Here is a 57,671-nt window from a genome sequence, read left to right as displayed (position 1 = left end):
CCACGAACGGATTGTCGATAAAGCGCTCGGCACTCAGTTGCGCCAGCCCCAGATAACCACGGGCCACACCGACGCCGCCAATGTGCAGATGCCCGGTCACGCCCACCGGTACCGGCTGGTCGTGATCATCGAGCACGTAAAAACGGTTGTTGGCAATCGGCCGGCCGATCGGCAATTGCCGGGCCGGCACCTCGGCGCCGGGCTCCAGGGTCCAGATGCTGTTGATCACCGTGGTTTCGGTCGGGCCGTAGACGTTGTGCAGCCGCGCATGGGGCAGACGCTCCTGGAAGCGCCGGGCCAGAGCCGGCGGCAGTTCACCGCCGCCGCTGAACACATCGGTCAGCGACACACACTGGCTGACCTCGTCGACCTCCAGAAACAGCTGCAACATCGCCGGCACGAACACCAGCGCCGTGACCTGCTGCTCGCGCACCTCGCGTGCCAGGTACGCCGGTTCGTAATGGCCGCCGGGCCGTGCGATCACCAGCCGCCCGCCGGTTGCCAGCGGCCAGAAGGTCTCCCACGCCGAGGCATCGAAACCGAACGGGATCTTGTGCAGCATCGCCCCCGCCTCGCCGCAGACCTGCAAACACCACAGCAGCAGATTGCTCAAGCCACGGTGGGCGACCATCGCGCCCTTGGGCAAGCCGGTGGTGCCGGAGGTGTAGATGACATAGGCGAGATGGTCAGGGGTAACGCCGACATTGCGCGGATCGAGATTGTCCGCCGGTAACGACGCCCAGCTCGCCGCATCTTGTTCAAGGTCGAGGATCGGCGCTTCCCAGTTCGAACCCTGCACGGCCTGACGCAAGATTGCGTGCGCCGAGCCAAGGGTCAGCAGCACCGCCGGCGTGCTGTCGCCGAGCATATGACTCAGGCGTCCCAGCGGATAGTCCGGGTCCAGCGGCACGTAGGCGCCGCCGGCCTTGAGCACCGCCAGCAGCGCCACCGGCAATTCCAGCGAGCGCTCGATGCACACCGCCACGCGCACATCCGGGCCCACGCCCAAGGTGCGTAAGTGCCGCGCCAGTCGGTTGGCCTGGGCATTGAGTTCGGCGTAGCTCAGGGATTCGCCCTCGAACACCACTGCGCAGGCCTGAGGGTTGCCCGCAGCCTGAGCTTCGACCAGTTGATGCACGCAGGGCGTCGCTTGCGTCAGTGGCGCGGCGCGGTTGAAGTCGACCAGCACCTGCTGACGCTCAGCCTCGTTCATCAACGGCAAGGCATTGATCGGTTGCTTGGCGTCGGCGGCGATCTGTTCGAGCAGATGTCGGTAGTGCCCGCTCAGGCGTTGGATGGTCGCAACGTCGTAGAGGTCGGTGTTGTATTCCACCAGCAGGTCCAGCCGCCCTGCCCGCTCGACCCATTCGAACGCCAGATCGAACTTGGCCGTGGCACTGCTGGTGCCGTACGGTGCCAATTCCAGACCGGACATCTGCACCGCGTTGCCCGGTGTGTTCTGCAGCACCAGCATCACCTGGAACAACGGCGAATGGCCAGGATCGCGCTGCGGGTTGACGGCCTCGACCACGCGGTCGAATGGCACGTCCTGATGGGCGTGGACGTCGAGCATCTGACCCCGCACGTCGCGCAGCAGCTCGGCGAAGGTTTGCTGCGGATTCAGGCGCTGGCGCAGCACCAACGTATTGACGAAATGGCCGATCAGCGGCTCGACTTCCGGACGATTGCGGTTGGCGAACGGTGTGCCGATGCACAGATCCTGCTGACCGCTGTGGCGCCACAGCAGCACCGCCAAAGCACCGAGCAGTACGTTGAACAGCGTGCCCTGGGTCTGCCGGGCCAGCGCCGTGAGTTCGCGCAAGGTGCCGCCATCGACGGAGGAACTGAACGTGGCCCCGACATAACGCTGCACCAGCGGTCGTGGCCGGTCGGCGGGCAACGTCGATAACAGCGGCGCGTCGTCCAGGTTACGGCGCCAGTAATCGAGCTGAGCGTCCAGAACCGCACCACCCACCCGCTGCTTTTGCCAGCAGGCGTAGTCAGCGTATTGCACCGGCAGCGGCGCAAGCGTCGGGGTTTCACCACGCAGATAATCGCCGTACAGCGTGGCGACCTCATGCAGGATCACGCCCATCGACCAGCCGTCGGCGATGATGTGATGCACGCTGTACAACCACAGGTATTCATCGTCGGCCACGCGCAGTAACGATGCCCGCAACAATGGGCCGGTGGCCAGATCGAATGGCGCCCGTGCGTCCTGTTCGACGGCGAATCGCACTTGCTGCTCACGCTCGTCGGCAGGCAACTGGCGCAGATCCGTCACCGATAACGACAGCGACATCGATGGATGCACCACCTGACGCGGTTCACCGTCCACGCTGCCAAACGTCGTGCGCAGGACTTCGTGGCGGGCCACCAGTTGGTTCAGCGCCCGCTCCAGCTGCGCGACGTCCAACTGCCCTTTGAGCGTCACCGCCGTGGGCACGTTGTAAAACGGGTTGCCGGGTTCCAGTTGATCGAGAAACCACAGTTGCCGCTGCGAGAACGACAGCGGCCAGGACGTGTGCGCGCCAGCACGGCGCGGAATCACCGCGTCATCGTGCCCGCCGAGCAAGGCAATCAGTTCCTGTTTGTGACGCTTGAGCGCCTGGGTCAGTTCTTCGGTGAGAAACCCGCGCGGCGCCTTGCAGCGCAGCCTGTCACCGTCCACCTCGAGCACCACGCCATGGCGAGCGAACAACGCCAGCAATTGATCGGCATTCATACTTCGAACTCCTCCATGTCTTCGTCGTCCAGGCTGGCGGTCACAGTCTCGATGGCAAACGCCTCGACCCGCGCGCGGTGTTGTTCATCGGCCGTGCGCAGCCCGCCGATCATCGAGTAGATCAATTCATGGCTTGGCCCCAGGTCGAACAGCGTCGTCAGTTGCTGTTCCTCGACCGAGCCGATGCCGCACAGACCCAGGCCGTGCTCGACGGCGGTCATGCTCAGCAACTGCGCCATGGCCCCGCTTTCGATGTGGCAGAAGTCGCGGCTGCGCTCGCCGTACAACGGACAGATCGCGGCCATGTCGGCGATGAAGAACAGCGAGAACGCGGCGTTCTCGTACACCGGTCGGTTGACGAAATAGTCGTAGGTGTCCGGGTCGAGCGCTCCGCTCTGGAGCGCCAGCAAACGATGCTGGCGGGGATCGTAGTAATACGCGCCGCCGGGCACGCCGAGCACGCGATCCGGCTTGACGTAGAGGTACGCCTGAATCGGGTAAAGGCCACCCGCCGACGGGAACTGGTATTTCACTTCGCCGTCGAGTTGCCCCTGGGCCAGTGCCGCCAGTACATGGGCAAAGGCCTGGGTGGCGATCGGTTGCCGATCGTATTGACGCACCGAGCGGTAATCGCTCAAACGCCGGGCGAAGGCCGGGTCTTGCGGCAGATCCAGTGCCACTGCCGGCAGGGCTTGAGCGAAGTCACGGCGCCCACGCTGTTCGGCTTTGAACTGCGCTCGCTGCTGCGGATCTTCGATGATGTCCTGTACGGGCTCCGGAGCCTGCTGCATGTTGCCGAGCAGATCCTGACGCACCCGGTTCTGGCGGTACATGCCAAGCAGATGCAGCAACGTTGGCTGAGCCAGCAGTTGCGCCACGTGCGGGCGGAACTGCAAGGCGCCGGACAACGCGTTGCTGATCCGGACGATATCGATCGAAGTCGCGCCAAGGTTCAGCAAGTTGGCATTGGCGGCGATGGATTCGCGCTTGAGCACGCCCTGCACGATCTCCACCAGCCGCTGTTCCTGCGGCCCCTCGACTTCCAGCGCCGACCCTTGCTCCTCGATTTGCTCCGGTTCCGGCAGGCGTTTCTTGTCGACCTTGCCGTTGGACGACAACGGCCACACTTCAACGAAGGTGAACGACGACGGAATCATGTAGGCCGGCAGTTTGTCGCTCAGGTACGCGCTGAAATCGCTGGCCTGCAACGCCGGGTCGGCCTTGAGCACATAGCCCGCCAGACGTTTTTCGCCCAGCGTACTGCCCAAAATCCGCACCACCGCGCTCTGCACACCGGGATGGCGATTGAGCGCGGCTTCGATCTCGCCCAGCTCGATGCGATAGCCCTGGACCTTGACCTGATTGTCTTCGCGACCGAGGAATTCGATGTTGCCGTCCGGCAGCAAGCGCCCGAGGTCGCCGGTGCGATACAGCCGTTCGCCGGTCAGTGGATGATCGAAGAAACTGCCCGCGCTGAGTTGTTCATCGCGCCAGTAACCTTTCGCCAGACCGATGCCGCCGATGTAAAGCTGCCCCGCGACCCAGGTCGGGCGCACTTGCAGCGCTTCATCCAGCACGTAGAAACGCTGATGATCGAGGGCCTTGCCGTAGGGAATGCTGCGCCAGGTCGGGTCGACGTGCTTCACCGGATAATAGATCGACCAGATCGACGCCTCGGTGGCACCGCCCAGGCTGATCAGTTGCAAATCCGGTTGCAAGGCCCAGGCCCGCTCGGGCAACGTCAGGGGAATCCAGTCGCCGGACAGCATCGCCACCCGCAGGCTGGCAGGTAGCGCACCGCCCTCACCCTCCACGTACTCGACCAGCATGCCGAGCAGCGCCGGCACCGAGTTCCACAGGCTGACCCGATGGCGCTCGATCAACGCCAGCCAGTGCGCCGGATCGAGGGTCAGTTGCGGGTCGAGGATGACCACCGCCGCGCCCACGGCCAACGTGCCGAAGAAGTCATAGACCGACAGGTCGAAGCTCAGAGACGAGATCGCCAATACGCGGTCGTTCAGGCCGACAGCAAAGCGCCGGTTGATGTCGAGCAAGGTGTTGACCGCACCGCGATGGTCGATCACCACGCCTTTCGGCTGACCGGTGGAGCCGGAGGTGTAGATCACGTAAGCCAGGTCGCTTTCGTCCACCTGCACCGGTTGCAGTGGCAGTTCATCGTTCGAGACTTCATCGGTGACCGCGATGGCCGTGACCTGCGCCGGCCATTCGATCCTGTCGAGCAGCGCCGGTTGGGTCAGGACCAGGCTCGCCTCGGCCCGCTCCAGAATATGCCGCAGCCGTTCCGCCGGCTGACTCGGTTCGATCGGCAGGTAAGCGCCGCCGGCATACAGAATCGCCAGGGTCGCCACCACTTGCTCCCAACCGCGCTCCATCACCACCGCCACCAAGCGGTTCGGCAGCACACCCTGCGTTTGCAATCGGGCGCCGAGTTGCCGGGCCTCAAAGCGAAGCTGAGCGTACGTCAGCTGTCGCGCACCGATCACCGCCAATGCATCCGGTGTGGCGAGAGTCTGACGTTCGAACAGTTCGTGCATCAATGGCAGCGTTTGCTGATGGTCGACCGGTGCCGGCAAGCGTGCCTGCGGCAGCATTTGTGGCGTGTTCGCGCCCCAGGCTGCCGGCTCGCAGAGGCTGTCGAGCAGGGAGTTATAGGCGACGAACATCTGCTCGATCATGCCTTGCGGGAACAGTTCGTCGATGCTGTCCCAGTTGAACAACAGGCGTCCTTCCAGCTCCAGCAACGTGTGGTCGAGCCACACTTGCGGGGTCTGGGTGATGCTGTGCATGTGTTTGGCGTTCAACGCGTCGGCGAGGTTGAATTCGGCCAGCTCCGGCGCTGCTTCCGACAGCGTGCTGTTGAACACGATCGGCATCGCGGTCTGCTGCACGCCCCGAGCCTGGGACAGTTCGCGCAGCACTCGCACACCGCTGACCACCGAATGGTCGATGTCGCGCCACAGTTGCGCCTGCACCGCGCGGGCCTTGTCGGTAAAGGTTTGTGTCCCGTCGATGCCGACTTCCAGCAGTACCAGTGAGGTGAAGTCGCCGATGATTTCGTCAACATCGGGATGAAGCGGCATGCGGTTGAACAGCGGCAGACTCAGGGTGAAACGCGGGGTGCGGCTCCACAGCGCCAGCACTTCGCTGAACGCGGTCAGCAGCATCACCGACGGCGTCACCGCAAACTGCTTGGCCACGGCTTTGAGCTGCGCCCACTGCGCGGCCGACATGTCGCGGTCGCGGCGGGTGAAGTGCGGGTTGGCAATGCTTTCCGGCTGGCGTACCAGCGGCAGGTCTGGCGCCGGGGCCAACGTAGTCACCCGTTCACGCCAGTAGCCCAGCGCCTGCTCGTAGCGGCGGCCATTGCGCAGCTGCTGTTCGGCCAGCACATAGTCGCGGAAGGTCAGGCCCGGTTCCGACAGCTCAAGCGCGGGATCGAGGTAGAACGCCATCAGTTCGCGGGCGAGAATCTGCGTGCTCGCGGCGTCGACGATCAGCGCGTCGAGGCTGATGTGCAGATGAGTAATGCCATCATCGAGCAGCGACAGGCTGAACTCGAACAGCGGCCAGCGACTGGCGTCCAGCACCTGATGGGACTGGCGTTCACGGGTCGCTTCCAGCGTGCGCTGCGCCACATCGGCGGGCAACCCGCGCAGGTCGCTGCGGGGCATGCGATAGGTTGGCACCTGCGCGAGAACCTGTTGCGTGCCGTCGCTGAGGAACACCACGCGCAGCATGTCGTGGCGCTGGATCATGCGATTCAACGCCTGTTCGAAACGTTCGGCGTCGAACTCGGGAATGCGCAGTTCTTCGTAGCCGTGGGCACTGACGCCGCCGAGGCTGACCGTGGCCTCGCGACCGAACCAGTACGCTTGCTGGATATCGGTCAGAGGGAATGGTTCATGCCGATTGCCGCGATCCGGCTCGATCTGGATGAATGCCGGTTCAACGCTTTGCTCTTGACGCGACACCTGCGCCGCCAGATCCAGCAACACCGGGGTCTGGAACAGACTGCTCAGGGACAGTTGCGCGCCCATGCGCTGGTTGATCGCGTAGATCATCCGCGTCGCCAGCAGCGAGTGGCCGCCGAGGTCGAAGAAGTTGTCGTGGATGCCGACCCGTTCGCACTTGAGCACTTCGGCCCAGATCTCGGCCATTTGCCGTTCGGTGTCGTTGCGCGGCGCTTCGTAAGTCGCCCCGGCGCTGCGTTCCGGTGCCGGCAGCGCCTGGCGGTCGAGCTTGCCGTTGCGGGTCAGCGGCAGTTGCGAGAGCCGGACCCAGGCACTCGGGATCATGTGTTCGGGCAACTGGCGTTGCAGTTCGGCGCGCAGGGATTCGCTGGTCGCGGTGCCGACCACGTAAGCCACCAGGCGCTTGTCTCCGGCCACGTCTTCGCGCAGCAACACGGCGGCTTCCTGAACCCCGGGTTGCTGATGCAACAGGCTGTCGATCTCGCCGAGTTCGATGCGAAAGCCGCGCAGTTTCACCTGCTGGTCGATGCGCCCCAGGTATTGCACGTTGCCGTCGGCCTGGAATTTCGCGAGGTCGCCACTGCGGTACATCCGCGCGCCCGGCTCGGCGCTGAACGGGTCCGGCAGGAAGCGTTCAGCGGTCAGGTCCGGACGGTTCAGATACCCTCGGGCCAGGCAGGCGCCAGCGATGTACAACTCGCCCGCCACACCGACCGGGACCGGATTCAGATGTTCGTCCAGCACGTACAGCCGCGCATTGGCGATGGGACGGCCAATGGGCGGCGCGTCCGGCCAGGACTCGGCGTCGTTGCAGTCGAGGCTGAACTGGCTGACCACATGGGTTTCGGTCGGCCCGTACTGGTTATGCAACTGCGCACCGCCGAGCCCACGGACAAAACCGCGCAGTTCGTCATTGATTTGCAGGGCTTCACCGGCGGTGATGATCTCGCAACCGCCGGCCGGCATCGGCGCATCGGCTTCGGTCAGGCCGGCCAGTTGCTGCAACACGGCGAACGGCAGGAACACCCGCTGCACGCCTTCGGCCACCAGGGTCGGGCGCAGTGCGGCGAGGTCCTTGCGGCTGTCTTCGGTCATCAGCAACAGGCTGCCGCCCTGGCAGAGGGTGCTGCAGATTTCCTGGAACGAGACGTCGAAGTTCAGCGAGGCGAATTGCAGCACACGCTGCGGTGCCGTGGCTTGATCGAGTTGCCAGTTAATCAGGTTGTCCAGCGCGCGACGGCTGTGGGCCACGCCTTTCGGGCGCCCGGTGGAGCCGGAGGTGTAGAGCACGTAGCCGAGGTTTTCCGGGCTCACCGTGACGTGCGGATCATCCGTCGGGTGCTGTGCCCATTGCGCTGCGCCGGTGTCCAGGCAGCAGATTTTCGCCTCGTTGGCCGGCAGCCCGGCCATCAGGCTCGACTGAGTCAGCAGCATGGTCGGCGCCGCATCGCTGAACATGAACGCCAGACGCTCGCTCGGGTAAGCCGGGTCGAACGGCACGTACGCCGCGCCGGCCTTGAGGATCGCCAGCAGGCCGATGACCATTTGCGGCGAGCGCTCCAGGCACAGGCCGACGCGATGCTCGGGGCCGACGCCTTGTTCGATCAGGTGATGCGCGAGGCGGTTGGCGGCACGATTCAGTTCGCCATAACTCAGTTGCTCACGGTCGGCGAGCAGCGCCACGGCATCGGGCGTTTGCCGGGCAAGGGTTTCGAAGCGCGCCACACAACCGGGCAACGACGCGGTATCCCGCGCGGTGCGGTTCCAGTCATGAACGATCTGCTGATGTTGCTCGGCGCTCAGCAGCTTGATCCTCGCCAGCGACTGCTGGCTGTCCTCGACCATCTGCGTCAGCACCCGACGCAGGTACTCGCCGAACTGCTCGACAGTGCCGCGCTCGAACAGGCCCGAGGCATATTCCAGACCACCGACGATCTGCCCGTCGCGCTCACTGAGCGCCAGTTGCAGATCGAACTTGGCCACGTGATGGCTGCTCTCGACCGGCGTAACGTCGAGCCCGGTCAGCAGCAGGTCGGAATCCTGATCCTGCTCCCAGGCAAACAGCACCTGGAACAGCGGACTGTGGGCCAGGCTGCGCGGCGGGTTGAGCAATTCCACCACTTGCTCGAACGGCAGATCCTGATGTTCCTGAGCCTCCAGCGCCACTCGCCGCGCCTGTTGCAGCCATTGCGCCACCGACGGCGTACCTGATCGAGTCATCCGCAGAGCCAACGTATTGACGAAGAAACCGATCAGCCCTTCCAGTTCCTGTTGCGGACGGTTGGCCGATGGCACGCCGATCACCACGTCGCTTTGCCCGGACAGACGCGACAACAGCAATGAAAACCCGGCCAGCAGAGCCATGAACAGCGTGGTGCCTTGCTGCATGCCCAGGGCTTTCAATCGCGCGGTCAACGCTTCGTCGAAGACCAATGGAACAAAGCCACCGAGGTAATCCTGCACGGGCGGACGCTTGTGATCGGTCGGCAACTCCAGCAGCACCGGCGCGCCCGTGAGGGTTTCACGCCAGTAACGGCTTTGCTGCTCCAGCACGTCGCCGGACAGCCATTGCTTTTGCCACACCGCGTAATCCACGTACTGCACCGGCAAGGGCGGCAGCGGATCGTCGCGATCCTGCAACGCCGCTGCGTACAGCTGCCCCAGCTCCCGGGTGAGCACGCCCATCGACCAGCCATCGGAGATGATGTGGTGCTGGGTCAGCAGCAACACATGGTCATCCACCGCCAGCCGCAGCAGGCTGACCCGCATCAGCGGGCCCCGGCTCAGGTCGAACGGTCGTGCGCCTTCCTCGTCGATCAAGCGGGTCAGGCGCTCTTGCGCATCGTGCCCCTGCATGTCGGTCACCGTCAGCCGGACACTGTGCGCAGGCGGCAAAACCAATTGCCGCCCTTCCCCTTCAACAGCAATGAACGTCGTACGTAGCGCAGCATGGCGCGCCACCAGTTGGTTGAAGCTGCGTTCGAGTGCCGGCACGTCCAGCGAACCGCGCAAACGCAGGTTCAACGGCATGTGATAGGCAGCGTTGCCACCCTCCATTTGTGCCAGAAACCACAGGCGCTGCTGAGCAGACGACAACGTTTGCGCGCCCGAGCGTTCAAGGGCCGTGATGGCCGGACGAGCCGCCGCCTGACTGGCTTGCAGCCGTTCGGCAAACTCCGCCAGAACCGGCGCGGCAAACAGGGTCGAAGGCGCCACTTCCAGCCCCAGCGTGTGGCGAACCTGCGCCAGCACCCGCATCACCAGCAGCGAGTGACCGCCGAGGGCGAAGAACTGATCCTGACGCCCGACCTGCTCGACGCCGAGTACGTCGGCCCAGATCGCGGCGAGTGCGGTTTCCAGCGAGCCTTTGGGGGCTTGATAGTCCTGCTGATCGAACGCCTCAACGTCCGGCGCCGGCAGATTTGGCCGATCGACCTTGCCGTTGGCGGTCAGCGGCAGTGCATCGAGACGCACGAAAGCGGTCGGCACCATGTAGTCCGGCAGGCTGATATGCAGTTGTTCGCGCAGTAAGCGCGGGCTCAGCGTTGAGTCTGGTTTTTCGCAGTAGTAGGCGACCAGGCGTGGTTCACCGGGACTGTCCTGGCGCAGCAGCACCACGCTTTCGCGCACGCCCGGAATGTCCGCCAGCCGGGTTTCGATTTCCCCCAGTTCCAGACGCAGGCCGCGCAATTTGGCCTGGGAATCGTTGCGGCCAAGGAACTCCAGTTGGCCGTCGGCCCGGTAACGCGCCAGATCCCCGGTGCGGTAAAGGCGTTCACCCGCCACGAACGGGCTGTCGATAAAGCGCTCGGCGGTAAGTTGCGGCAGGTTCAGATAACCGCGCGCCACGCCGACGCCGCCGATGTACAGCTCGCCTGCGACGCCCTCGGCAACCGGTGCGCCGTCAGTGTCGAGCAGGTGAATCCGGGTATTGGGCAGTGCCCGGCCAATAGGCAACACCGCGTCAATCTGGCTGCTTTCGGTTAGCTCGAAACAGGTGCTGTCGATGCTCGCTTCGGTCACGCCATAGGCCTGGACGATCTGCACCTGCACACCGCACAGCCTGCGCAATTGCCGCGCGCTGTGGGCGGTCCAGATGTCCGAGCCGCAGACCACGGTGCGCAGGAACGACAGGTCATGGCCGGTCTCTTCGACCCACGCCAGCAGCGGATTGAGCAGCGCCGGCACGAAGTCGGCAAAGCCAATCTGCGCCTCGCGCATCAGACGATACAGGGCCGGCGGGTCCATCAGGGTGTCCCGTGGGCACAGCACCAGCGTACCGCCAAAACCCAGCGCACGGATCAGATCCGCGCTGAACACATCGAAGGAAAAACCGGCCATTTGCAGGTGGTTGATCGGCTCGCCCAATCCATAGAGCCGGGCCCAGTCGGCGCTCACGGCGACCAGTCCGCGATGCTCGACCATCACGCCTTTCGGGGTGCCGGTAGAGCCGGAGGTGTAGATCACGTAAGCCAGGTGACGGGGTGTCAGGCCGATCGAGTGAGGATCGAGGTTGTCTGCCGGGAGCGAAGCCCAATCACGGGCGGCGGCCAGATCCAGCACCGTCGGTGCAGTCGCTGACGGTTCGAGCGCCGCCCGCAAAACATTGCTTGCCTGGCCGTGAGTCAGCACCACCGGCGGTGCGCTGTCGGCCAGCATGTGCGCCAGCCGCGCCTGCGGATAGGCCGGGTCCAGCGGTACATAGGCCCCACCGGCCTTGAGCACCGCGAGTGCGCCGACCAGCATCTCCAGCGAACGCTCCAGACACAGCCCGACCCGCACGTCCGGCCCGACCCCGAGCTTGCGCAGGTGAAGGGCCAGCCGGTTGGCGCGGGTGTTCAGTTCACGGTAACTGATTGCCTCCTGCTGCCAGCGCGCAGCGATGGCCTCGGGGGTGCGCAGCACCTGCGCTTCAAACAGACCGTGCACGCACAGGTCTGCATCGAACGGTTTCAAAGAGCAAACGTCGGGCTGCGCGGAATTCGTCCCACGCAAGGAAGTGTTGTCAAACATCGGAGGCTACCGTCCATGACTACATTATTTTTGTGATCAGGCAGGTGTCAGCACGCTTCCTGCCAGTCAGGCCCCGGCATCAGGTGCCGGCACGGTCTTTCGAATTCAGGAGGATGGCGCGGCGCGCGCGTGCAGACTCACGTTGAACGCGGGCACACGCAGAAACTCGGGGGGAGACAGGCTGGAGAAGAACACCGCAGCGCGGTCGGCGCAGGCAGATGGAAAGTGGGCCGGATCATTGGCGACAGGGGTCGCCCCGTTCATTGCATCGTCGATTGCAAACCGCGTGACCAATTGAAACCTCGACTTCCATTTGAGGGTCAACGACGAGGAACAACCTGCGCGGGGATGACAGCGCCAGGGTGGTCCCGATCGGCTGCGACTGCCGGGCCTGTAGACACGCGGCAATCTTCTGGCGCCGGGTTTGTGACCCGAAGCGCCGGCGGATAATAACCACGTTTTTTGTTAGGGAGGCAAACAAAATGTAGGAAATTTGCGAAATAAATATCGGACGTTTCCTACCTGATCGAGACGATGGCAAAGGGACAGAGATGTCATTAATGCCGAGAATCCAGCCTCTGTTCCTGGCAGGCGCCGATCGTCGAAAACCCGCGCAAAATGCCGACTGGCCAGCGCAATAGTCACCGCAGTTTCCGGGCGCTAACAAGCGCTAACAACGCATAACTGGCAGTCATTCAGCGGTGAAGGCAGGCTTGAATCTCACCGCTGAACGCCAGGCCACCTGCGAACCTTTTCGGTCGCGGCGCTCAGTCGAACGATGGTTTTGCGAGGGATTCGACCATGGCTGAAGGTTATCGCCACAATTGCCTGTGCGAGGCCGACCGGCTCGGCAACGACGAACTGTATGCCTTGGTCGCGGGCGCCGTCCGCCATGGCCGAAGTGAAGCACAACAGCTGTTCGCGACGGTGACGCCGTTGCTCATCGCCTTTTACGAAGGTCAGGTGCAAGCCGGGCGGATCCGTCGTGAAGACACCGGCGGCCTCGTTCAGCAGGCCTTCAGGACGCTTTATCAGGAACAGGCCGCCCATGACCCGAGCTTTCCGTTTCGCGCCTGGCTGATCGAGATCGCCCGCGCGACCCTGCTCAACAACCTGGACCATCGCGGTACTGACGCCGTGGCCGACGCGCTGGCGGGTGCATCTGCACGCGAATGTCATGAACCCACGCGGGCCACATGAACCGCCCTCCACGCTGTGAAATGCCCTTCAGGGAATGCCCATGATCGATATCGAAAAAACCCTCTACTCCGCGCACACCTGCACCACTGGCGGCCGCGAGGGCACAGGACGCAGTCACGATGGCCGACTGGATCTCAAGCTGTCGCCACCGGGTGCGCCCGGCACCGGAACCAACCCCGAGCAATTGTTCGCCGTGTGCTGGTCAGCCTGTTTCCTCGGCTCGCTGCGCCACGCCTGCAATGCGCGCAAGATCGTTTTTCCGGCCATGGCCGGGGTGGATGCTCAAATCGACCTGGTCCACGGCGAGCACGGGTTCTTCCTGCAAGCGAAACTGGCAGTGTCACTCCCGGACATCGAACCGCAAGTGGCGCAGCAACTGATCGACGCAGCACACCAGAACTGCCCCTACTCCAAGGCCACGCGCAACAACATCAAGGTCAGCATCATCCTCGCCTGACCAGCCCCCGCCGACACCAAAACACAGCGTCTTCCAACCACACCTTCGTACGATCCGGCGACACCATGGTGCAATAGATCGCGCCCGGGGCTTTTGATGTGATGACGGGAAACCGACAAAAGCCAGGAGTTGCGCATGAACAAGCTGACGACTGCCGCGGGCGCGCCCGTGGTTGATAACAACAACGTACAGACCGCCGGCCCGAGAGGCCCGATGCTGTTACAGGACGTCTGGTTACTGGAAAAACTGGCGCACTTCGATCGGGAAGTCATCCCCGAGCGGCGCATGCACGCCAAGGGTTCCGGCGCGTTCGGCACCTTCACCGTGACCCACGACATCACCCGTTTCACCAAGGCCAGGCTGTTTTCCAGCGTGGGCAAGACCACCGATGTGTTCGTCCGTTTCTCGACCGTGGCCGGTGAGCGTGGCGCGGCGGATGCCGAGCGTGACATCCGCGGATTCGCCATCAAGTTCTATACCGAGCAAGGCAACTGGGATCTGGTGGGCAACAACACGCCGGTGTTCTTTCTGCGCGATCCTTTGAAATTCCCCGACCTCAACCATGCGGTCAAACGCGACCCGCGCACCAATATGCGCAGCGCGCGCAACAACTGGGATTTCTGGACCTTGCTGCCGGAAGCGCTGCATCAGGTCACGATTGTCATGAGCGATCGTGGCCTGCCGCGCACCTACCGCCACATGCACGGTTTCGGCAGCCACACCTTCAGTTTCATCAGCCCGGCGAACGAGCGTTTCTGGGTGAAGTTCACCTGGAAGACCCAACAAGGCATCGAGAACCTGACCGATCAACAGGCCGCGACGCTGATCGGCGATGACCGCGAAAGCGCCCAGCGCGATCTGTACAACGCCATCGAGGAAGGGCACTTCCCGCAATGGAAGCTCTACGTGCAAGTGATGCCGGAGCTGGACGCCGAGACCTACCCAATCAACCCGTTCGACCTGACCAAAGTCTGGCCCCACGCGGATTACCCGCTGATCGAAGTCGGCGTGCTCGAACTCAACCGCAACCCGGACAACTACTTCGCCGACGTCGAACAGGCGGCCTTCAACCCGGCCAACGTGGTGCCCGGCATCAGCTTCTCACCGGACAAAATGCTCCAGGCCCGCCTGTTCTCCTATGGTGATGCGCAGCGCTATCGCGTCGGCGTCAATCATCACCAGATCCCGGTGAACGCGCCGCGCTGCCCGGTCAACAGCTATCACCGTGACGGCCAGATGCGCACCGATGCGAACGCGGGCAGCACAATCGGCTACGAGCCCAACAGCTATGGCCAGTGGGCCGAGCAACCGGATTTCAGCGAACCACCGCTGGCCCTCAAAGGCAGCGCCGGGCACTGGAATCACCGCGAGGACGACGACTACTTCTCGCAACCGGGCGCGCTGTTCCGAGTCATGTCCCCCGCCCAGCAACAGGTCTTGTTCGAGAACACCGCGCGCTCGATCCATGGCGCCAGTGCCCAGACCCGGCAACGCCACATCGATAACTGCACCCGTGCCGATCCGGCGTACGGTGCGGGTGTTGCACAGGCCATCGAAGCACTGGGCTGATCCGCAATGACTTGAGCAGGGCAAGCAGGATTGATCCTGTTTGCCCTGCTGTCGTCGTCAGTCCTCTACGATGCTTTTCGCTTCAAGAAACGCCTCCAGCCCGGACACGCCAAATTCCCTGCCGATCCCCGACTGTTTGACCCCGCCAAAAGGCGCCAGCAGCTCCGGTGCGATCCGGTTGATCAACACCGAACCGGCCTCCAGCCGCGCAGCGATGCGTCGGCCACGTTCGACCTCACGGGTAAACACATAGGCCTGCAAACCGTAGACGCTGGCATTGGCCAGGCGGATGGCGTCTTCCTCGTCGTCGTAGGCGATGATCGACAGCACCGGGCCGAAAATCTCCTCCCGGGCGATGTCCATGTCGTTGCTGACGTCGGCAAACACCGTGGGCTTCACGAAATAGCCCTGGCTCAGCCCGGCAGGCCGGCCCTCCCCGCCGACGATCAATCGCGCGCCCTGCTCCAGCCCGCGCCGGATAAAGCCCTGCACGCGATCAAACTGCGCCTGGTTGACCAACGGGCCGATGGCCGTCGCCGGATCATGGGGATTACCGACCACTATGGCGTCGACCAAGGCTCTTACCCGCTCGATCACCTGCGGCAGGAACGCGCGCGGCACCAACAGCCGCGTGCCGGCGACACAGGCCTGACCGTTGTTCATGAAGGCGGCATTCAGCGCCATGGGGATGGCCGCGTCGAGATCCGCGTCGTCGAGCACGATGGACGCCGACTTGCCGGTGAGCGACAGGCTCACCCGCTTCATGGTCTCGATACCCGCGCGGGCAATGAGTTTTCCGGTGGCAGTGGAACCGGTGAACGAAATCTTCGCAATGTGCGGGCTGGTGCTGATCTCGTCGCCCACTTCGCCGCCACGGCCCGAGACAATATTGATCACCCCGTTTGGCAGTTCCGCACGGTGCAAGGCGAGCGCGAGCACCTGGGTCTGCAACGGGCTGAGTTCGCTCGGCTTGATGATCGAGGCGCAGCCGCCAGCAATCGCCGCCGCCAGTTTGCTGCACACCGTACCGGCGGTGCTGTTCCAGGGCGCGAACAATGCCGATACCCCAACCGGTTCCATCACGACGCTTGCACGGCCCACAGGCCGGACCAGCTCGTAGTTCTCCAGCACCTGCGCCGCATTGGCAAAGGACTGCGAAGCGTACTGGCTGACCCATTGCGCACGTGCCAACGGTGCGCCGTATTCCTCGATGGCGGTGTCGCGTATCTCTTCGGTGCTCTCCAGCACCGCCGCCTGCAGGCGCCTGAGCATGTCGATGCGCTCGGCTTTCGAGGTCCGGCCCATTGTGATTTGCGCACGCTTGGCGGCGGCGATGGCTTGCCTGGCATCCTCGCGATTGGCCAGGGTGACCGTTCCGATGACGGACTCCGTCGCCGGGTTGATGCATTCGATCGTTTCACGGCCCTGAACGGGCACGAACGCACCCTCGATGTAGCTGTGCTTGATAGTCCACATAGCGATTTTCCCAAGGGTTGAAACAGCAACGCCCGGAAAATCCGGGCGTTAGTCAGGGCGACGGCTCAGTCGGGCAATGATTCGCGGCTGAAGGCTTGCACCTCCTGCACCAGACCGCGAGCGGCCATTTCCACCAGTTGCCGGCCTTTTTCCGGCGAAGCCTGGGCCGGGTCCGAGCCCATGCGGCCGTCTGGGTGACGGGCGCGGAAATCCGCGGCTTCCCGGATCGGCCCCCAATTGGCGATCTGCGGCGAGTAGTCCGCCGACTTGATGGAATCGGGGTAGGCCCACTGGGTCACGGCGATTTCCGAAGGGGTCGCATGAATGCCATGGCCGGTCGGGAACTGCTCACGCGCCAGCTCGTTGACCCCTTCCAGATCCCACCAGTTGCACAGCTTCAGGGCGAACCCGGCCTTGCGTCGGGCGAAACTCGCTTCGGCGTACAGCTCCGAAAACGCCGCTTCGATTGACGCGATGTTGCCGCCGTGGCCATTGAGGAAAAAGATCTTTTCAAAGCCGTGGGCGGCCAGCGAGCGGGTCCAGTCGGCGATGGCGGCGATGAAGGTCGAAGGCCGGAGCGAGATGGTGCCGGGGAAACCGAGGTGATGCTGCGCCATGCCGATGTTGAAGGTCGGGGCGATCAGGATGTCGGCGCTTTTCTGCGCTTCATGGGCGATGATTTCCGGGCACATCCAGTCGGTGCCCAGCAGGCCGGTCGGCCCGTGCTGTTCGTTGGAACCGATCGGGATGACGATGGTGCGGCTGCGTTCGAGAAATTGGGCGATTTCGGACCAGGTCGATAGGTATAAAAGCATCAGGATTCTCACTCTTCGAAGGTTCCTCGCGGAACGCGGGTGGGTGTTCAGTGCACCTGCAACAGCAGCGTCATTGATACCACCCGCCTCCCTTCGACGACAGAATACAAAGGTATCGGAATCGCCTGAACGCCCTAGTCGCGGACGAGAAATTCACGAGGCGATTCGCCCATCACCCGTCTGAACATGGCACTGAAGGCACTCTGGCTGGCGTAACCCAGATCCCGGGCAATCACCCCGACGGATTGCCCCTTGTCGAGCCGGTCGATGGCGGTCGCCAGCCGCACCTGCTGCAGCCAGTGGCGGAAATTCAGGCCGGTTTCATTGACGAACAGGCGTATCAGCGTGCGCGAACTGGCGCCGACCCGGTCTGCCCAATAGCCGATCGAATGGTCTTGTCCGGGGTCCTGCAGAATCGCCTCGCACACCGTGACCAGTCGCCGGTCGAGCGGCCATGGCACTTCGATCGGCAGCGTCCGGGTTGCCTGCAACTCACTGAGTATCAACGCCACGATGTGCGCGTTGCGGCCTTCCTGTGGGTATTCGATCGGCTGCTCGGCCAGGGCCAGAATCAACTCGCGCAGCAGTCCGGGGATCTCCAGCACTTTGCAGTGAGGGCCCAGCCCTGCGCAAACCTGCGGTTCGATGTAGATCGAACGCATCTTGACCGCGCTGAGCATCAACTGGTCGTGGATCATTCCGGGCGGAATCCACAGCGCCCGCTTCGGTGGCAGGATCCACAACCCGCGTTCGGTGACCACCCGCATCACGCCGTTCGAGGCATACAGCAACTGCCCGTGCCGATGCACGTGCGGCTCGTTGTATTCGCCGGTGGCCTGATCGCGCACCAGTACGGTCATCACCCTCGGCACATCCTGATAGTCGGGATAACGTTCGCTGCGCGGCGCGGATTCTCGCTTTGCGACGACCTTGCGCACCTCTTGTTTCATCGAGTGTTTTCTCCTGAAAACAGACCTTGATCGTGTTAAAGCGGCGATTGTCACTTTGGCGACAAACCCTGGCATTTGCCATTACCGGCCCATTGTTAGCCTTGCGCTCATTGTTCATCAATGAGGCCTTTCCCATGGCAATCACCCGCAATCTCTCCGGTCACCAGCAGAGCGTCACGGCGGTGATCGGCCTGCTGATCCTGTCCATCGCCCTGCGTCCGCCGATCATTTCGGTGGGGCCGATTCTGTTGCTGATCCAGCAGCACTTCCAGTTGAGCTACACCCAGGCCGCGCTGCTGACTTCGATTCCCGACGTGTGCATGGGTGTGTTCGCGCTGGTGGTTCCGAGCCTGGCCAGGCGCTTCGGGATCGATCGCAGTGTGGTGGTCGCCCTGACGTTGTTGGGCGCTTCCACCTTGTTGCGGGCGATCTCGCCGAATGCATTCTTCCTGCTCGGCAGTACGTTCTTTGCCAGCATCGGCATTGCGGTTGCCGGCGCGATGACCGGCGCGTGGATCAAGACTCACTTTGCGCAACGGCCGGCGCTGTTCATGGGCATCTATGCCGGCGGCTTGAGTCTGGGCGCGACCCTCGCGGCGGTGCTCAGCGCGCCGATTGCCGAGCTGGCGCAGGACTGGCGAGTCAGCGCCGGAGTCTGGAGCGTGCTGTGCCTCACCGCCATCGCCAGTTGGGTGTGGATGGCACGGCGTTTTGCGACACCGGCGCCCACCGTGAAATCGCCATCTAGCCCGAGCAAACGCCTGCCCTGGGGCAATCCGCAGGCCTGGCTGATCGCGTTGAATTTCGGTGCCGGGCAATTCGTGGTCTATGCCCTCTTCGCCTGGATGGCGCCCGCCTCGGTGGAAGCGGCCACGTCGAGTGTTTCCCCGGGCGTCCTGCTGGGCATTTTTACCGCGGTGTTCGCCGTGGCCAGCGTGGGGGCGGGACTGATTCCGGGCAAGGCCCACGACCGGCGCGGTCTGCTCGGGCTGTCGGGGTTGCTGGCCCTGCTCGGGGTGGGCGGCATGGCGTTCCTGCCGGCGTACTGGCCGATGCTGTATGTGGTACTCGCGGCCATCGGCCTGGGCATGGGCTTCACCGTGGCCATGACCTTGCCGCTGGATCACGCCAGCACCAGCGAACAGGCCGGATTGTGGACGGTGTTCATGTTGTTCATCGGTTACCTGATCGCCGCGCTCGGGCCGCTGTTGTTCGGTGCCCTGCGTGAATACGCCGGAGACTATGGCCCGGCGTACACCTTGCTGTTCGCGGTACTGCTGTTGATGCTCGGCATCACCCCCCTGCTCAGGCTGGCACCGGCTGGATCGCCGCAGGTGTCCGTTGCCTGAGCGGGAGGTGACAGCCCTGCGACGCGCCTCGGCACGTCGCAGGCTTTCAGTTGGCCGCCGCGGCTTTCTCAATCAGCCGGGCCACGGGTGCCGGGTTCGACACCATCACCACGTGCGACGCGCCCTTGACCACCTCAACCGCCTTGGCATCCGCACGCTTGGCCATGAACGCCATCGCCTGGGGCGGGATGTTCTTGTCCTTGTCCCCGTAGATGTACCACGACGGAATGTGCTTCCAGGCCGGCGTGCCGGCCTGCTCGTTCAGCGCGGCTTCGGTGACCGGACGTTGAGTAGCCGCCATCAGCGCCGCTTGTGCAGCCGGGACATCGGCGGCGAACTGGTCATGGAACTTGCTCTGCTGGATGTACAAGTCCTTGCCGCCATCGGCCAGCGCAACGGGTGGCGCCAGTGTTGGCCCGAGGGTGCTGCCGGGAAACTTGCCGGCCAGCCCGGCGACGGTTTCACCGGCCTCGGGGGCAAACGCGCTGACGTAGACCAGCGCTTTGACATTGGCATGATCGTTGGCCGCATCACTGATGACGTTGCCGCCATAGGAATGACCGACCAGCACCACCGGCGACTGGATGCTGCTGAGCAACGCCGATACCGCTGCGCCATCGCTCTTGACGCCGCGCAGCGGATTGGCGGCGGCGATCACCGTGTAGCCATCCTTCTCGAGAATCTTCGCCACGCCGTTCCAGCTCGACGCGTCGGCAAACGCGCCGTGCACCAGCACCACCGTGGGTTTGGCGGTTTGGGCGAAGGCATTGGCGCCCAGGCACAGGCCCGCAGCGATGCTCAGTGCAATCAGTGTTTTTTTCATCTGGATGTTCCTCGTATGACGGATTCAGGGAGCGTATCGAGTGAAGACAAAATCGTGGTTCTGCACCCGCGCCTGATGGCAGGCAAAGCAGGTCTGGTGCTGGGCTTCATCAGCGGGTTTGCCGTTGATGAATCGGCCGAATCCCCAGCCACCGGTCGAGGCGTATTTGCGCGAGTCCTTGACCATCACCTGAACGGTGGTGGCCGCTCCCGGAATCGAGGCCGGTTCGAACTCCGGCGACTGCACGTGTTTCCACGCCAGCTTCACCAGCACCGTGCCGTCGGGAAACGGCAGCGTCTTGCTCTGGTAAGCCTTGATCGCCCGGTCATTGCCCAGCACCGCGCGCAGTTCATCCAGCGGCGCGGCTTCCTGGGCCGGGGCAATCAGCGCCCACTGGCGATAGTTTTTCGGCAGTTTCACGCCGTAGATCGGCGAGGCATCGCCGTCATCGGCCTCGCCCAACGCGACACCGGTGGCCGCCAGTGCCGCGAGCGCAATGGCCGCTGGCAGCACGGCCCAATGGTTGAGTTTCATGGTCGGATCCCCTCAGGCCAGCAGTCAAAGATGATCGGCATCGATCACCGCCTGAGCGAACGCCTGCGGCGCTTCCTGCGGCAGGTTGTGGCCGATGCCGCCGCTGATCAGCCGATGTTCGTACTTGCCGGTGAAGCGTTTGGCGTAGGCCTCGGCCGGTGGGTGCGGCGCGCCATTGGCGTCGCCTTCCAGAGTGATGGTCGGTACACCGATGGAAGGGAACGTCGCCAGTTTTTTCTCCAGCGGATCGTATTGCGCTTCCCCTTTGATCAGTCCCAGGCGCCAGCGGTAGTTGAAGATCGACACGGCGACGTGATCCGGGTTCTGCAACGCGGCGGCGCTGCGGTCGTAGGTCGCGTCGTCGAAGGTCCACTTCGGCGAGGCCAGCTGCCAGATCAGTTTGGCGAAGTCGTGGGTGTTCTTTTCGTAGCCCAGACGACCACGTTCGGTCGCAAAGTAGAACTGATACCACCACTGCAACTCCGCCGCCGGCGGCAGCGGCGTCTTGCCGGCGTCCTGGCTGCCGATCAGGTAACCACTCACCGCCACCAGTGCCTTCACCCGCTCGGGCCAGAGCGCCGCGACGATGTCGGCGGTGCGCGCGCCCCAGTCGTAGCCACCGAGCACGGCCTGCTTGATTTTCAGGGCGTCCATGAAGTCGATCAGATCTTTGGCCAGCGCCGCCGGCTGGCCGTTGCGCACGGTTTTGGCAGACAGGAAACGCGTGTCGCCATAACCGCGCGCGTAGGGAATCAGCACCCGATAGCCCTTCTGCGCCAGCGCCGGGGCGACATCGGTGTAGCTGTGAATATCGTAGGGCCAGCCGTGCAGCAGGATGACCACCGGACCGTCGGCGGGACCGACTTCGGCGTAGGACACGTCCAGCAGTCCGGCCTTGACGTGTTTCAGCGCGCCGAACGAAACGTGGGTGCCGGCGGTAATGGCGTCGATCTTGCCGGCGGGCACTTCGGCGGCGCTGGCGTATGCCGAGGCGATGCCCAGCGCAAGCGCCAGGATCGAACCGGCGAGCACGCGCCGGGATGGGGTTACAGCGTTAGAGTCAGTCATGCCGGGTCTCCCTCGTGAACCGCCGGGCGGCGGTTCCGGGCTTGGGGTTAAAGGGCTTGCGGATTGCAGGGCTAGCGCGCTGCCTGAGCAGCGGTTTTCTGCGCGGCCGCGCGCAGTGGCCGGAAGGCTTCGCGCAGTTCTTCGCTGAACAGTTGCGGTTGCTCCCATGCCGCGAAGTGACCGCCCTTGCTGACTTCACTGAAGTAGGCCAGCGACGGATAGGCGCGCTGCGACCAGACTTTCGGCGCCCGGTAGATTTCGTGCGGGAACACAGTGATCGCCACCGGCACCTTGATGTCGGCAGTCTTCTGCGCGGCGGCGCTGAAGTTATTGTTGTTGTTCTCCCAGTAGAAACGGGAGGACGACGCCCCGCTGTCGGTCAGCCAGTACAGGCTGATGTCATCGAGCATTTCATCGCGGCTCAGGACCTTCTCGGGCTGACCGTTGCTGTCGGTCCACGCGGCGAATTTTTCATACATCCACGCGGCCGTACCGGCGGGCGAGTCGGCCAGCAGATAACCGATGGTCTGCGGTCGGGTCACCATCATCGCGCCGTAGGCAGCGTTGCGGCCGAAGAACTGGCTGAGCGAGTTGAAGGCCGTCACCTCCGGCGCGGTCAGCCCTGCCGGGGCCGGGTCGCCGCTGTTGATCGGTTTGACCAGTTCCGGCGGCACGGTTGCCGGCATGTTCAGGTGGATGCCCAGCAAACCGGGCGGCGCCAGGCGACCCAGCGCATCGGATATCACCGATCCATGATCGCCGCCTTGGGACACGTAATGGCTGTAACCCAGACGTTTCATCAACACATCCCAGGCCTTCGCCACCCGGTCAGGGCCCCAGCCGAGCTCGGTCGGTTTGCCGGAGAAACCATGGCCGGGAATCGACGGGATCACCACATCGAACGAGTCCTCGACCTTGCCGCCATAGGCCACCGGATCGGTCAGTGGGCCGATGGTCTTGAGGAATTCGAACTGCGAACCCGGCCAGCCGTGGGTGAGGATCAGCGGCATGGCGTTGGGATTGCGCGAACGCACGTGGATGAACTGGATGTCGACGCCGTCGATAGTGGTCACGAACTCCGGCAACGCGTTGAGCTTCGCTTCGGCCTTGCGCCAGTCGTAGCCGTCGCCCCAATACTTCACCAACGCCTGGACCTGCGCCAGTTGCACTCCCTGGGACACGTCGCCGACCGTTTCCTTGTCCGGCCAGCGAGTGTCGGCGATGCGTTTGCGCAGATCGCTCAATTTCGCTTCGTCCACATGAATGGTGTACGGGCGAATGGCTTGCGCCGGATCCGCGGCCGGGGTCGCGGCCCAGGCGCCGCTGCTGCCAGCGAGTACGGCAACGCCGAGCACGCCGCCCCTGATGGATGACGCCAGGCAATGGCGCCAGGTAAGACCGGACGAAACCGCAACCATGATGGATCTCCTTGTAGTCATTATTCGAAAGGCATCGCCAATCGGATCAGACCACTGCGCTGGCACCGGGGCGATTACACGATGGTGTCGGTCGATACCTTGGTATGACGCGCAGGCCTGGCGCACAAAATCGCGCTCGAATTCAGCAGCGCTTAACGGGCAGAATGCGGCGGGGAAAAGACCCATTTGAATCACAGAGCGGAACAAGGATCGCGGATGCGTGGGGAAACAGCGCTCGAACGCCTGAGCAGTACGCCATCGACCACTTCGCAGTGGTGGGTGATCGGGCTGTGCATGCTGTTCAACGTGATCGACGGGCTGGACGTGATGGCCATGGCCTTCACCGCCAGCCGGGTTGCAGCCGAGTGGGCGTTGAGCGGCGCGCAACTGGGCCTGTTGTTGAGCGCAAGTCTGGTCGGAATGGCGCTCGGCTCGCTGCTGGCCGCGCCCAGGGCCGACCGTTTCGGGCGCAGGCCTTTATTGCTCGCCGGCCTGCTGCTCAGCGGCCTGAGCATGTTGCTGTCGTTCTGGAGCCCGGATCATCACGTGTTGATGCTTTTGCGACTACTGACCGGCATCGGCACTGGGGCGGTGCTGGTGGGGGCGAACGTGCTGACGTTCGAACACGCCAGCCCGCAGCGGCGCAATCTGGCGATCGCGTTGCAATCTCTCGCCTTTGCGATGGGCGCCAGCCTCGGCGGGGTGCTGGCTCATTTACTGAATGATTTGATGGGCTGGCGGTATGTCTTTCTTGCCGGTGGCTGCATCACGCTGGCGGCAGCGCTGGTCGGCGTCTTTTGGCTGCGAGAGTCGCCGTCATTTCTGGCACTCGAACACCGCGCGCCTGTCGCTCCTGCGTCGCCTGACAACGCCAGCCGACCGTTTTCGCCCGGTCAGTGGCAACAGACCACATCGCTGGCACTGGCACTCTTTCTGTTGATGTTCTGCTTTTACTTCGTCATGAGCTGGACCCCGAGCCTGCTGGTCCACAACGGCTTTACTGATCGGCAAGGCGCACGTATCGGGGTGCTGTTGGCTTCTGGAGGTATGCTCGGCGCGCTGTTGCTGGGACTGGCGGCCAATCGTTTCGGCTGCCGGCGATTGTTGTCGGGGTTTCTGCTGCTCAATGCCGCCCTGCTGCCCCTGATGGTGCCGGCCTCTCACGTACCCGGTGTGGCTGCGCTCGTGGCGGTTACGCTCGGCCTGATGCTCAACGGTGCAGTCGCCGCCCTGTATGTCCTGGCTCCTCAAGCGTTCTGCACCTCGGTTCGTACGACCGGTGTCGGCGTGGTGCTGGGGATGGGGCGTCTGGGGGCGATCATTTCGCCGCTGGTCGCCGGTTTTCTGCTGGATGCCGGATGGACCGCACAACACCTGTTCACGTTTTTCGCCGGTAGCCAGGTGTTGGCGGCCCTGCTGATCTGGCGTGGCACTAAGGGACGATGATCAGCTTGCCCGTCGTGTTGCGCGACTCGATATCGCCATGGGCCTGTTGCACCTCGTCCAGTGAATAACGTTTGCCGATGAAGGTTCTCAGTTTGCCGGTGCTGACCCACGCGAACAGTTGCCGGGATTTTTCCAGCAGCACCTCGCGATCGCGCACGTAGTGCATGACCGAGGGATACGTCAGCTTGATGCTGCGCGGCATGCTGAAGATATCGATCGGCGGTGTCGGATTCATGAACGGTCCGTACAAGGCCAGGGTGCCGAAGTAGTCCAACAGCTCCAGCGAGTCGGCGAAACCTTCCGCGCCCGTGCCGTCGTACACCACATTCACCCGCTGCCCCTCGGTCAGGCGCATGACCTGTCCGGCAATGTTTTGCGCTCGCCCGATCACGACATAGTCAGCCCCGGCCGCGAGCACCGCTTCCACCTTGTCGGCGTGAGACACCCGGCCAATGACCTTGCCGCCCCGCAACTTGATCAACTGAGTCAGCATCAGCCCCACGCCCCCGGCCGCCGCGTGCACGAAGGCCACGTCACCCGGCTGGATCGCATGCACCTTGTCCACCAGATTGCTGGCGGTCAGGCCCTGCATCATCAGGCTGGCAGCGGTGCTGAAGTCGATATCGTCCGGCAACGGCACCAACTGGCTGACCGGGGCGATCACCTGTTCGGCGTAGCTGCCCGGCACGTAATGCCAGGCCACGCGGTCACCGACAGCGAACTCCGTCACCTGCGGGCCGCTGGCCAGGACGACGCCGGCGCCTTCTGCACCCAGCGTCAGCGGTAGCTCCCAGGCAGCGCCGAGCCCGCGTCGGGCACCGGTGTCCATGAAATTGATACCCGCCGCCATGACCTTGACCAGGACTTGTCCGGGCCCCGGTTCTGCCAGTTGAATGTCCTGCACCGTCAAGACTTCAGGCCCGCCAAAGGCCTGGATAACCACTGCTTTCATAATGTTCTGCCCTGTCATAGGGACGACCGGTCCTGCTGCCTTTCGGGTGGCAGGAGCGCGGACGTCACGTTGCTTTCACTCAACGTCGAAGGACGTTGAAACCAGGGCCAAGGCTGCGCGGCGGATGTATCCCGGCGGTTTCGCCAACCGGGCGCTGTGCATGCTTGTATGGCTAGAGGGGCCGTAGATACAGTGGCTTACAAATGCGCCACTGCGATGTCCGTCGCAGTGCGCGATGGCAGCAGATATTCGCTACGGGCGACACCAAAGTATGATGGGCGAGTGCCAGCAGAAGGCGCATCTTTGTTCAACGGTGACTGCACACAATGAGAATCGGTATGACGAACGAGCAGGAGCGCGTCATCGAGGACGGTCCAGGCCGCGCGGGTGACGCGGTCATGCCGGCGCCGGGGGGCGACTCGATCATCGACAGCATCCCGGCCATGGTCGCCTTCATGACGCCGTCCGGTGAACTGGAACAGGTCAATCGGCAAATCATGGACTACATCGGCGCCCCTCTCCATGAACTGAAAAAATGGCAGGCCGGCGAAACCGTGCACCCGGACGACCTGCCCTCGGTCATCGCCGCCTGGATGCATTCAGTCAGCACCGGCACCCCCTACGAGATCGAGCATCGCATTCGTCGCGCCGACGGTGTCTATCGCTGGTTCCATGTGCGCGGCCTGCCGATCAGAGACAGCGAAGGCCAGATTACGCGCTGGTGCGTGCTGCAAGTCGATATTGATGAGCGCCGACGGGACAAGGCCTTGATCGCCAGTGCTCTGGCCGAAGTCAGTGCGTCGGAAGAACGCCTGCGCGGGATCATCGACGCCGTTCCCGGTTTTGTCTGGAGTGCCTCGCCGGAAGGCAGCGTCGGTTTCGTCAATCAACGCTGGTGCGATTACACCGGCATGTCCCTCGAACAAGCCTGCGGTGATGGCTGGACAGCGTCCATCCACCCGGACGACGCACCAGGGCTGGCAGGCTATTGGCAAGCGCTTCTGCAATCGGGCAGCGCCGGCGAATACGAGGCTCGACTGAAACGCTTCGACGGCGTTTACCGCTGGTTTCTGATTCGCGCCGTGCCCCAGCGCGACGATACGGGGCGGGTCGTGCGCTGGTATGGCGAGAACACCGACATCGAAGACCGTAAACGGGCGGAAGTCTTTCTGGCCAAGGCCCAACGCCTGAGCGCCACCGGTACGTTTTCCTGGCGGGTGAGCACCGACGAAATCACCTGGTCGGACGAGGTCTACCGCATCCTTGAACTGGACCCGGACACGCCGCCAGGTTTCGAGGCGATCTATCGCCGCGTGCACCCGGACGACATCTCCAGCCATCGGGAGATGATCAAGCGCCAACGTCGCAAGGGGCGCGACTTCGAACACGAACATCGGCTGCTGATGCCCGACGGCACGGTGAAATACGTGCGGCTGGTGGCGCACTCGATCGCCCATGCGCCGGACGGTTTCGAATACATTGCTGCCCTGCAGGACATCACCCAGCGCCGGCTCGCCGAAGAGGTCTTGAGCAAGGCGCGCTCGGAGCTGACGCACCTGGCCAGAGTCGCCAGCCTCGGCGCCGTCACGGCGTCGATAGCCCACGAGGTCAATCAACCGCTGGCCGGCATCATCACCAACGCCAGCACCTGCCTGCGAATGCTCGGTGCGGACCCACCGAATGTCGATGGCGCCAGAGAAACCGCGCGCCGCACCATTCGCGACGGCAATCGCGCAGCCGATGTGATCAATCGACTGCGGGCGCTGTTCTCGAAAAAAAGCATCACGATCGAGGACGTCAATCTGAATGACGCGGCACGGGAAGTCATCGCCATGCTGCTGGGCGAACTGCAACGCAACGGCGTGGTGCTGCATCCGCAATTTGCCGAAACCCTGCCGCTGGTCAGAGGCGACCGGGTCCAGCTGCAGCAGGTGATCCTCAACCTGATCATGAATGCCGCCGAGGCCATGAGTGCGGTCCACGGCCGGCCCCGGCAATTGATCGTCAGCACCGGGCTTGGCGCGGACGAGAGCGTTTACCTGGCGGTGAAGGACAGCGGCAACGGCGTCGATCCGCAGGACATCGAACGCATTTTCAATGCGTTCTACACCACCAAAAGCTCGGGCATGGGCGTCGGTCTGTCCATCAGTCGCTCGATCATCGAACGCCACGACGGCAAACTCTGGGCCAGCGCCAACGACGGACCGGGTGCGACGTTTACCTTTGCCATCCCGAATTCGACGGACTTGCCGCAAACCGCTAACCGCGACCTCGCCGATCACACCGTGGAGAATGATTGATGGGTACGCATTTGCTCGTATCGGTGGTCGATGACGACGAATCGGTTCGTGAATCCCTGCCGGACCTGATCAAGGAGTTCGGCTTTGCCGTCCAGGCGTTTGCCTCAGCGCAGGCGTTTCTGGCATCGCCCTATCTGGACCTGACCCATTGCCTGATTCTCGACGTGGCCATGCCGGGGATGTCGGGCCCGGATCTGCAACGCGAGCTGCTGCGGCGTGACTATCGCATTCCGGTGATTTTCATCACCGCGCACGGCGACGCCAGCGAACAGGCGAAGCTGCTGAACGGTGGCGCCGTGGAGTGCCTGTTCAAACCCTTCAGCGAAGCCCAATTGCTCAAGGCCCTGAGCGCCGCCCTGCCCCTCGACTGAGCGTGAAGCCGAACAGAACAAGGAATCGACATGTTGAACGCGAACAACGCAATCGCCCCTTCCCGTGGAGCATTACCGATGAGTGAGGTCACGCCCGTCGTATTCGTTGTCGATGACGACATTTCCGTGCGCGAGTCGCTGGAACTGATGATCCGCTTCGCCGGTTGGCAGCCACGGCTGTTCGAGTCGGCGCAGGATTTTCTCGACGCGCCCAGAGCGCTGGTGCCCAGTTGCCTGGTGCTGGACATCAACTTGCCCGACCTGAGCGGCCTGGACCTGCAGACCGCCCTGGCCGACGAACGCTACAACATGCCGATCATCTTCATCACCGGGTACGGCGATATTCCGCGCACGGTGCGGGCCTTGAAGGCCGGTGCGGTGGAGTTTCTGACCAAGCCGTTCAACGACGACGTGATTCTCGGCGCCATGGCCGATGCGCTGCAAAGCAGTCGCGTGGCGCTGGAGGGAGAAAAGAATCTGCGTGCACTGCTTGAGGCTTACAAGACCCTGACGCCGCGCGAGCAGGAAATCATGGCTTCGGTGGTCAGCGGGCGACTCAACAAACTGATTGCCGCCGACCTCAACATCAGCGAAATCACCGTGAAGGCCCATCGCGGCAAAGTGATGCGCAAGATGAAGGCCCGTTCGCTGGCGGACCTGGTGAAAATGGCGGCACTGATTACGCCGGAGTAGCGGGCAGTCTCTGCCAGAAGCTTTCCAGCCGACGCAGATCAAGGCTGTCGAAGCCTTCCGACGCCCGCTCGCGGCAGGCACCGAGCAACGCCCGGGCCTGATCCGGTTGACCCTGTTCCAGCCAGAACCGGGCCAGATCCATCGATGACCGCAACTCCCACGCCCAGGCGCCCTGCTCGCGGCTCAGCGCAATGGAATCCTCAAGAACCGCCAGCATGGCCTGAACATCGTCGGCCTGAATCACTTTGAGAATACCGGCCTTGATCCGCAGTAACTCCGGCAGCGCAAAGGCATCACCGCTTTGCCGGCAGTGAGCGATGGTGCCGTCAACCAGGGTCAGTGCCTTTGGGTGTTGGCCCACCAGCATCAGGCCTTCGGCCAGTGCGATTTCAAATGAGGTCGTGAGCAGTTCGTAACGCATGCTGCGCAACCGCGCCAGACTTTCTTCCAGCATGGCAACTGCATCCCCCGGCTCCTCGGCGCGGATGGCGATCGCCGCGCGCAACCCGTGGCACGCGGCAATGTAAGGGCCAAGCGCGTTGGTTTCGGCGATGGCGCGGAACCGCTCAAGGCTCGCGGTGGCCTTCGCCAGATCACCGGTCCAGATATAGATGCACAAGATCCAGACCATGGCGATGCAGTAGGTGACCGGATGCTGCAACGCCGACGCTTCGGCCTCAATCTGCTCGGCCCAGCGCCGCGCCTGGTCGGGATAGCCCAGCAGCCACAGCGAGCGCGCCAGCGCCAGCCCCGTGCGATTGCGGTGATCGAAGCCGTAGTAAATCGTGTTGCTGGGATGGGACGGCAAGCTGTTGCGCAGCGAGCTTTCCAGTTCCTGGCGGGCCAGACGCTGGTTGCCGAGCAAGTGATGGGAGATGCCGGTCAGCGATGAGGCAATCGCGATGGCGGCAGGCTCGTTGAGGATATTGCCGACTACGGCCGCCTGCTCCGCCCAGGCCAACGACGAAGGGAAATCACCGATGCGCTCGTAGAAGATCTGCAGACGCCCCAGCAACCTCAGCTGGGAGCCGTAGTCGTTCAACGCGACGGCGATGTCCTGCGCCCGGAGCAAGGCCTTTTCCGCGGCTTCGCTGTTGCCTCGGGTGAACATCAGGACCAGGCCGAGTGCGGCTTGCAATTCCATTTCGGTCGGCGTGCCGTAGTAACCCAGCTCCAGCAGTTCCACCGCCCGGGAGCACCAGGTGCGGCACTCGACCAGCAAGGAAAAATGCAGGAACAACGGCGCGCTCGCAGCCGCCAGCGGCAACGCCAGCCCGGGATCGCCATGGGGCCCGAAGCTCCATTCCAGCGCACCGCGAACATTGCCCAACTGGCTGGCGAGACGCGCCGAGTGACGGAAAATCTCCTCGGGGGAAGTCCCGAGATGCCCGAGCAAATCCATGTAAAACGCCGCGTGGCGGAACGCCAGCGCATTGACCTCGGCCTCTCCCCGCGCTGTCAATTTCTCCCGGGCGTAGGCGCGCGTCATCTCCAGCAAGCGATACGAATCCGTCGAGTCACTGTGATCGACCGTGACCAGTCCCTTGCACACCAGATCATCGAGGATCGCGGCCGTTGTGGCGCTTTCGTGTTGCGATTCGGCAACTACCTGCGCGGCGGCTTCCTGGGAAAATGGCCCGACGAAGACCGAAAATCGCTCCAGCGCCAAGCGCTCTTGCGGCGACAGCAGGTCATAACTCCAGTCGAGCATGGCACGCAGGGTCTGATGGCGCGGCACCGCCGTCCTGCGTCCCGACCAGCCCAGCGAAAAACGCTCGCCGAGCAGTGCATGGGTGGCCTTCAATCCATGACTGGCGACCCGCATCGCCGCCAGTTCGATCGGCAGCGCCATGCCCTCCAGCCGCTGGCAAATGTCCGCAATCATTTGCCCTCCGTCCGCTTCCAGCAACAGCGCCGCATTGCTCGACGATGCACGTTCGACAAACAGCTTGATGGCCGGGAATGCCAGCAATTCTTCAACGCAAAGGTGTTGGGGCTCACGGGGAAATTCCAGCGGATTGAGCCAGTGCACGTATTCGCCACGTACCCGCAGCGGTTCGCGACTGGTCGCCAGAACCCCGACATCCGGCGCGGTGTCGCTGATCTGTTCCAGAAGGATCGAGACCGCGTCGATCAGGTGTTCGCAATTGTCGATCACCAGCATCAACCGCTGCTCGCGCAAATGTGCGAGCAGGACAAACATCGGGTCTTCCGCCTGCACCGGGATGTCCAGCGATCGGGCCAGTGCCGATGGCACCAGCGCGCAGTCTTCCACTTGTGCCAGATCGACGAAGCTGACGCGCTCATAGCCTTGGGCGGCGATGCGGTGCGCCACTTCGATGGCCAGGCTGGTCTTGCCGACGCCGCCGGGGCCGACGATGGTGAACAACCTCGGTTGCTGCATATGGTCGATGACCAGTTGCAGATCGGTTTCGCGGCCGATCAGTCTGGCCCGTGGCGGCAGACTGCAGACGCCCTCTGTGGCTCGGGTAGCGATGGGCGCCGGGTGCACAGCGGTCTGTTTTCTTTCCAGCGGCGCGACGAAGGCATACCCCACGCCCACCTGGGTCGCGATGTAACGTGCCTGCTCCTCGCCATCGCCAAGAATCCGCCGCAGGCCGGTCATATGGAAACGCAGACTGCCTTCGGCCACCACACTGTCGGGCCACACCTTGTCGATCAGGTCGTACTTGGACAGCACCCGCCCCGGCTGCTCGAGCAAGGCGATCAACAGATCCAGCGCCCGCCCGCCGATCTCGACCGCCACCCCGTTGCGGGTCAGCAGCCGTTTGCCTGGAACGACGCAGAAAGGACCGAAAATGAATTGGGTCGTGAGGGATTCGTGCAATGCGTCCGGAAAAGACTCCACGAGGATCGATCTCTCTAAAAAACGTAGGGGGCGAAGCCGGTTGCAGACAGCCGGCGCAGGCCCTTTGCATCATAGGAGTTTTGCACCGCCGTTCAAGCACGGCACCGGCAGAGTGAGAACCTCACCCCTTTATTTCACCCTTGCGAATGGCAATCTTGATTGCTTGGGCGGTGGTGGCCACGCCCAGATGCCGACGCGCCGAACGCAGGTGATTTTCCACCGTGCGCCCGGACAAGCCGAGTGTGGCGGCGATGTCGGCCTGCCGGCGACCGGCAGCAACCCACGCCAGCACTTCGCGCTCGCGGGTCGAGAGTTTTCCGGCCGTCTCATCCAGCGGCGCTTCGAGCAAGCGTCGGGCGGAGAAAAACGCCACCGAGGCGAGCATGCTCAGCGCCAGACGAACCCGCGCCGAGGCATCGATCTGTTCGCCACCCAGGCTCATGGCGCCTTCAAGCCCTTGCGGGCCGAAGATCGGAATCTGCAAGCCATGCACGCCCGGGCCGCTTGGCACGCGAACCAGCCGATACAGTTCGCCGCTCTGCTCCTGCACCTTGCTCCAGAAGAACGATTCGCGGGTGTCCAGCAGGTGGCGAGTCACGGGGCAGCGCTGAACGTAGGTCTCGGCGTCGACAGCGATGCCGTCGCCGAACCAGTCGCCTTCCACCCAGTAAATGCGCTCGACCACGTCCTCCGACGCCGAGGTGGCGGAGAACAGGACGAACCGATCGTAACCATAGGCCCCGGCGAAACCGCGAACGGCCTTCTGGATCGCCACCAGCGTTTGCGCCGCCTCGATGTCGAGAGCGGCGCGCAAGAGTGCCTCGGCAGGTCCGGAGCTCACCCCGACATGACCTCTTTCAGAAGCGCTGCCGCCGCCAGTTTGCCCAGTGCGTTGCCCGCCAGCGGACTGTCACCGGTCAGCAATTTGCGATCCTGAAGCGTGGCCCCGGAAATGTCCTGGTTAGTGATTTCCACACCGAGCGCCTGCAACTGCTCGCCGAACTTCCAGGTCAGGTGGCCGGGCATGTAACCGATGTCGGGGGTTGTCGCGTCCAGCGCATCGGGAAAGGCGCAGATCCGGTAACCGTTGAAGATGCATGAATCTTTTGTTTCACCGAGGCCGGCCGCCAGCAACGCCGCCGGGCCGTGGCACAGGGTAATGACAAATTTGTCCTTGGCGACGGCCCATTGCAGGATCTTTTTCACGTCCTCGCTTTCCGGCAGGCCGATCAGCGCACCGTGCCCGCCGGGAATGAACACGCCGATGTAGTCCGAGTTTTCGCCCAGCGCGTCTTCGATCACTTGGGACAGCTTGAGCGGACGCTTGAACTGATCGCGATATTGCTCGTAGAAGCCCTTCACTTCGGCATCTTCGGAGGGCATGGCCCAGAATTCGAACTTGACCGGATTGCCCGACAGCGTCGCGACATCGAAGCCGAAACCGGCCTTGTCCAGGTGATACATCGGCAGCAGCGTTTCAACCGGGTGATTGCCTGTGGAGAACATCGTGCCGTTGTCGGTCAACAGATAGCGCTCGTCCGCGCCGATCATCAGAATCTTCCAGCGCCCGCCCTTGTAACGATTGGGGTACTCGGCATCACTGAGATCGGATTTGGGCGAAGTAAACTGGCTGAGGGAATACGGCGAGGGGAAAAACGCATTGTCCTCGGCCGGATCGGGGGTTGGGCGCTTGTCGTCAGTCTGCGTGGTAGCCATGGTGCTCTCCATCGAGTGGGTCAACGTCGGAGTTCATGCTAGTAAGGCGTCAGCGTTACAACAATGAGGGTTTTCCCTCAAAAGATCATGCGCTGAACCTGCAGCCCCTCAATGTGATCGATAAGTGGCAGAATCCCCCGCAACTGATGATTTCGGAGACCCCCAATGCTTCGCCTGTTTGAACAACGGCTCGACCCCTTCCCGCCCGACGAAGCGCCGCCACCGCCGGTCGGTCTGGCGCGATTCCTGTGGGCCTGCACCCGCGGTGCTCGCGGTTATATCCTCGCGCTGGCGCTGCTCAGTGCCGGTGTGTCGATCTACGAAGCCTGGTTGTTTTCCTTTTTGGGTCAGGTCGTGGATCTGCTCTCGACCTGGCAGGCCGGCGGCGATGTGAACGGCCAGGAGAGCCGCGTGCTGTGGGGCATCGGCATCGTGTTGCTGACCAGCGTCGGGCTGGTGGCGCTGCGCACGATGGTTCAGCACCAGGTGCTGGCGATCAATCTGCCGCTGCGCCTGCGCTGGGATTTCCATCGGCTGATGCTACGGCAGAGCCTTTCGTTCTTTTCCGACGAGTTTTCCGGTCGGGTCACGACCAAGGTGATGCAGACGGCGCTGGCCGTGCGCGAGGTGCTGTTCACCGTCATCGAAATCGCACCGGGTATCGGCGTCTATTTCATTGCGATCATCGCCCTGGCCGGCGGCTTCGCCCTGAAACTCATGCTGCCGTTTATTGCCTGGGTCGTACTGTTCGGGCTGGCGATGCTGTACTTCGTGCCCCGTCTGGGCCAGGTCGGACAAGAGCAGGCCCATGCGCGCTCGTCGATGACGGGCCGGGTTTCGGACGCCTACACCAACATCACCACCGTCAAACTGTTCTCCCACTCCAAACGTGAAGCGCATTTTGCGCGGGCGGCGATGGAGGATTTCAAGCAGACCGGTTTCCGCCAGATGCGTCTGGTCAGCCAGTTCGAGATCGTCAATCAGGCGCTGGTGGTCGGGCTGATCATGGGCGCCGGCGGCTACGCCTTGTGGCTGTGGCATCAGGGCGAAGTCGGCACCGGGGCCGTGGCGGCGATCACGGCCATGGCGCTGCGCATCAATGGCATGTCGCACTGGATCATGTGGCAGATGACGTCGCTGTTCGAGAACATCGGCACCGTGCAGGACGGCATGGACACCCTGACCCATGGCCCCAAGGTCCAGGATGCGCCGGACGCCGGCGTGCTGGTGCCTTCCGGCGGCGCCGTGGAATTCGACAACGTGAGCTTCAACTACAACGGCGAACGCCAGGTGCTCGACGGCTTGAGCCTGAGCATCCGACCGGGGGAAAAAATCGGTCTGGTGGGCCGTTCCGGTGCCGGTAAATCCACTCTGATCAATCTGCTGCTGCGCTTCTATGACGTGGATCGCGGCGAGATTCGCATCGACGGGCAAAACATCGCGCGGGTGACACAGGACAGCCTGCGCAGCGCGATCGGCATGGTCACTCAGGACACGTCCCTGCTGCACCGCTCGATTCGCGACAACATCGCCTACGGCCGACCGGACGCGACCGACGAACAGATCCAGCGTGCTGCGGCCAACGCCCAGGCCGCCGGCTTCATCAACCAGCTCAGCGACCGCCAGGGCCACACCGGCTACGACACGCTGGTGGGCGAGCGCGGCATCAAGCTTTCCGGTGGCCAACGCCAGCGCATTGCCATTGCCCGGGTGATGCTCAAGAACGCGCCGATCCTTCTACTGGACGAAGCGACAAGCGCCCTGGATTCCGAAGTCGAAGTCGCGATCCAGGAAAGCCTCGATGAAATGATGCAGGGCAAGACCGTGATCGCGATTGCGCATCGACTGTCGACGATTGCGGCAATGGATCGACTGATTGTCATGGATGAAGGGCGCATCATCGAGCAAGGCACCCACACCGAACTGCTGGCCAAGAACGGCACCTATGCGCGGCTTTGGCAGCACCAGAGTGGCGGGTTTCTGGGTGAGGATCAGGGGCTGACTGAGGCGATGGATCAGGCGTAATCCGTGCTGCCCCGGTGTTGCCGGGGCAGACGACGAGGGCTCAGACGCTCGGGTGGGTGTGGTAGATCTTGCTGACGATCGTCCACTTGCCTTCCACCTTCAGCAGGTTGAAGAAGTCGGTGAAACGGAACCCCGACACGTTGTCGGTATCGACCCGGGCACTCGCAGCCGTGCCGACGATATCGATGCGAACGATCGCGGCTTCGGCTTCGGGAGATGGACGGAACGCGCTGTCGATGACGTCATACAGATTCTGGATCGCGCCGCCGACGAGCTTGCCGTCGTCAACCCCGAACATGGTCGCCTGCGCATTGAACGCGGGCTTCATCAAGGCGCTGTCAGCCTTTGCTCCACCTTCGTTGTACTGGCTGAGCACTTCGACGATTGCGTTGTATTCCTGCACGTAAGTTGGATGGCTCATGATGAACTCCTGTTTGCTGTGGATGTTTTTTCAATCAAGCCGCCCTGCGCCGATCCGGTTCAGGGCGCACACATCAATGGTCAGCCGCTGGCCAGTCGGTGTAGCCCTTGGCGCCGCCGCCGTAGTAGCTCTCGCGTGGTGCGATGGTCAGTTCGGTGCCCCGACGCAGGCGCTCCACGAGGTCGGGGTTGGAAATGAACAGGCGCCCGAACGCCACCGCGTCAATCCGGCCCTGCGCCCGGCGCTCCAGTGCCATCTTGAGGTCGTAGTTGTTATTGCCGATGAAGGGGCCTTCGAACTGCGCGCTCAATGCATCCAGATCAACGCCATCAGGAACCGTGCGCGAGGTCGCGGTGGCGCCTTCGACGAAGTGCAGATAGGCCAGATTGAGCCGGTTGAGCTGCTGAATCAGATATCCGTAGGTCGCCATGACATTGCTGTCGGGAGGTGTGTTTCCGGCATCGGGCGTGACCGGCGAAAGGCGAATGCCGACGCGGTCACTGCCCCAGATCGAAATCACCGCTTCAGTGACTTCAAGCGTCAGTCGGGCGCGGTTCTCAATGGTGCCGCCATACCGGTCAGTGCGCTGATTGGTCGAGTCACGCAGAAACTGGTCGAGCAGATAGCTGTTCGCCGAATGAACCTCCACGCCATCGAAACCGGCACGCCTGGCATTTTCAGCGGCGCGCTTGTATTGCTCGATGATGCCGGGAATCTCCGACGTCTCCAGCGCCCGGGGCATCGACACTTCGACAAAGCCGTTCTCGGTGTAGGTGCTGCCTTCTGCCTTGATCGCCGAGGGCGCAACGGGAGCGGCGCGGTCGGGCTGCAACTCGACGCTGGAAAAACGCCCCACGTGCCACAGTTGGCTGACAATCCTGCCACCTGCGGCATGGACGGCGTCCGTGACTTTTTTCCACCCCGCCACCTGCGCGTCCGACCAGATCCCCGGCGTCATGGCGTAGCCACGCCCCTGCGCCGAAATGTTTGTCGCTTCGGCAATGATCAAGCCGGCACTCGCGCGCTGTGCGTAGTAAGTCGCGTGCAACTCGTTCGGAACGCCGTCTTCAGCCATCCGGCTGCGGGTCACGGGCGCCATGACAATCCGGTTGGTCAATTGCAGGGCGCCCATTTGCATGGGAGAAAAAAGATCCGTGTTGCGACTGTTATCAATCATGTTGCATACCTTCAATATCAGACCGGTCGTCTAGTAACTTGATGAAAAAAATCGCCTGTACATCAGCAGGCGTTTACTCGTGCAGCGCCGTCGGTGCTCCTTGTGATCGTCAGGCCTTTTGTACGTCCGGGCGGGTGCGCGAAGGCTCAAGAGTCACCCTCTCCCATTTGGCGATCACCAGGGGCGCGATCGCATTGCCCAACACATTCAGGGTGGTGGTGCCGCTGTCGATAATCCTGAAGATGCCGGCAATCAGTGCCACGCCCTCCAGCGGAAGACCGGCAGACGCCAATGTGGCCGACAGGATGACGATGGCGAATCCAGGCACCCCGGCAGCACCTTTGGAGGTCAGCACCATGGTCACCACCAGCAGGATTTCCTGAGAAAGCGACAGATCGATTCCATAAAGCTGGGCGATAAAGATTGTCGCCACCCCGAGGAAGATCGACGCGCCATCAAGGTTGAACGCGTACCCCACTGGCACCACAAAACTGACAATACGCCGTGGCACCCCGTAGTTCTCCAGCTTGCTCATCAACTGCGGCATGACCGCTGCGGAGGCAGCACTGGAGAACGCGAGAATCAACTCGTCGCGGAAATACCTGATCAACTTGAAGATGTTCTCGCCGATCAGGTAACTGATTCCTCCGAGCACTACCAATGCGAAGACGATCAGCGCCAGATAAACCACACCAATCAACTTGAGCAGGGGCAACAACGAGGCAAAACCGAAGGTCGCGACGGTCGCACCGATCATGCCGAACACCCCTATCGGGGCATAGGCCATGACGATCGAGACGATCCTGAACATCGCATCTGAAATGCCTTGGACCAGCGCAACCACAGGTGCACTTTTCTCCCTGGGCAATGCGTTGAGCGCGACACCGAACAAGACCGCGAAGAACAGCACCGAAAGCAGCTTCGCCTCGGACATCGCCACCAGAACGTTATCCGGAACGATGTTTTGCATAATCACGAGCGCGCCCTTCGAAGGCTCCATCGTGATGGCGGTAGTACCGTGCGCGATGCCCGAAATATCGGTGCCCGTACCGGGTTCGAAGAGGTTCGCGAAACACAGGCCGATCACGATGGCCAGGCCGGTGATCGCAAAGAAATAGCCCAGCGACTTGATGCCCATCCGGCCGAACGACTTGTTATCCCCGCCACCGGCGATACCCAGGATCATGCAACAGAACACGATGGGCACGACCACCATCTTCATCATCTTGATGAAGATATCGCCAAGTGGTTTCAGGATCTCCGCACTGACCCACGACTGATACTGCGGATGGGTGTTGAAGTACCAACCAACGAGCACGCCAAGCAACAGCCCGGCAACGATTTGCCACACCAGGGGAATACGTTTCATGTCTAGCCTTCTTGTTGGAATGAAAGGACTGCATCAATTCGGCAGTTGCTAGAGTCATGAGCTTCCAGCTCATTTGAGATCAAATGGCACAACGCCGTTGTGCCATTGCGTTTCTTACTTGGCGAAGAGCTGGCTCATATCCTTGAAGGCCTTGAATTCGAGGGCATTGCCGCAAGGGTCGAACAGGAACATCGTGGCTTGCTCGCCAACCTGTCCTTTGAATCGAATGTAAGGTTCGATCACAAATTCGGTACCGAAAGACTTGAGGCGCTCTGCCAGCGCTTCCCACTCTTCCCATCCCAGGATGATGCCGAAATGAGGAACAGGAACGTCGTGCCCGTCGACCGGGTTGCTGTGAACGCTTTCCTGAGACGCGGTTTTCGGGTGTTCGTGAATCACCAGTTGATGCCCGTAAAAGTTGAAATCGACCCATTGGTTACTGGAACGACCCTCTTCCAGGCCAAAGACCTCACCGTAAAAAGTGCGGGCTGCAGCCAGGTTGTAAACGGGGATGGCGAGGTGGAATGGCGAAAGGCTCATCAGGACTCCAATACGATTTTTGTGGTTGGTGAGCACATCGTAGGGCGACACTGACAGCAAAAAAATCAATATATATTTCTCAGAAACACAACTAATATTTGTGAATGATCAAAGAACTCAAGACCCTCATTGCCGTCGCCCGGGAAGGCACTTTCGCGGCTGCCGGCAACCGGATAGGCCTCACCCAGGCGGCGGTGAGCGCCCAGATTCAACGTCTGGAAGCCGAGCTCGGCTTTGAAATATTCGACAGAAAAGGACGCACGGCCCACCTCAACAGGATGGGCCAGCAAGTCCTGCTTCAGGCGCAGGAGCTGCTTCGTCTTTACGACAACCTGGGATCGACCACCGTCGGTCTTTCCACCCGCATTCTGGTCAACGTCGGCGCAATCGCCTCTGTCCAGCGATCGTTTCTCCCGGACGCACTCGCCAGGTTTCACCAACAGTGCCCGGAATGCCGAACGCGTGTCGTGCCCGGTCTTTCCATGGAGCTGGTGAACCTGGTGGACACCGGCGAAATCGACATGGCAGCGATCATTCGGCCACCCTTCTCGCTTCAAAGCGATCTGCGCTGGACCACACTGGCGCTTGAACCCTACCGTCTGATCGTGCCCAAGGACGTACCGGGAGAAGACTGGATCGAACTGCTCTCAAGTCTGCCGTTCATTCGCTATGACCGCTCTTCATTCGGCGGCAGGCAGGTCGATCGTTTCCTGCGACAGATGCATTTCACTTTGCGTGAAGTCTCTGAGCTGGATGAGCTGGAGGCCATTATCAGGCTGGTGGAAAATGGCGTAGGGGTCGCGCTCGTGCCGCAGACGGCCACCCATCAGCAATGGCCGTCAGGTGTGCGGGCGCTTGATCTCGGCCAACACACGTTCCATCGTGATATCGGACTGGTGCACAGGCCTCGGCGAAGTTTCACCGAGCCTGTCAGGACATTGGCTGAACTTATTCTCGAGCAATTCAAGGTGGCGGCTGAGTGAGGGTCGATGGCTCACCCCTCAACAAGCCGCCCCGCAACCCACGCACGACTATACCCAAGCACCCTCCCCGCCAACCCCAGCGGAAAATGAATCACCCCATGCGCCGTTTCCGGCAACAGATGTACCTCCACTTCCGCCGCCCGCCCCCAACGCTCAGCCAACTCAAGCGTGTCATCCCTGAGCGGATCCAGTTGCGCAGCAAACATCAACGCTGGCGGAAAACCGGTGAAGTCACCGTACAGCGGTGACAACGGCGCCTGCCGGCGTTCTTCATCGTTCAATCCCGGCGTGAGCATTTGCAGCGCTTCAACCATTCCCGGCCCGTCCAGCAGCAAGGTATCGGGCCCGGCGTTGCGTACGCTGGGGGTTCCGGTCAGGTCATAGACGCCGTAATACAGCAGCGCCCCGCTCACCCGTTCGAACAGGTCAGGCCACTGTTTGAGTTGCAGCAGGGTCGCGGCGGCGAGATGGCCGCCTGCCGACTCGCCCACGACGATGACGGGCAGGTTCGCAAACTCGCGGCAGTCATCGCTCAGCAGCCAGCGGGCCGCCGTGAGGCAGTCCTGCATGACGCCCTCGATCGGAGTCGAGACCACAAGCCGATAGTCGACCGAGACCACTGCCACATCGCAGGCTTTCACCATGGCGATATTGAGGGGGTCGTTCATCTGCGCGTTGCCGATGACCCAGCCGCCGCCATGGAAATCCAGCACTACGCCTTTGGCCTTTGTATTTGGCCGAATAATCCGCACCGGCACTGACGCGCCGTCGACACCCACCACTTTTCGTTCGGCCTTAAGCCCGTGCTTGAGCAACTTTCTTGCGCCGCCCAATTGGCTTAGGCGCAACAACAACTGAATCGCCCGTGGGGTGATGCGATTGCGGATGCGAAAGCGCGGCAGCCGGGCAAGCTTGCGGTTGAACGCGCGCAATTGCGCCAACTCGTTATCGTCTGCGGGCCAGTCCATTGATTTCTTCATTTCGTCCTCTTTATTCGCGAGCGTTGCGCAGAATGGAAAAATATCAGCACATTGGATCTGTTGCTGCCTGAATGCCCGGAGCAACGCAAAAAGCTCTTTGGCCGTTTGTCGCCCCGTTGATAGGAATAGGCAATGATCAAAGACAAACCGACATAGGTGAGTGTTCCTTCGATGGATACCATGAGCTGAAACCGCATTCACGGGAGCCGGTCATGATCACCACCAAAACCCTCTTCATCACCGGCGTCAGCAGCGGCTTCGGCCACGCGCTGGCCAAAGAAGCGCTGGCTGCCGGCCACCGCGTCATCGGCACCGTTCGCAACGAAGCCGACCTGCAAGCCTTTCAGGCTCTTTCTGTCGATAATGCGTACGGCGTGCTGCTGGACGTCACGGACTTCGACCGCATCGAAGGCGTCGTGGCGACTGTCGAAGCGACCCACGGCCCGGTCGATGTGCTGGTCAACAACGCCGGCTACGGTCACGAAGGCATTTTCGAAGAGTCGCCGCTGGAGGACATGCGCCGCCAGTTCGACGTGAATGTGTTCGGCGCGGTCGCGGTGACCAAGGCGCTTGTGCCGTTCTTTCGCCAGCGGAGGGCGGGTCATATTCTCAATATCACCTCGATGGGCGGCACAATCACCATGCCGGGTATCGCGTACTACTGCGGCAGCAAGTTTGCGCTCGAAGGCATCTCCGATACCCTGAGCAAAGAACTGGCGCCGTTCAATATCTTCGTGACCGCCGTCGCACCGGGTTCATTTCGGACCGACTGGGCCGGCCGTTCGATGCAGCGCACGCCCCGCAGCATCGCCGACTATGACGCCAGCTTCGATCCGGTGCGCAAGGCGCGCGAAGACAAGAGCGGCAAGCAGCTCGGCGATCCGCGCAAAGCGGCGCAGGCGATGTTGCAGATCATCGCCAGCCCTGCTCCACCGGCGCATCTGTTGCTCGGCAGCGATGCATTGAGCCTGGTGCGGGACAAGCTGAAAAGCGCCGCCAGCGAGATCGATCAATGGGAAGCGCTGACCCGTTCCACCGACCATTGAACGGCCCACAGAGAGAACCCGATGAAACAGGCCGACCCAAGCACTTCGCGCATGGTGCAGCTCATGGAAACGCTGGCACCGGTCGAGGGCTACAACCTCAGCGCGCTGGAGGGCGTGCGCTTCCTGCGCTCGAACCGGCCACTGACCCGCACGCCGGTGCTGTACGACCCCGGCATCGTGATTCTCTGTCAGGGCCAGAAGCGCGGGTATCTGGGCGATGACGTCTACGTGTATGACGCCCAGCATTACCTGGTGGTGTCGGTTCCGATCCCCTTCACCATGGAGACCGACGCCTCTGAAGATGAGCCGATGCTTGCGATCTATATGCAACTCGATTTCCAGGTGGCCAGCGAGTTGATGCAGCAAGTGGATGACGTCCATGGCCCGAGTGATGCGCTACCCAAGGGCATGTTCGCCTCGCCGATGGACGACCGCCTGCGCGCATCAACGCTGCGCTTTCTCGAAGCCATGAGCATTGCGGGTGAAGCGCAGATATTGGGGCCGTCGCTGTTGCGGGAAATCTATTACCGCATCCTGACTGGCGAACAAGGTGGCTCGATGCGAGCCGCACTCAATCGACAGGGGCACTTCGGCAAGGTGACGCGGGCGATCCGCAAGATCCACAGCAGCTATCAGGAGCGTCTGGACGTCGAGCAACTGGCGCGCGAGGCGAGCATGAGCGTGCCCAGTTTTCACCTGCATTTTCGCAGTGTGACGGACGCCTCCCCCATGCAATACCTGAAATCGACGCGCCTGCATCAGGCGCGACTTTTGATGTTGCGCCATGCCATGACTGCCTCAGCGGCGGCATTCAGCGTCGGCTATGAAAGCGCTTCGCAGTTCAGTCGCGAGTTCAAACGCTTCTTCGGCCGAACGCCGCAAGCGGAGATCGAGTGGATGAAGGCAACGTATGCGTTGCCTGCGCCGTCGTCGGCCTCTGTTTATGTTTCGTCGCATTAGCCGATCAGGTATCTACAGGTGACTGCGGGGTGTCCGGGTCCAGTTGCCGACGGCGGAACTGTCCAGGTGGCTGTCCGTGGATCTGGCGAAACCGTCGGGAGAAATAAGCTTCATCCGCAAACCCACACAGCCTCGCCACCTCGCCCACTGGCCGGGTTCCATTGAGCAGGTAATTGCGCGCCGCGTGCATTCTGCGTTCCAGCACCAGCTCGGTGAAGGTCTTGCCGATTTCCTTGCGCAGCCAGTGCGTGAGATAGGTCGGTGACAGATAGGTCGCCGCCGCGACCTTGATCAGATTGAGGTCGGGGTCGGCAATGTTCTTGCGCAGATACTCGAACATCCGGCTCAGCGCATCCCGCCGACTGGCTTGCGCGGCATTCTCTTCTGCCAGGCGCTTGAGCGGTTCGGCATACAGGACGCACACCTTGCCTACCAGTTGCAGCAGCAATCCCTTGAGCACTTCGCGTGTACCGAACTGACGATTCTCGTCCAGGCCGCGCATCTGTTCGATCAAGCCACAGACCTCGTTGAAGTCCTCATCCCCCAGTATGAAATCCAGATGCTCCTGAAAGCGGAACGGCGACAGTTCGGGCGCCAGGAGAATTGATACCTCCTCCAGATCCATCGGGTCGCACTGCAAATGCGGCAGCAGAAAGGTCTGGGAAAAGTTGATCACCATGAAGTTGCTGTCCGCCGGATGCGGGATCACGTGCACGCGGTGCGGCAGGATGAATGCCAGCGCGTTACGCGGAAATGGACGAACCGCGTTGCCAATGTGCTGCACCGTGTCGCCGCCGAGGTTGATCTGGATCTGGAAGTATTCGTGTCGATGCGGGCTGGTCTCGGCGCGGCGACCTTTCTTGTCACGAATATAGAAGTCCATCATCTCGCTGCGTTGCTGCATGACGTAGGTGGGCACACGGCATTGTGACGTCATTTCCTGAGAATCCTCGACAGGTACTCGGGCAGGTTTTCCTGGCGTTGCCGAGCAATCGGCGTGGCTCATCTTGAAGGTTCGGCGCCAGCCCTTCAAGCAGTCATACGATGACATCAGGTTCAGTGATTTTTTACACCACCACTGCCGATGATCACTGTCCAAAAAAAGCGACCACATAGTCATTATTTTTTAATATTAAAAACAATAACTTATAAAAATAATCGAAAAACAAAAGGAAAATTCACGGTGTGGATTTTTTTGGACAGGTTTATCCGACGCGCCCTTCTCCGGAAAAAATGATCTAACACCTTGATTGATTTCAAAAGGTTGTACGACCACTGTATTTCCCATGCAGCCCAACCTCATTCAAAAACAAAAAAGGTGCGCACGTCATGAATCTGCAATTGCTCCCCGCCGCCCCTCCCCACCCTTTACCGACGATGCCAGCCGGAAGACGTAGCTGAACGTCTGACCCTGGCCGTTTTTGCCATTGGTTTCAACTTCGATTGCCTTGCCCCCGAACAGCGGGCAAAGGCGTCGGCTGTCCGCAAACAACTCGACACTTCTAACAATAACGAGGTCCACTCATGTCGAATTCACACACCTCCCCCACCACCGCCCCGCCGTTGATTGCCGGCGACAGGGACGCCATCTCTTCCCGGCGGCTGCCGACACGACGGCGCTGGTTCATGCTCTCGCTGCTGCTGATTGCGACGATCATCAACTACATCGACCGGGTGAACATCTCGATTGCCGCTCCGTTCATGGCCAAGGACCTGGGCCTGGACAAGATTGAAATGGGGCTGATCTTCTCCGCCTTTGCCTGGACCTACGCACTGGCGCTGGTGCCGGCCGGGTTTATCGCCGACCGCTTCGGCTCACGCTTCACCTATGGGGTTTCACTGATCAGTTGGTCGACCGTCACCGTATTTCAAGGCTTCGCCACGGGATTCGCTTCGCTGTTCGGCCTGCGTCTGGCCGTCGGGGCGATGGAAGCGCCAGCGTTTCCGGCCAACAGCCGTGCGGTGACCGTATGGTTTCCGGCGCGGGAACGGGGCATGGCCAGCAGCATTTACGTCTGCGGGCAGTACCTGGGAACGGCATTGTTTACCGGTGCCTTGCTGTGGCTGGCCACAACCTTTGACTGGCGCCATGTGTTCTACAGCACCGGCGCGCTCGGGATCGTCTTCGGTGTGCTGTGGCTGTATCTGTATCGCGATCCGCTGAACTGCAAGAAAGTCAGCAAGGAGGAGTTGAAATACATCGAGGCCGGCGGCGGGCTGGTCAAGAGCAGCCAGGAACGTACTCGTTTCAACTGGCGGCAGATCGCCGAGCTGTTCAGTTACCGTCAGGTCTGGGCCATTTGCATCGGCAAGTTCGCCAGCACCTCGGCGCTGTACTTCTTCCTCACCTGGTTCCCCACCTACCTGATCGAAGAACGCCATCTGACCACGATCAAGGCCGGGATCTTTGCCGTGATGCCCTTCGTGGGCGCAACGGTCGGCATCCTGCTCGCCGGCATCGTGTCCGACCTGCTGATCCGTCGTGGTTATTCAATGTCTTTCGCCCGGAAACTGCCGCTGGTGGTCGGATCGATGCTGGGCATGTCGATCGTGCTGGTGAACTTCACCGACTCGAACGTCATCTGCATCGCCGTGCTGACCATTGCCTTTTTCGCTCAGGGCATCGCGTCGTCCTCGTGGGCGGCGGTGTCGGAGGTGGCGCCCAAGGAACTGATCGGGCTGACCGGCGGAATCACCAGCCTGGCCGCGAACATCGGCGGCATCGTCACTCCGATCGTGATCGGCGCCATCGTCCACGCCACCGGCTCGTTCGCCTGGGCGTTCTGGTTCATCGGTGCCGTTGCGCTGATCGGCACCCTCTCCTATTCCTTGCTGCTCGGTCGCCTGTACCGCATCGAGTTGAAAACGCGCTGAAGCCAGAACAACCGGTTTCTCCAATTTGAGGCGGCTTTCGTCCAACTTCGCCAGCGACTGCCGCCGTACGCTTACCTTCCAAACAGGACTTGCAGCAGGATGAACATGACCGAATACGTCTTTACCCCGGATCTGCCAGTGACCTTGCCGGTTGTCGGCAGCGAGCAACGCTTTCCCGTCGGACGCGTGTTCTGCGTCGGCCGCAACTACCCGTGGCCGGACACCCTGGGCCAGCCGCGCCAGCCGCCGGTGTTTTTCATGAAGCCGGCAAGCTGCGTGTTAGACGCCGTCGGTGAAGTGACCTTCCCGTCACAGACCGAAGAGTTTGCCCATGAAATCGAGCTGGTCGTGGCCATCGGCGAAGGCGGCGCGCAGATCCCCGAAAGCCAGGCGCTGGCCTATGTCTGGGGGTACGCCGCCGGACTGGACCTGACCCGCCGTGACGTACAGCGCCTGGCCAAGCGCGACGGTTTGCCATGGGAAGGTGCCAAGGTGTTTGACGGCGCCGCACCGATGACCGCCATTGTGCCGGTCACTCGGACCGGTCGGCTCGAAGGGGAATTATGGTTGAGCGTGAACGGTGAAGAACGCCAGCGCGATCGACTCGACAGCCAGATCTGGTCGGTGAGTGAAGTCATCAGCCGCATCTCGCAATCCGTCACGCTCAAGGCCGGCGATCTGATCATGACCGGCAGCCCCGCCGGCGTCGATCTCTTGCAACCCGGCGACGTCATCAGCGCCGGGATCGACGGCATCGGCCAACTCGAAATGCGCGTCGGCCACCGGTCTTGAGTCTGGCCTTAAGTGATTGGAAAAAAGGAGAACAACAAGATGTCTGACACTCAACCCTTGAAAGTTGCCCTGGTGACCGGCGCCGGTAGCGGAATCGGCCGTTCCGTGGCCTTGGGCCTGCTGGCCGACGGATACACACTGGTATTGGCCGGACGCCGACCCGAACCCTTGCAGGCGTTGGTCGATCTGGCGGCCAGCGAAGGAAACGAAGCGCTGGCGGTGCCTACCGATGTACGCGACCCCGCCAGTGTCGATCAGCTGTTTGCAACCATTGCCGAAGTCTACGGACGCCTGGACGTGGTCTTCAATAACGCCGGGGTCAATGCCCCCGCCGTGCCGCTGGATGAGCTGACGTTCGAGCAGTGGCAAAACGTGATTGACACCAACCTCAACGGTGTTTTTCTCTGCGCCCGAGGAGCGTTCGGACTCATGCGCCGGCAGCAGCCACAGGGCGGACGCATCATCAACAACGGTTCGATTTCGGCCCACACCCCCCGTCCTTTCAGCAGCGCGTACACCGCCAGCAAACACGCGGTGCTGGGGCTGACCAAATCCCTGGCGCTGGATGGTCGGGACTTCAATATCGCCTGCAGCCAGATCGACATCGGCAATGCCTTGACCGAAATGTCGGTGCGCATGACCAAAGGCGTACGCCAGGCCAACGGCAGCATCGCCGTGGAGCCGATGGTCGACGTCAAGCATGTCGCCGACGCCGTGCGCTACATCGCCGGTCTGCCCCTGTCGGCCAACGTCCTGAACATGACCGTCATGGCGACTGCCATGCCGTTTGCCGGCCGTGGTTGAGCCGGCTTTTTTATTGCGTAAGTGAGGTTTACATGAAGCCAGAAGTCTTGCAGCTCAGCCCGATCCTGATTCCGCAAATCAATGCCCGTCTCGGCGAACTGTTCACGATCAGGCGTTATTTCGAGCAGGCCGACAAAGCGGCGTATTTGCAGGAACACGGCGCCAACATTCGCGGCGTGATCACCGGTGGTCACACGGGCATCAGTCAGGCGTTGATGGCGCAACTGCCCAAACTGGAAGTGGTGGCGGTCAACGGTGTCGGCACCGATGCGGTTGATCTGGCCTACGCCCGGGATCGCGGGATTCGCGTGACGGCGACCATCGGCGCACTGACCGAAGACGTGGCCGACTTGGCCATCGGTTTGCTGATCGCCGTGTGCCGTGGGCTGTGTACCAGTGACCGCTATGTTCGCTCGGGCCAGTGGCCGCAGAGCCCCACGCCACTGGCCCCGCTGCCTTTGGCGCGGCAGGTGTCCGGCATGCGAATCGGCATCGTGGGCATGGGCCGGGTCGGCCGAGCGGTCGCCACTCGCGCTGCCGCGTTTGGCTGTCCGATCAGTTACACCGACCTGAAACCGATGAGCGATGTCAGCCACACCTTCATCGCCGACCTCAAGCAATTGGCCCGCGACAGTGATGCGCTGATTCTCGCGGCGGCCGCCGACAAGGCCGAGGCCATCATCGATGCCTCCGTGCTGCAGGCCCTGGGCAAGGGCGGCTACCTGATCAACGTCGCCCGAGGAAAACTGGTCAACGAAACCGATCTGGTGGCGGCCCTGACGGCCGGTGAGATCGCGGGTGCGGCGCTGGATGTTTTCGTCGATGAGCCCAATGTACCCGAAGCCTTGTTTGCCCAGGAACAGGTGGTACTGCAACCGCACCGCGCCAGCGCGACCCTGCAGACCCGCACCCGCATGGGCGAGATGGTTGTGGCGAGCCTGGTGGACAGTTTTGCCGGAAAGACTCCGCAAGGGTGTGTGACCGGCTGAGCCTCACAGTCATCGGGGGCCGCTGCCCCCGATGATGGATTTCAGACTCGATCGGACTACAACGTGTAGGAAATGCCGACCTGCACCGTTCTCGGTGCCCCCGGATAGGCGTAGACGTTACCGAATGCGCCCTCGTCGTAGTCCCGGTCAAACAGGTTCTTCAGGTCGAGGTTGAGGCGTACCTTGTCATTGACCTTGTAGTAGCTGAGCAGGTCGACAACCGTATAGCTCCCCATCGAGAACGCAGTGTTCGCCGTTTGACCGGCGCGCTCATCGACATATTTAAGGCCGGTTCCCAGACCCAGACCACTGAGGGCACCGTCCTGGAACTCGTAGACATTGAGCAGGCTGAAGCTGTTTTTCGGGATGTTCATCAGTCGCGTGCCGGAGCGGATCACGTTGTCCTTGGTCACCTCGGCATCGACGTAGGCGTAACCCCCGATGACACGCCACTCGGGGGTCAGATTGCCGGCAACATTGAGGTCAAACCCTCGACTGCGCACTTCCCCGGCAGCCACGCTGAACGTCGAGTCCACCGGGTCAGTGGTCAGGACATTACGCTTTTCAATCTGATAGATCGCCGCGTCAACACTCAGCTGATGATCCAGCGCTTCCCATTTGACGCCCATCTCCCAGGACTTGCCTTTTTCCGGTTCAAAGCCGCCACCCTGCCGACTCGCACCGGTATTGGGTTTGAAAGAACGCGCGGTGTCCGCGTAAACCGCGAGGGTGTCGGTCAGGTCGTAGGTCACACCGACGCGGGGCGTGACGGCATTGTCACTGGCCTGCCAGTTTTTGCCGCCGGGCACGTAGGTTTCGTAGTCGTGTTCGAAGCGTTCGAAACGTGCGCCGGCCAGCACTTTCAACCGATCGGTCAGAGCCACCTGATCCTGTACGAACGCGGCGTAGGTCTTGAGATTTTCCTTGTCGTGGGTCGGGGTGCGCGTCAGTGCCGGACGGGGCTGCCCATACACCGGATTGAAGATATCGATCGGATAGGCACTCACCGCGCCGCTGGAGCGCTGGATGATCGACTGGTAGTCGTAATCTTCGTATTCGATACCGGTCAGCAACGTGTGCTGCAGGCTACCCGTGGAGAAGTGACCGGTCAGGTTGAGCTGAGTGTCCTTGTCCGTCCACTCCAGCTTGCGGTAGTTGAAATTTCGTCCCAGAGTCCGGCCGTCGGCGGCAATGCCGTTGGCTTCAATGGCATTGCCCTGCAAGGTTCCGTCGAGCCACTGGAAACCACCGCCCAGTGTCCAGTCGTCATTGAGCACATGCTCGAAGCGCAATTGCGCCATGTTGTTGTCGTTGTGCAACTTGCCAGCGTCCGGTTCACCGAAGAAGGTGTCGCGGGAGGCGGTGCCGATCTGCCGGGGATAACGCGTTGCGCCCCGGTCCAGCGGATGGTTGTTGCGCATGAAGTCACCCTCAAAGATGATTCGGGTGTCATCGCTGGCCTGCCAGGTCAGCACCGGGGTCACGCCGTAGCGTTCGGTTTCAACGTGATCGCGGAAGGTATCGCCGCCCTCGCCCACCACGTTCAGGCGATAGGCCAGACGTCCCTCTTCATCGAGCGGACCGGAAGCATCCAGGGTGCCGCGCTGCATGCCTTGGTCATTCAACTGGCTGCCGAGTGTGACCGTGCGCTCGGGCAAGGGTTGTTTGGAAACGACATTGAAGGTACCGCCCGGATCGCCCCGGCCGTAGAGCATGGTCGCCGGACCGCGCAGGACCTCAAGACGCTCGATGGTGTTGGCATCCGGCATGTTCGGATAACCGCGGTTGATCGGGAAACCATTGCGGTAGAACTCGCCAGTGGTAAATCCGCGCACGGTGAACGTGGTCAGTCCCTGGCCGCCGAAATTGTTGGCACGCCCTACGCCACCCGCGTAATCCAGTGCGTCCTGCAGCCGCGTGGCACCAATGTCTTCGACCGCATCTTTGGTGACGACACTGATCGACTGCGGGGTTTCATGGATCGAGGTATCGGTTCGGGTGGCGCTGGCCGAACGGGTCGCGCGATATCCCTGTACCGGGCCGTCCGCTCTTTCGTAGTCAGCGGTACCGACCACGTCGGTTGCATCCAGCTCCAGCGCTGACGCGGTTGAGTCGGAGAGCTCGGCCCACGCCAAGGGAGACAACGTTTGCAACACGCAGATGGACAGCAGAGTTCGACGCATGAGGGGAGAACCTTACGGATAAGCCAGAACGAAGGGGATAACTGCCAGCGAAACGCGAGGGATGGTATACCAAGCCTTAAGCAATTGATAGGCGTTCCCATTCGTTTATGCAACTGACTCTCAACCTCTTGCGTTCATTGCTTCTCACACGCTCAGCAAGCGCTCGGTGGTCGCCATCGACGTACTCAACGATTGCCCTGTGCGTTGCAGCTTGTTCAACAAACTGGCTCCCAGCCATAGCTGATACAGGGTTTCGGCCAACTGCCGGGCATCCCCCGGAGGCAGGCTTTTATCGTCCTGACCCTGTTCGATACACGTGGTGATGCGCGCCACCACTCGCTCGGCGCCATCACGCAAGGTCAGGCGCATGGTTTCGGACAGATCAGACACCTCGGCGCTGAGTTTGACCACCAGGCATTCGTCGCCATGGCCTTCGAGGGTGCAGCGATCCTGCCAGCCCTGCCAGTAATCCATCAGCCGCTCACGAGCACTCAAATCCGGTAGCGTCAGGCGTCGCTCCATGTCGGCCAGATAGTCGACGAAGTAATCCTCGAGCAGGGCCTGCCCGTACAGTTCCTTGGATTTGAAGTAGTGATAGAACGAGCCCTTGGGCACGCCGGCGGTCTGCAGGATCTCGTTCAGGCCGACACTGGTGAAGCCTTTCTCGGCCATCATCCGGTGGCCGGTGTCGAGCAAATGTTGGCGGGTGTCGTCGTAGGTCGGTTTCATGGGGCGCAGATTACCAGGCAATAGACCAGTCGTTTAACTCAAAGGAACGCGAGTTTGCCACACCTGTCCATGAAAAAGCTTCACAGAAAAAATTACTAGACGACTGGTCTAATTGGAAACTATGCTGCGCTCCGACAAACCTTTTCCCCGGTGTCGAACCTGTGCGAATACCTTGCTCATGAACGCCACCTGACCAACCCAGGGTGCTCTATGAAAATCTTGATGGTTCTGACTTCCCACGATCAACTCGGCAACACCGGCAAGAAAACCGGCTTCTGGCTCGAAGAGTTCGCCGCCCCCTACTACGCCTTCAAGGACGCCGGTGCCGACGTCACCCTGGTTTCGCCCGCTGGCGGCCAGCCGCCGCTTGATCCGAAGAGCGACGAGCCCGATGCACAAACCGCAGAAACCGACCGTTTCCGCAAAGACCCCGCCGCCCAACAGGCATTGGCAAACACTGGCCGCCTGGCCGACGTCAGTGCCGAAGACTTCGATGCCGTGTTTTACCCGGGTGGCCATGGCCCGCTCTGGGATCTGGCCGAAGACAAACACTCGATTGCGCTGATCGAAGCTTTCGCCCGCAGCAATAAGCCTCATGGTTTCGTCTGCCATGCGCCGGGAGTGCTGCGTCATGTTGTCGACGCAGACGGAAAACCGCTGATCCAGCATCGCGAAGTGACGGGTTTCACTAACTCCGAAGAAGCAGCGGTCGGTCTGACGGATGTCGTGCCTTTCCTGATCGAAGACGAATTTCAGCGTCTTGGCGGCCGCTACTCCAAAGTCTCTGACTGGCAGGTTCATGTGGTGACGGATGGAAAACTGGTCACCGGGCAGAATCCTGCCAGCTCGGCTGCCGTCGCCGAAAAACTGTTGAAGCTGCTCGGCTGAAGAATTTCGCTTCGCTTCAATGACCGATCCGAACACCGTGTGCGTGTTACACGGTGTTCTTTTTTTCGCCCATTCAATAGTCGACTGGTCTAATAAACCCTTGGACAGGATGCATCCATGAATAACAGCCGTTTCTTCACCCCCGCCACCCTGGGCCACCACACCCTGAAAAACTGTATCGTGCTGCCGCCCCTCACCCGCCAACGCAGCACTCAACCGGGCAATGTCGCCAACGAATTGATGGCCGAGTATTACCAGCAACGTGCCGGTGCCGGTTTGCTGGTGACTGAAGGCACCCAGATCGAACCCCGTGGCCAGGGTTACGCCTGGACCCCGGGCATTCATACACCTGAGCAAATTGCCGGTTGGCGCAAGGTCACCGAGGCCGTTCACGCCAGAGAGGGGGTGATCTTCGCCCAGCTCTGGCACGTGGGACGCGTATCGCACAGCGCTTTGCAACCCGATGGTGCCGCGCCAGTGGCGCCCTCTGCCGTCGCCACCGATCGGGTCAGCGTTTTCATCGAGACCGCGCCGGGCATGGGGGCTCTGGTACCGCCGTCCGCGCCTCGCGCATTGACCACCGAGGAAGTGCAGGAACTGGTTCAGCTGTATATCCAGGCGGCGCGCAATGCCATGGACGCCGGTTTCGACGGTATCGAACTGCACTGCGCCAATGGTTATCTGGTGAACCAGTTCATCTCCGCCCACAGCAACCTGCGCACCGATCAATACGGCGGTTCGCTGCATAACCGTCTGCGTTTTCTGCGCGAAGTGGTGGCTGGCGTCGCCGAATGCATCGGCAAGGAAAAGGTCGGCGTGCGCTTTGCGCCGCTGTTCACCACCACCGATGAAGCGCGGACTTATCTGGGTATGGTCGAGGAAGACCCGCACACCACTTACATCGAAGCGATCAAGGTGCTGCAAGACGTCGGCATCGCCTACCTGTCGATCGCCGAAGCCGACTGGGACGACGCGCCAGTGATGCCGGAAACCTTCCGTCGAGCGGTGCGCGAGACCTTCAGCGGCGCGATCATCTACGCCGGTCGCTATAACGCGGAGTCCGGGGCACGGTTGCTCGACTCCGGATTGGCAGACTTCGTGGCTTTCGGTCGCCCGTTCATGGCCAACCCGGATCTGCCGGCGCGCATCGCCAATGACTGGCCGCTGAACGCGCTGAACCCGGCCACAGTGTATGGCGGGCATGCCGAAGGCTATGTGGATTACCCGGTGTACGCAGATTAGTTTTCGCCGGCGACACTTTTGGCGAGCTGATTGCGGCCCGCCCCTTTGGCTTGATACAGCGCCTGATCTGCCGCAGCGATCAGGCCTTGTACCGTGTCCAGTTGCGATCCGGTGGCGGCCGCGATGCCGATACTCACGCTCACTCGGCCGAATGGACTGGTCCGGTGAGCGATAGGCTCTTGCGCCAAGCGTTTCAGGATCATTTGCGCCACGACCGCTGCGCCGTCACCGTCGGTATCGGGCATGATCACCGCCATTTCTTCCCCTCCGTAGCGCGCCACCAGGTCCGATGGTCTGCGCACGCAGGTCTCAAGCACCTTAGCCACCTGCTGCAGACAGGCATCGCCGGCAATGTGCCCTTCGGCGTCGTTGAACAGTTTGAAATAGTCGAGATCTATCATCAGCAATGCCAACGAAGTTGCGTCACGCTTCGACCGGCGCGCCTCCATCGCCAGGGTCTGATCGAAACATCGCCGATTGGCCAGGCCTGTCAGCGCATCCTTCATAGCCAACAGTTCAAGTTGCCGGTTCGTGCCGAGCAACTGTTGTTGGGTATCGCGCAACTCTCCTTCTACCTGCGTCCGGCGACGAATATCCAGGATCAGGAACCAGCCAATGACACCGGTGAGCCCCAGCAATGTGGTAACCACACCGATCGACAGCAGCGCTTCAAATCGCCACGCCGCCAGGGCTTCGCGCTTACCGAGCGCAACAGTGGTGATCAGTGGCAACGTTTCACTCTTGCGAAAGGCATAGAGCCGTTCCACGCCGTCCAGACTGGACGTGAAGGATGCAGTGCCAACCGATTTGTCTATCAGGTACTTCGCATAGATCGGCGAATTGGAGAAGTTGCGCCCCATGTCCTGTTCGCGGAAAGGGTAACGGACCAGCAGCGTGCCATCGGTGTAGGACAAGCCGATGGCGCCCTCCTGCCCTATATCGAGCTGGCCGAACAGACGCAGAAAGTTTTCCACCCCCAGGGTGACCGACACCACACCGGCAAACTCTCCGCGATCGTCATTGAAACGCCGGCTGATGGTAATCACCCATTCCTGATTCGAACGACTGCGAATCGGTGGGCCGATGAAGGGTTCGCGAGATGGATCGTCACGGTGATGAATGAAATAGGCACGATCACTGCTGTTTGCACCGACAGGAATCGGTCGGTTGGATGACATCAACCAGTGACCTTTGTTGTCGTAGATAGTGATGCCACTGAGCTGCGGCATCAGCGGTCGCTGCCGGTTGATCAAAGTCTTGAGCCGTTCGATTTGCGCTGGGCCACTGCCTTCGGTTTCCAGCCGTTCGACGAGTCCGAGCAGAAGCAGCGAACTCTGCCGGACAATGCCTTCGGAATAAGTCGCGAGCGCCTGAGTCAGGTTCAACCCATGGACATTGACTTCATCCAGCGCTCGATCCCGAGAGCCCAGTATCTTCCAGATGGTCAGCGATGCCAGGGAACAGCCGATTACCAACAGCAAGAGCATTACAAGGTGAGTATCACGCTTCACTTCAGTACCTATGGAAAGTCCGGTTTCCGTCACCGCTATTGTTTGACCGGGGCATTACATCGACCGCGCGTCCGCCGCGGTGCTCTCGTGCTGGTTTTGCGCAAGAATCCGAGGTGCCCCGGACGACGGCAGGCGGCGCGAGGCGTCCTGCCGTCCCTGTTCTCCACTAGACGATTTTCAAAGCCTTGAGAATGACCAGAGTACTTTCGGCAAACACTTGAGCCTGCCCGGTCAGTTCGGCAAGGTTTTCTTGCGCGGTGGTCAGGGCCCTGCCGTCCTTTAGGAGACCTTCACCTTGGCCGCCGATGATGCCCCATGCCAGTTGCGCCCATTCAGCCGGGTGCTTTTTGCCCTGTTTGATCGATATCAGGAACAGCTGCTGGAAGCGACTGACCGTCACCCCACCCCCGGTCACCGGACTCGCCAGGGTCTGAATCTTGTTGCCATACAACGAACGCTTGCACAGTTGCAGGTTGAGGGTATTGCAACGGGCCTGCACCAGTTTTTCATTCGCTTCGCTCTGACAGGGCGCCACGGCCCCCATGCCGATCAACACGTTTAGGGCCTGCTCCACGTCGCCGTACGTCAACGGGGGCACGAGATCCAGCAAGTGCCGCAAGGTCTTCGGCACATAGGCGTCATCCGCCAGCGCTGCGAGTACCGGACCATAGATCTCCGCCTGCAACGTAGCCGCGCCGGCCGGGCCGGTGACGTTGGCCGGCACGCTGTCGGCTGCCTGCAACAGGACGAAGCGCGTGCTGAGCATACGCTCGCGGTGCTCGGAGGCGGACAGCCTGTTGGCGCCGCGCACATAAAGATCCCGGCGGAAACTCTGGTTTACAAAGTAGTCACGCGCCTGCTCGCGCATGACGGGATGGTCGATATTTTCCAGAAAGTCCATGCCTTCGGCGCTCAGATTGAGCGGATCGACGGAGTCCAGCGGGACGGCTGTCGTGGCGTAGTCGAGCTTGGCGGGCGCCAGGGCATCAACCACGTCGGTGAAATACATGCAGTTCCAGTCGCGGTTGAAATACTCATGGGCGATATACTGACGATCCTGGCCTTTGATGCTCCGGAGCTTGGCGTCCAGTCCTGGCGCCGAGTTGGCATATTTCGGATTTGCAGCCAGCAGCGCTTCGGAAAACTGCAACGCAGCGTCGATACGTTGATCAGGACGCGCACAGGCTTGACTGGCGAAACGGTCGTGCAGGCTGAAAAGTTGACGCAAAGGTGCCTGAGGCGCCCACCCCGGAAAGCAGTTATAGCTGACGTACAGCAGGCCACCTGGTTTGAGATGGCGACGGACAAATTCCACGATCAGTTTGTGGTTATCGCGGCTGACCCAAGTCCAGATGCCGTGCAGACTGATACTGTCGAACTGAGGCAGATCATGACGGGCCAGCAACTGCTCGAAGCTGTCGTCATACAGTCGCGCATCACTACCCCAGTCGCTTGCAAGCGAGATGGCATGGGACGCCTGACCTGGGTGAAAGTCGGTGCCGACATAAGAGCCCGGATTCCCCGCCGCATGGATATTGATCGAAACACCCTGACCAAAACCCAGCTCACAGTGGTGACCGTCGCTACTCTCCAGCGTGGCAAAACCGCGCAACAGCAGACAATAGCGCTGGAAAACCGGATTGATTTCCCGGCTGTAACTGTAGGTGTAGCCTTCGTCCGTGAAATATCCCTCGTTCCAGGCATTGCTCATGCGTGCACCCTTTTCTTATATCGGAAGTGAAAGTCGCTCTTATACGGGGTAGTCATGGCCTATCACAAGAGGAAAAGCTGTCAGGTAAAGGCCTCTTCGATAAACGCTTCCAACGTCTTCTCCTCCAGAATTTCGATCGAGAAGTGACCGAAGCGCTTGGGCAGCCAGATGATGCGTGCCCCTGCCGGCGATTGCAGGTGTTCGCGGGGCAACGGTTTACCGTTTTCATCTTCAGGCTGTACGCCTTCAGCGACCAGTTCGTCGTAGGCTTTTTCGATGTCGGGAGTCGAATAGCAGTGACGATAGATCATGCCCTCGCCCGCACTATCCAGGAGCTCCCGCAGATTCCCGGCCAATGGCTGAACCAGCATGAAACGTTCCTGCCCGACCAACGCAATCGCATAGCGCACATGCAGGCCGCCCCGTTCCCACACCAGCGTCCTGGAGATGCTCGCCTTTAATATATGCGCATAGTACGCACAGGCTTCTTCGAGGTTATTCACCAATACATCGACGTGACTGAACTTGAGTTGCACTGCCTGCCTCCTGCCGGACTGAAGCTCATGGTAACCGTGCTCGTTGACGCCATTGAAAACTTTCTTGCGGGCAAAACAAAACCCCAACTGCTTTCGCAATTGGGGTTTCGGAATTTAATCTTGACGATGACCTACTCTCACATGGGGAAACCCCACACTACCATCGGCGATGCAT

General features: G+C 61.7%; 42 protein-coding genes (1 of these 42 running past the window's edge). 18 read left to right on the top strand and 24 right to left on the bottom strand.

Translation table 11 applies throughout. From position 1 onward, the window contains the following. Together ACTJK7_RS16240 and ACTJK7_RS16235 are read right to left on the bottom strand one after the other, a co-directional pair. On the bottom strand, window positions 1–2,725 hold the 5' portion of the coding sequence (locus ACTJK7_RS16240) for a non-ribosomal peptide synthetase (protein WP_108561394.1). It extends 1,388 nt beyond the left edge of the window; 2,725 of the gene's 4,113 nt are visible here — the first part of the coding sequence; its start codon is at window positions 2,723–2,725; its stop codon lies off the left edge, out of view. After that, window positions 2,722–11,730, bottom strand: a complete 9,009-nt coding sequence (locus ACTJK7_RS16235) for an amino acid adenylation domain-containing protein (RefSeq protein ID WP_440780569.1) — start codon at window positions 11,728–11,730, stop codon at window positions 2,722–2,724. The genes ACTJK7_RS16240 and ACTJK7_RS16235 overlap by 4 nt, the downstream gene beginning before the upstream one ends. Before the next feature lie 801 nt (window positions 11,731–12,531). Here ACTJK7_RS16235 and ACTJK7_RS16230 point away from each other — a divergent pair. The 3 genes from ACTJK7_RS16230 to ACTJK7_RS16220 all read left to right on the top strand — a co-directional run bounded on the left by ACTJK7_RS16230 (window position 12,532) and on the right by ACTJK7_RS16220 (window position 14,956). After that, window positions 12,532–12,930 (top strand): hypothetical protein, encoded by a 399-nt coding sequence (locus ACTJK7_RS16230; RefSeq protein ID WP_064382015.1) that lies wholly within the window; start codon window positions 12,532–12,534, stop codon window positions 12,928–12,930. 40 nt (window positions 12,931–12,970) lie between these two features. Further along, window positions 12,971–13,387: an organic hydroperoxide resistance protein gene (locus ACTJK7_RS16225; RefSeq protein ID WP_064382016.1), complete on the top strand. Its 417-nt coding sequence runs from the start codon at window positions 12,971–12,973 to the stop codon at window positions 13,385–13,387. 135 nt (window positions 13,388–13,522) lie between these two features. Then, the gene (locus ACTJK7_RS16220) at window positions 13,523–14,956 is read left to right on the top strand and encodes a catalase (RefSeq protein WP_108561386.1); all 1,434 of its coding nucleotides are present in this window, start codon (window positions 13,523–13,525) and stop codon (window positions 14,954–14,956) included. Between the two features lie 57 nt (window positions 14,957–15,013). Here the strand turns inward: ACTJK7_RS16220 and ACTJK7_RS16215 are convergent, their stop codons facing one another. From ACTJK7_RS16215 to ACTJK7_RS16205, 3 genes are all read right to left on the bottom strand, one after another. After that, a complete protein-coding gene (locus ACTJK7_RS16215; RefSeq protein WP_440780570.1) occupies window positions 15,014–16,432 on the bottom strand; it encodes an aldehyde dehydrogenase family protein in 1,419 nt (472 codons plus the stop codon). 65 nt (window positions 16,433–16,497) lie between these two features. Beyond that, complete coding sequence (locus ACTJK7_RS16210) at window positions 16,498–17,247, bottom strand: creatininase family protein (protein WP_011333687.1); 750 nt, start codon at window positions 17,245–17,247, stop codon at window positions 16,498–16,500. 134 nt (window positions 17,248–17,381) lie between these two features. Then, complete coding sequence (locus ACTJK7_RS16205) at window positions 17,382–18,197, bottom strand: AraC family transcriptional regulator (RefSeq protein ID WP_323151369.1); 816 nt, start codon at window positions 18,195–18,197, stop codon at window positions 17,382–17,384. Window positions 18,198–18,331: 134 nt separating this feature from the next. On the opposite strand from ACTJK7_RS16205, the gene ACTJK7_RS16200 reads away from it, so the two are divergent. Then, window positions 18,332–19,546, top strand: a complete 1,215-nt coding sequence (locus tag ACTJK7_RS16200; protein ID WP_323162408.1) for an MFS transporter — start codon at window positions 18,332–18,334, stop codon at window positions 19,544–19,546. A gap of 46 nt (window positions 19,547–19,592) precedes the next feature. Here the strand turns inward: ACTJK7_RS16200 and ACTJK7_RS16195 are convergent, their stop codons facing one another. The 4 genes from ACTJK7_RS16195 to ACTJK7_RS16180 form a co-directional block, all read right to left on the bottom strand. Beyond that, window positions 19,593–20,369, bottom strand: coding sequence for an alpha/beta fold hydrolase (locus ACTJK7_RS16195; protein WP_064382021.1), 777 nt, complete (start codon window positions 20,367–20,369; stop codon window positions 19,593–19,595). A gap of 24 nt (window positions 20,370–20,393) precedes the next feature. After that, window positions 20,394–20,903 carry a cytochrome P460 family protein gene (locus ACTJK7_RS16190; protein ID WP_007958539.1) on the bottom strand — a complete coding sequence of 170 codons (510 nt, stop codon included), beginning with the start codon at window positions 20,901–20,903 and terminating at the stop codon, window positions 20,394–20,396. A gap of 24 nt (window positions 20,904–20,927) precedes the next feature. Beyond that, window positions 20,928–21,971: an alpha/beta fold hydrolase gene (locus tag ACTJK7_RS16185; protein WP_323151371.1), complete on the bottom strand. Its 1,044-nt coding sequence runs from the start codon at window positions 21,969–21,971 to the stop codon at window positions 20,928–20,930. A gap of 71 nt (window positions 21,972–22,042) precedes the next feature. Then, on the bottom strand, window positions 22,043–23,389 hold the full coding sequence (locus tag ACTJK7_RS16180; RefSeq protein ID WP_323162409.1) for an epoxide hydrolase family protein: 1,347 nt from the start codon (window positions 23,387–23,389) through the stop codon (window positions 22,043–22,045). A 216-nt stretch (window positions 23,390–23,605) separates the two neighbouring features. Here ACTJK7_RS16180 and ACTJK7_RS16175 point away from each other — a divergent pair, with 216 nt between their 5' ends. Then, the gene (locus ACTJK7_RS16175; RefSeq protein WP_108561366.1) at window positions 23,606–24,835 is read left to right on the top strand and encodes an MFS transporter; all 1,230 of its coding nucleotides are present in this window, start codon (window positions 23,606–23,608) and stop codon (window positions 24,833–24,835) included. Here the strand turns inward: ACTJK7_RS16175 and ACTJK7_RS16170 are convergent. Continuing rightward, the gene (locus ACTJK7_RS16170) at window positions 24,822–25,787 is read right to left on the bottom strand and encodes a quinone oxidoreductase family protein (protein ID WP_440780572.1); all 966 of its coding nucleotides are present in this window, start codon (window positions 25,785–25,787) and stop codon (window positions 24,822–24,824) included. The genes ACTJK7_RS16175 and ACTJK7_RS16170 overlap by 14 nt on opposite strands. 338 nt (window positions 25,788–26,125) lie before the next feature. On the opposite strand from ACTJK7_RS16170, the gene ACTJK7_RS16165 reads away from it, so the two are divergent. The 3 genes from ACTJK7_RS16165 to ACTJK7_RS16155 all read left to right on the top strand — a co-directional run bounded on the left by ACTJK7_RS16165 (window position 26,126) and on the right by ACTJK7_RS16155 (window position 29,151). Further along, on the top strand, window positions 26,126–28,087 hold the full coding sequence (locus ACTJK7_RS16165) for a PAS domain-containing sensor histidine kinase (RefSeq protein ID WP_234420614.1): 1,962 nt from the start codon (window positions 26,126–26,128) through the stop codon (window positions 28,085–28,087). Then, complete coding sequence (locus ACTJK7_RS16160; RefSeq protein ID WP_064382027.1) at window positions 28,087–28,458, top strand: response regulator; 372 nt, start codon at window positions 28,087–28,089, stop codon at window positions 28,456–28,458. Before ACTJK7_RS16165 ends, ACTJK7_RS16160 begins: the two co-directional genes overlap by 1 nt. Window positions 28,459–28,536: 78 nt before the next feature. Then, window positions 28,537–29,151 (top strand): response regulator transcription factor, encoded by a 615-nt coding sequence (locus tag ACTJK7_RS16155; protein ID WP_108561357.1) that lies wholly within the window; start codon window positions 28,537–28,539, stop codon window positions 29,149–29,151. On the opposite strand, the gene ACTJK7_RS16150 is transcribed toward ACTJK7_RS16155, so the two are convergent. From ACTJK7_RS16150 to hchA, 3 genes are all read right to left on the bottom strand, one after another. Then, window positions 29,138–32,020, bottom strand: a complete 2,883-nt coding sequence (locus tag ACTJK7_RS16150) for an ATP-binding protein (protein ID WP_108561354.1) — start codon at window positions 32,018–32,020, stop codon at window positions 29,138–29,140. The two genes, ACTJK7_RS16155 and ACTJK7_RS16150, sit on opposite strands and share 14 nt — an antisense overlap. A 121-nt stretch (window positions 32,021–32,141) precedes the next feature. Continuing rightward, the gene (locus ACTJK7_RS16145; RefSeq protein WP_108561351.1) at window positions 32,142–32,861 is read right to left on the bottom strand and encodes a PA1136 family autoinducer-binding transcriptional regulator; all 720 of its coding nucleotides are present in this window, start codon (window positions 32,859–32,861) and stop codon (window positions 32,142–32,144) included. Then, a complete protein-coding gene (gene hchA, locus ACTJK7_RS16140) occupies window positions 32,858–33,736 on the bottom strand; it encodes a glyoxalase III HchA (RefSeq protein ID WP_108561349.1) in 879 nt (292 codons plus the stop codon). The genes ACTJK7_RS16145 and hchA overlap by 4 nt, the downstream gene beginning before the upstream one ends. A gap of 165 nt (window positions 33,737–33,901) precedes the next feature. On the opposite strand from hchA, the gene ACTJK7_RS16135 reads away from it, so the two are divergent. Further along, window positions 33,902–35,761: an ABC transporter ATP-binding protein gene (locus tag ACTJK7_RS16135; protein WP_108561346.1), complete on the top strand. Its 1,860-nt coding sequence runs from the start codon at window positions 33,902–33,904 to the stop codon at window positions 35,759–35,761. 40 nt (window positions 35,762–35,801) lie between these two features. Here the strand turns inward: ACTJK7_RS16135 and ACTJK7_RS16130 are convergent, their stop codons facing one another. From ACTJK7_RS16130 to ACTJK7_RS16115, 4 genes are all read right to left on the bottom strand, one after another. Then, window positions 35,802–36,182 (bottom strand): nuclear transport factor 2 family protein, encoded by a 381-nt coding sequence (locus ACTJK7_RS16130; RefSeq protein ID WP_108561343.1) that lies wholly within the window; start codon window positions 36,180–36,182, stop codon window positions 35,802–35,804. 73 nt (window positions 36,183–36,255) lie between these two features. Continuing rightward, complete coding sequence (locus tag ACTJK7_RS16125; RefSeq protein WP_108561338.1) at window positions 36,256–37,359, bottom strand: alkene reductase; 1,104 nt, start codon at window positions 37,357–37,359, stop codon at window positions 36,256–36,258. Window positions 37,360–37,468: 109 nt separating this feature from the next. After that, window positions 37,469–38,728: a cation:dicarboxylate symporter family transporter gene (locus tag ACTJK7_RS16120; protein WP_440780573.1), complete on the bottom strand. Its 1,260-nt coding sequence runs from the start codon at window positions 38,726–38,728 to the stop codon at window positions 37,469–37,471. Window positions 38,729–38,842: 114 nt separating this feature from the next. After that, the gene (locus tag ACTJK7_RS16115) at window positions 38,843–39,268 is read right to left on the bottom strand and encodes a VOC family protein (protein WP_011333668.1); all 426 of its coding nucleotides are present in this window, start codon (window positions 39,266–39,268) and stop codon (window positions 38,843–38,845) included. 104 nt (window positions 39,269–39,372) lie between these two features. Between ACTJK7_RS16115 and ACTJK7_RS16110 the strand changes: the two genes are divergently transcribed. Next, window positions 39,373–40,251: a LysR substrate-binding domain-containing protein gene (locus ACTJK7_RS16110; RefSeq protein ID WP_011333667.1), complete on the top strand. Its 879-nt coding sequence runs from the start codon at window positions 39,373–39,375 to the stop codon at window positions 40,249–40,251. Between the two features lie 11 nt (window positions 40,252–40,262). Here ACTJK7_RS16110 and ACTJK7_RS16105 read toward each other — a convergent pair whose 3' ends face one another. Further along, entirely contained in the window at window positions 40,263–41,231 is a 969-nt protein-coding gene (locus tag ACTJK7_RS16105; RefSeq protein WP_440780574.1) for an alpha/beta hydrolase, read from the bottom strand. 212 nt (window positions 41,232–41,443) lie between these two features. On the opposite strand from ACTJK7_RS16105, the gene ACTJK7_RS16100 reads away from it, so the two are divergent. Then, window positions 41,444–42,277: an oxidoreductase gene (locus tag ACTJK7_RS16100; RefSeq protein ID WP_440780575.1), complete on the top strand. Its 834-nt coding sequence runs from the start codon at window positions 41,444–41,446 to the stop codon at window positions 42,275–42,277. A gap of 21 nt (window positions 42,278–42,298) precedes the next feature. Next, window positions 42,299–43,237 (top strand): AraC family transcriptional regulator, encoded by a 939-nt coding sequence (locus tag ACTJK7_RS16095; RefSeq protein ID WP_108561330.1) that lies wholly within the window; start codon window positions 42,299–42,301, stop codon window positions 43,235–43,237. A 4-nt stretch (window positions 43,238–43,241) separates the two neighbouring features. Here the strand turns inward: ACTJK7_RS16095 and ACTJK7_RS16090 are convergent, their stop codons facing one another. After that, the gene (locus ACTJK7_RS16090) at window positions 43,242–44,174 is read right to left on the bottom strand and encodes a helix-turn-helix transcriptional regulator (RefSeq protein WP_064382039.1); all 933 of its coding nucleotides are present in this window, start codon (window positions 44,172–44,174) and stop codon (window positions 43,242–43,244) included. A 587-nt stretch (window positions 44,175–44,761) separates the two neighbouring features. Between ACTJK7_RS16090 and ACTJK7_RS16085 the strand changes: the two genes are divergently transcribed. From ACTJK7_RS16085 to ACTJK7_RS16070, 4 genes are all read left to right on the top strand, one after another. Beyond that, window positions 44,762–46,111: an MFS transporter gene (locus ACTJK7_RS16085; RefSeq protein ID WP_064382040.1), complete on the top strand. Its 1,350-nt coding sequence runs from the start codon at window positions 44,762–44,764 to the stop codon at window positions 46,109–46,111. 99 nt (window positions 46,112–46,210) lie between these two features. Further along, on the top strand, window positions 46,211–46,903 hold the full coding sequence (locus ACTJK7_RS16080; protein ID WP_108561327.1) for a fumarylacetoacetate hydrolase family protein: 693 nt from the start codon (window positions 46,211–46,213) through the stop codon (window positions 46,901–46,903). A 39-nt stretch (window positions 46,904–46,942) separates the two neighbouring features. Further along, complete coding sequence (locus ACTJK7_RS16075; protein WP_108561324.1) at window positions 46,943–47,707, top strand: SDR family oxidoreductase; 765 nt, start codon at window positions 46,943–46,945, stop codon at window positions 47,705–47,707. A gap of 32 nt (window positions 47,708–47,739) precedes the next feature. Then, window positions 47,740–48,696 carry a 2-hydroxyacid dehydrogenase gene (locus ACTJK7_RS16070; RefSeq protein ID WP_440780578.1) on the top strand — a complete coding sequence of 319 codons (957 nt, stop codon included), beginning with the start codon at window positions 47,740–47,742 and terminating at the stop codon, window positions 48,694–48,696. A 56-nt stretch (window positions 48,697–48,752) separates the two neighbouring features. On the opposite strand, the gene ACTJK7_RS16065 is transcribed toward ACTJK7_RS16070, so the two are convergent. Together ACTJK7_RS16065 and ACTJK7_RS16060 are read right to left on the bottom strand one after the other, a co-directional pair. Next, window positions 48,753–50,879, bottom strand: a complete 2,127-nt coding sequence (locus tag ACTJK7_RS16065) for a TonB-dependent siderophore receptor (RefSeq protein WP_440780579.1) — start codon at window positions 50,877–50,879, stop codon at window positions 48,753–48,755. 144 nt (window positions 50,880–51,023) lie between these two features. Next, complete coding sequence (locus ACTJK7_RS16060; RefSeq protein ID WP_064382045.1) at window positions 51,024–51,608, bottom strand: TetR/AcrR family transcriptional regulator; 585 nt, start codon at window positions 51,606–51,608, stop codon at window positions 51,024–51,026. A gap of 210 nt (window positions 51,609–51,818) precedes the next feature. On the opposite strand from ACTJK7_RS16060, the gene ACTJK7_RS16055 reads away from it, so the two are divergent. Further along, window positions 51,819–52,496 (top strand): type 1 glutamine amidotransferase domain-containing protein, encoded by a 678-nt coding sequence (locus tag ACTJK7_RS16055; protein ID WP_108561318.1) that lies wholly within the window; start codon window positions 51,819–51,821, stop codon window positions 52,494–52,496. A 117-nt stretch (window positions 52,497–52,613) separates the two neighbouring features. After that, complete coding sequence (locus tag ACTJK7_RS16050; RefSeq protein WP_440780581.1) at window positions 52,614–53,738, top strand: alkene reductase; 1,125 nt, start codon at window positions 52,614–52,616, stop codon at window positions 53,736–53,738. Here ACTJK7_RS16050 and ACTJK7_RS16045 read toward each other — a convergent pair. The 3 genes from ACTJK7_RS16045 to ACTJK7_RS16035 form a co-directional block, all read right to left on the bottom strand. Then, a complete protein-coding gene (locus ACTJK7_RS16045; RefSeq protein WP_440780583.1) occupies window positions 53,735–55,249 on the bottom strand; it encodes a sensor domain-containing diguanylate cyclase in 1,515 nt (504 codons plus the stop codon). The two genes, ACTJK7_RS16050 and ACTJK7_RS16045, sit on opposite strands and share 4 nt — an antisense overlap. A gap of 166 nt (window positions 55,250–55,415) precedes the next feature. Next, the gene (locus ACTJK7_RS16040) at window positions 55,416–56,960 is read right to left on the bottom strand and encodes a class I SAM-dependent methyltransferase (RefSeq protein ID WP_440780584.1); all 1,545 of its coding nucleotides are present in this window, start codon (window positions 56,958–56,960) and stop codon (window positions 55,416–55,418) included. An 80-nt stretch (window positions 56,961–57,040) separates the two neighbouring features. After that, window positions 57,041–57,496 carry a VOC family protein gene (locus ACTJK7_RS16035; RefSeq protein ID WP_085655436.1) on the bottom strand — a complete coding sequence of 152 codons (456 nt, stop codon included), beginning with the start codon at window positions 57,494–57,496 and terminating at the stop codon, window positions 57,041–57,043. Between the last annotated feature and the right edge of the window lie 175 nt (window positions 57,497–57,671).

It is taken from the genome of Pseudomonas sp. 22085, from assembly GCF_052045815.1.
GTDB classification, from domain to species: Bacteria; Pseudomonadota; Gammaproteobacteria; order Pseudomonadales; family Pseudomonadaceae; genus Aquipseudomonas; species Aquipseudomonas glycinae.
This window is presented reverse-complemented; position numbering and strand designations above follow the sequence as displayed.

Excerpts from the sequence above, each read along its gene's own strand:
- ACTJK7_RS16235 (WP_440780569.1), bottom strand. The coding sequence starts at position 11,730 with ATGTTTGACAACACTTCCTTGCGTGGGACGAATTCCGCGCAGCCCGAC.
- ACTJK7_RS16230 (WP_064382015.1), top strand. The coding sequence starts at position 12,532 with ATGGCTGAAGGTTATCGCCACAATTGCCTGTGCGAGGCCGACCGGCTC.
- ACTJK7_RS16225 (WP_064382016.1), top strand. The coding sequence starts at position 12,971 with ATGATCGATATCGAAAAAACCCTCTACTCCGCGCACACCTGCACCACT.
- ACTJK7_RS16220 (WP_108561386.1), top strand. The coding sequence starts at position 13,523 with ATGAACAAGCTGACGACTGCCGCGGGCGCGCCCGTGGTTGATAACAAC.
- ACTJK7_RS16215 (WP_440780570.1), bottom strand. The coding sequence starts at position 16,432 with ATGTGGACTATCAAGCACAGCTACATCGAGGGTGCGTTCGTGCCCGTT.
- ACTJK7_RS16210 (WP_011333687.1), bottom strand. The coding sequence starts at position 17,247 with ATGCTTTTATACCTATCGACCTGGTCCGAAATCGCCCAATTTCTCGAA.
- ACTJK7_RS16205 (WP_323151369.1), bottom strand. The coding sequence starts at position 18,197 with ATGAAACAAGAGGTGCGCAAGGTCGTCGCAAAGCGAGAATCCGCGCCG.
- ACTJK7_RS16200 (WP_323162408.1), top strand. The coding sequence starts at position 18,332 with ATGGCAATCACCCGCAATCTCTCCGGTCACCAGCAGAGCGTCACGGCG.
- ACTJK7_RS16195 (WP_064382021.1), bottom strand. The coding sequence starts at position 20,369 with ATGAAAAAAACACTGATTGCACTGAGCATCGCTGCGGGCCTGTGCCTG.
- ACTJK7_RS16190 (WP_007958539.1), bottom strand. The coding sequence starts at position 20,903 with ATGAAACTCAACCATTGGGCCGTGCTGCCAGCGGCCATTGCGCTCGCG.
- ACTJK7_RS16185 (WP_323151371.1), bottom strand. The coding sequence starts at position 21,971 with ATGACTGACTCTAACGCTGTAACCCCATCCCGGCGCGTGCTCGCCGGT.
- ACTJK7_RS16180 (WP_323162409.1), bottom strand. The coding sequence starts at position 23,389 with ATGGTTGCGGTTTCGTCCGGTCTTACCTGGCGCCATTGCCTGGCGTCA.
- ACTJK7_RS16175 (WP_108561366.1), top strand. The coding sequence starts at position 23,606 with ATGCGTGGGGAAACAGCGCTCGAACGCCTGAGCAGTACGCCATCGACC.
- ACTJK7_RS16170 (WP_440780572.1), bottom strand. The coding sequence starts at position 25,787 with ATGAAAGCAGTGGTTATCCAGGCCTTTGGCGGGCCTGAAGTCTTGACG.
- ACTJK7_RS16165 (WP_234420614.1), top strand. The coding sequence starts at position 26,126 with ATGACGAACGAGCAGGAGCGCGTCATCGAGGACGGTCCAGGCCGCGCG.
- ACTJK7_RS16160 (WP_064382027.1), top strand. The coding sequence starts at position 28,087 with ATGGGTACGCATTTGCTCGTATCGGTGGTCGATGACGACGAATCGGTT.
- ACTJK7_RS16155 (WP_108561357.1), top strand. The coding sequence starts at position 28,537 with ATGAGTGAGGTCACGCCCGTCGTATTCGTTGTCGATGACGACATTTCC.
- hchA (WP_108561349.1), bottom strand. The coding sequence starts at position 33,736 with ATGGCTACCACGCAGACTGACGACAAGCGCCCAACCCCCGATCCGGCC.
- ACTJK7_RS16135 (WP_108561346.1), top strand. The coding sequence starts at position 33,902 with ATGCTTCGCCTGTTTGAACAACGGCTCGACCCCTTCCCGCCCGACGAA.
- ACTJK7_RS16130 (WP_108561343.1), bottom strand. The coding sequence starts at position 36,182 with ATGAGCCATCCAACTTACGTGCAGGAATACAACGCAATCGTCGAAGTG.
- ACTJK7_RS16125 (WP_108561338.1), bottom strand. The coding sequence starts at position 37,359 with ATGATTGATAACAGTCGCAACACGGATCTTTTTTCTCCCATGCAAATG.
- ACTJK7_RS16120 (WP_440780573.1), bottom strand. The coding sequence starts at position 38,728 with ATGAAACGTATTCCCCTGGTGTGGCAAATCGTTGCCGGGCTGTTGCTT.
- ACTJK7_RS16115 (WP_011333668.1), bottom strand. The coding sequence starts at position 39,268 with ATGAGCCTTTCGCCATTCCACCTCGCCATCCCCGTTTACAACCTGGCT.
- ACTJK7_RS16110 (WP_011333667.1), top strand. The coding sequence starts at position 39,373 with ATGATCAAAGAACTCAAGACCCTCATTGCCGTCGCCCGGGAAGGCACT.
- ACTJK7_RS16105 (WP_440780574.1), bottom strand. The coding sequence starts at position 41,231 with ATGAAGAAATCAATGGACTGGCCCGCAGACGATAACGAGTTGGCGCAA.
- ACTJK7_RS16100 (WP_440780575.1), top strand. The coding sequence starts at position 41,444 with ATGATCACCACCAAAACCCTCTTCATCACCGGCGTCAGCAGCGGCTTC.
- ACTJK7_RS16095 (WP_108561330.1), top strand. The coding sequence starts at position 42,299 with ATGAAACAGGCCGACCCAAGCACTTCGCGCATGGTGCAGCTCATGGAA.
- ACTJK7_RS16090 (WP_064382039.1), bottom strand. The coding sequence starts at position 44,174 with ATGACGTCACAATGCCGTGTGCCCACCTACGTCATGCAGCAACGCAGC.
- ACTJK7_RS16085 (WP_064382040.1), top strand. The coding sequence starts at position 44,762 with ATGTCGAATTCACACACCTCCCCCACCACCGCCCCGCCGTTGATTGCC.
- ACTJK7_RS16080 (WP_108561327.1), top strand. The coding sequence starts at position 46,211 with ATGAACATGACCGAATACGTCTTTACCCCGGATCTGCCAGTGACCTTG.
- ACTJK7_RS16075 (WP_108561324.1), top strand. The coding sequence starts at position 46,943 with ATGTCTGACACTCAACCCTTGAAAGTTGCCCTGGTGACCGGCGCCGGT.
- ACTJK7_RS16070 (WP_440780578.1), top strand. The coding sequence starts at position 47,740 with ATGAAGCCAGAAGTCTTGCAGCTCAGCCCGATCCTGATTCCGCAAATC.
- ACTJK7_RS16065 (WP_440780579.1), bottom strand. The coding sequence starts at position 50,879 with ATGCGTCGAACTCTGCTGTCCATCTGCGTGTTGCAAACGTTGTCTCCC.
- ACTJK7_RS16060 (WP_064382045.1), bottom strand. The coding sequence starts at position 51,608 with ATGAAACCGACCTACGACGACACCCGCCAACATTTGCTCGACACCGGC.
- ACTJK7_RS16055 (WP_108561318.1), top strand. The coding sequence starts at position 51,819 with ATGAAAATCTTGATGGTTCTGACTTCCCACGATCAACTCGGCAACACC.
- ACTJK7_RS16050 (WP_440780581.1), top strand. The coding sequence starts at position 52,614 with ATGAATAACAGCCGTTTCTTCACCCCCGCCACCCTGGGCCACCACACC.
- ACTJK7_RS16040 (WP_440780584.1), bottom strand. The coding sequence starts at position 56,960 with ATGAGCAATGCCTGGAACGAGGGATATTTCACGGACGAAGGCTACACC.